Source organism: Pararhodobacter sp. CCB-MM2 (assembly GCF_001691415.1).
Taxonomy (GTDB): domain Bacteria; phylum Pseudomonadota; class Alphaproteobacteria; order Rhodobacterales; family Rhodobacteraceae; genus Pararhodobacter.
On the sequence record NZ_LRRR01000024.1, the window covers coordinates 1 to 56,124 of the forward strand.

The 56,124-nt window shown below is 67.3% G+C and carries 51 protein-coding genes and 1 tRNA gene (1 of these 52 only partly in view); 35 read left to right on the forward strand and 17 right to left on the reverse strand.

Annotated features, from left to right (window positions below; all coding sequences use genetic code 11):
* The 3 genes from BCY78_RS18225 to BCY78_RS18235 form a co-directional block, all read left to right on the forward strand.
* The coding region (locus tag BCY78_RS18225) for a COG4223 family protein (RefSeq protein WP_255403150.1) at nt 1–981 on the forward strand (981 nt) is incomplete at its 5' end.
* A gap of 6 nt (nt 982–987) precedes the next feature.
* Nucleotides 988–2,550, forward strand: coding sequence for a heme biosynthesis protein HemY (locus tag BCY78_RS18230; protein ID WP_068304740.1), 1,563 nt, complete (start codon nt 988–990; stop codon nt 2,548–2,550).
* 132 nt (nt 2,551–2,682) lie between these two features.
* Nucleotides 2,683–2,758: transfer RNA gene (locus BCY78_RS18235), tRNA-Thr, on the forward strand.
* 73 nt (nt 2,759–2,831) lie between these two features.
* Here BCY78_RS18235 and BCY78_RS18240 read toward each other — a convergent pair.
* Nucleotides 2,832–5,273: an ATP-binding protein gene (locus BCY78_RS18240; RefSeq protein WP_139103219.1), complete on the reverse strand. Its 2,442-nt coding sequence runs from the start codon at nt 5,271–5,273 to the stop codon at nt 2,832–2,834.
* A gap of 312 nt (nt 5,274–5,585) precedes the next feature.
* On the opposite strand from BCY78_RS18240, the gene BCY78_RS18245 reads away from it, so the two are divergent.
* Entirely contained in the window at nt 5,586–6,824 is a 1,239-nt protein-coding gene (locus BCY78_RS18245; protein ID WP_068304839.1) for a putative DNA modification/repair radical SAM protein, read from the forward strand.
* Nucleotides 6,824–7,684 (forward strand): TIGR03915 family putative DNA repair protein, encoded by an 861-nt coding sequence (locus tag BCY78_RS18250; RefSeq protein WP_068304743.1) that lies wholly within the window; start codon nt 6,824–6,826, stop codon nt 7,682–7,684. The genes BCY78_RS18245 and BCY78_RS18250 overlap by 1 nt, the downstream gene beginning before the upstream one ends.
* Here BCY78_RS18250 and arsJ read toward each other — a convergent pair.
* The 5 genes from arsJ to BCY78_RS18275 form a co-directional block, all read right to left on the reverse strand.
* A complete protein-coding gene (arsJ, locus tag BCY78_RS18255) occupies nt 7,593–8,810 on the reverse strand; it encodes an organoarsenical effux MFS transporter ArsJ (protein ID WP_068304744.1) in 1,218 nt (405 codons plus the stop codon). The genes BCY78_RS18250 and arsJ overlap by 92 nt on opposite strands.
* An 82-nt stretch (nt 8,811–8,892) precedes the next feature.
* Nucleotides 8,893–9,903: an ArsJ-associated glyceraldehyde-3-phosphate dehydrogenase gene (locus BCY78_RS25880; protein ID WP_068304745.1), complete on the reverse strand. Its 1,011-nt coding sequence runs from the start codon at nt 9,901–9,903 to the stop codon at nt 8,893–8,895.
* A gap of 3 nt (nt 9,904–9,906) precedes the next feature.
* Nucleotides 9,907–10,695: a metalloregulator ArsR/SmtB family transcription factor gene (locus BCY78_RS25885; protein ID WP_068304747.1), complete on the reverse strand. Its 789-nt coding sequence runs from the start codon at nt 10,693–10,695 to the stop codon at nt 9,907–9,909.
* Nucleotides 10,696–10,753: 58 nt separating this feature from the next.
* Nucleotides 10,754–11,218 (reverse strand): nucleoside deaminase, encoded by a 465-nt coding sequence (locus BCY78_RS18270; RefSeq protein WP_068304749.1) that lies wholly within the window; start codon nt 11,216–11,218, stop codon nt 10,754–10,756.
* The gene (locus BCY78_RS18275; protein ID WP_068304751.1) at nt 11,215–12,219 is read right to left on the reverse strand and encodes a putative zinc-binding metallopeptidase; all 1,005 of its coding nucleotides are present in this window, start codon (nt 12,217–12,219) and stop codon (nt 11,215–11,217) included. The genes BCY78_RS18270 and BCY78_RS18275 overlap by 4 nt, the downstream gene beginning before the upstream one ends.
* Nucleotides 12,220–12,272: 53 nt before the next feature.
* On the opposite strand from BCY78_RS18275, the gene BCY78_RS18280 reads away from it, so the two are divergent.
* The 5 genes from BCY78_RS18280 to BCY78_RS18300 are packed head-to-tail and all read left to right on the forward strand — an operon-like array spanning nt 12,273 to nt 18,817.
* Entirely contained in the window at nt 12,273–13,295 is a 1,023-nt protein-coding gene (locus BCY78_RS18280; protein ID WP_233499437.1) for a ligase-associated DNA damage response exonuclease, read from the forward strand.
* Complete coding sequence (locus BCY78_RS18285; protein ID WP_068304753.1) at nt 13,292–14,863, forward strand: cisplatin damage response ATP-dependent DNA ligase; 1,572 nt, start codon at nt 13,292–13,294, stop codon at nt 14,861–14,863. The genes BCY78_RS18280 and BCY78_RS18285 overlap by 4 nt, the downstream gene beginning before the upstream one ends.
* Nucleotides 14,860–17,238 carry a ligase-associated DNA damage response DEXH box helicase gene (locus BCY78_RS18290; protein WP_068304754.1) on the forward strand — a complete coding sequence of 793 codons (2,379 nt, stop codon included), beginning with the start codon at nt 14,860–14,862 and terminating at the stop codon, nt 17,236–17,238. Before BCY78_RS18285 ends, BCY78_RS18290 begins: the two co-directional genes overlap by 4 nt.
* Nucleotides 17,235–17,888, forward strand: coding sequence for a ligase-associated DNA damage response endonuclease PdeM (gene pdeM / locus BCY78_RS18295; RefSeq protein WP_068304756.1), 654 nt, complete (start codon nt 17,235–17,237; stop codon nt 17,886–17,888). Before BCY78_RS18290 ends, pdeM begins: the two co-directional genes overlap by 4 nt.
* Nucleotides 17,885–18,817: a YihY/virulence factor BrkB family protein gene (locus tag BCY78_RS18300; RefSeq protein ID WP_068304758.1), complete on the forward strand. Its 933-nt coding sequence runs from the start codon at nt 17,885–17,887 to the stop codon at nt 18,815–18,817. Before pdeM ends, BCY78_RS18300 begins: the two co-directional genes overlap by 4 nt.
* A gap of 4 nt (nt 18,818–18,821) precedes the next feature.
* On the opposite strand, the gene BCY78_RS18305 is transcribed toward BCY78_RS18300, so the two are convergent.
* The 3 genes from BCY78_RS18305 to BCY78_RS18315 all read right to left on the reverse strand — a co-directional run bounded on the left by BCY78_RS18305 (nt 18,822) and on the right by BCY78_RS18315 (nt 21,919).
* A complete protein-coding gene (locus tag BCY78_RS18305) occupies nt 18,822–19,322 on the reverse strand; it encodes a pyridoxamine 5'-phosphate oxidase family protein (RefSeq protein ID WP_068304760.1) in 501 nt (166 codons plus the stop codon).
* Between the two features lie 77 nt (nt 19,323–19,399).
* Nucleotides 19,400–21,319 (reverse strand): cation:proton antiporter, encoded by a 1,920-nt coding sequence (locus tag BCY78_RS18310; protein ID WP_068304762.1) that lies wholly within the window; start codon nt 21,317–21,319, stop codon nt 19,400–19,402.
* 3 nt (nt 21,320–21,322) lie between these two features.
* Nucleotides 21,323–21,919 (reverse strand): NAD(P)H-dependent oxidoreductase, encoded by a 597-nt coding sequence (locus tag BCY78_RS18315; protein WP_068304764.1) that lies wholly within the window; start codon nt 21,917–21,919, stop codon nt 21,323–21,325.
* Between the two features lie 117 nt (nt 21,920–22,036).
* Here BCY78_RS18315 and BCY78_RS18320 point away from each other — a divergent pair, with 117 nt between their 5' ends.
* The 11 genes from BCY78_RS18320 to BCY78_RS18365 all read left to right on the forward strand — a co-directional run bounded on the left by BCY78_RS18320 (nt 22,037) and on the right by BCY78_RS18365 (nt 33,159).
* On the forward strand, nt 22,037–22,723 hold the full coding sequence (locus BCY78_RS18320; protein WP_068304766.1) for a D-lyxose/D-mannose family sugar isomerase: 687 nt from the start codon (nt 22,037–22,039) through the stop codon (nt 22,721–22,723).
* Between the two features lie 144 nt (nt 22,724–22,867).
* Complete coding sequence (locus BCY78_RS18325; protein ID WP_068304768.1) at nt 22,868–24,418, forward strand: benzoate-CoA ligase family protein; 1,551 nt, start codon at nt 22,868–22,870, stop codon at nt 24,416–24,418.
* Nucleotides 24,415–25,227, forward strand: a complete 813-nt coding sequence (locus BCY78_RS18330) for an alpha/beta fold hydrolase (protein ID WP_068304770.1) — start codon at nt 24,415–24,417, stop codon at nt 25,225–25,227. The genes BCY78_RS18325 and BCY78_RS18330 overlap by 4 nt, the downstream gene beginning before the upstream one ends.
* Nucleotides 25,224–25,655: a DUF309 domain-containing protein gene (locus tag BCY78_RS18335; RefSeq protein ID WP_068304772.1), complete on the forward strand. Its 432-nt coding sequence runs from the start codon at nt 25,224–25,226 to the stop codon at nt 25,653–25,655. The genes BCY78_RS18330 and BCY78_RS18335 overlap by 4 nt, the downstream gene beginning before the upstream one ends.
* Before the next feature lie 139 nt (nt 25,656–25,794).
* Nucleotides 25,795–27,453, forward strand: a complete 1,659-nt coding sequence (gene boxC, locus BCY78_RS18340) for a 2,3-epoxybenzoyl-CoA dihydrolase (RefSeq protein WP_068304775.1) — start codon at nt 25,795–25,797, stop codon at nt 27,451–27,453.
* 108 nt (nt 27,454–27,561) lie between these two features.
* A complete protein-coding gene (gene boxB / locus BCY78_RS18345) occupies nt 27,562–29,013 on the forward strand; it encodes a benzoyl-CoA 2,3-epoxidase subunit BoxB (protein WP_068304777.1) in 1,452 nt (483 codons plus the stop codon).
* A gap of 113 nt (nt 29,014–29,126) precedes the next feature.
* On the forward strand, nt 29,127–29,288 hold the full coding sequence (locus tag BCY78_RS25650) for a hypothetical protein (RefSeq protein WP_158515957.1): 162 nt from the start codon (nt 29,127–29,129) through the stop codon (nt 29,286–29,288).
* Entirely contained in the window at nt 29,285–30,466 is a 1,182-nt protein-coding gene (gene boxA, locus BCY78_RS18350; RefSeq protein ID WP_068304779.1) for a benzoyl-CoA 2,3-epoxidase subunit BoxA, read from the forward strand. Before BCY78_RS25650 ends, boxA begins: the two co-directional genes overlap by 4 nt.
* Nucleotides 30,467–30,472: 6 nt before the next feature.
* Nucleotides 30,473–30,895, forward strand: a complete 423-nt coding sequence (locus tag BCY78_RS18355) for a thioesterase family protein (RefSeq protein ID WP_068304781.1) — start codon at nt 30,473–30,475, stop codon at nt 30,893–30,895.
* A 273-nt stretch (nt 30,896–31,168) separates the two neighbouring features.
* The gene (locus BCY78_RS18360) at nt 31,169–32,086 is read left to right on the forward strand and encodes a helix-turn-helix transcriptional regulator (protein WP_068304783.1); all 918 of its coding nucleotides are present in this window, start codon (nt 31,169–31,171) and stop codon (nt 32,084–32,086) included.
* Nucleotides 32,083–33,159, forward strand: coding sequence for a 3-hydroxyacyl-CoA dehydrogenase family protein (locus tag BCY78_RS18365; protein ID WP_068304785.1), 1,077 nt, complete (start codon nt 32,083–32,085; stop codon nt 33,157–33,159). Before BCY78_RS18360 ends, BCY78_RS18365 begins: the two co-directional genes overlap by 4 nt.
* Here the strand turns inward: BCY78_RS18365 and BCY78_RS18370 are convergent.
* The gene (locus tag BCY78_RS18370) at nt 33,147–33,857 is read right to left on the reverse strand and encodes a helix-turn-helix transcriptional regulator (RefSeq protein WP_083195142.1); all 711 of its coding nucleotides are present in this window, start codon (nt 33,855–33,857) and stop codon (nt 33,147–33,149) included. The genes BCY78_RS18365 and BCY78_RS18370 overlap by 13 nt on opposite strands.
* A gap of 47 nt (nt 33,858–33,904) precedes the next feature.
* On the opposite strand from BCY78_RS18370, the gene BCY78_RS18375 reads away from it, so the two are divergent.
* From BCY78_RS18375 to BCY78_RS18380, 3 genes are read left to right on the forward strand one after another with little or no spacing between them, the layout of a single operon-like run.
* Entirely contained in the window at nt 33,905–35,476 is a 1,572-nt protein-coding gene (locus BCY78_RS18375; protein ID WP_068304788.1) for an FAD-dependent monooxygenase, read from the forward strand.
* Complete coding sequence (locus BCY78_RS25315) at nt 35,476–35,649, forward strand: DUF2783 domain-containing protein (protein ID WP_139103220.1); 174 nt, start codon at nt 35,476–35,478, stop codon at nt 35,647–35,649. Before BCY78_RS18375 ends, BCY78_RS25315 begins: the two co-directional genes overlap by 1 nt.
* Nucleotides 35,646–36,803, forward strand: coding sequence for an amidohydrolase (locus BCY78_RS18380; protein WP_068304789.1), 1,158 nt, complete (start codon nt 35,646–35,648; stop codon nt 36,801–36,803). The genes BCY78_RS25315 and BCY78_RS18380 overlap by 4 nt, the downstream gene beginning before the upstream one ends.
* 211 nt (nt 36,804–37,014) lie before the next feature.
* Here BCY78_RS18380 and BCY78_RS18385 read toward each other — a convergent pair whose 3' ends face one another.
* Nucleotides 37,015–38,706, reverse strand: a complete 1,692-nt coding sequence (locus BCY78_RS18385; protein WP_068304791.1) for an FAD-binding dehydrogenase — start codon at nt 38,704–38,706, stop codon at nt 37,015–37,017.
* Between the two features lie 306 nt (nt 38,707–39,012).
* Here BCY78_RS18385 and BCY78_RS18390 point away from each other — a divergent pair, with 306 nt between their 5' ends.
* The 5 genes from BCY78_RS18390 to BCY78_RS18410 all read left to right on the forward strand — a co-directional run bounded on the left by BCY78_RS18390 (nt 39,013) and on the right by BCY78_RS18410 (nt 43,625).
* Nucleotides 39,013–40,059 carry a polysaccharide biosynthesis/export family protein gene (locus tag BCY78_RS18390; protein ID WP_068304793.1) on the forward strand — a complete coding sequence of 349 codons (1,047 nt, stop codon included), beginning with the start codon at nt 39,013–39,015 and terminating at the stop codon, nt 40,057–40,059.
* Between the two features lie 152 nt (nt 40,060–40,211).
* On the forward strand, nt 40,212–41,021 hold the full coding sequence (locus BCY78_RS18395) for a hypothetical protein (protein WP_068304794.1): 810 nt from the start codon (nt 40,212–40,214) through the stop codon (nt 41,019–41,021).
* Nucleotides 41,018–41,953, forward strand: a complete 936-nt coding sequence (cbiB, locus tag BCY78_RS18400) for an adenosylcobinamide-phosphate synthase CbiB (RefSeq protein WP_068304795.1) — start codon at nt 41,018–41,020, stop codon at nt 41,951–41,953. Before BCY78_RS18395 ends, cbiB begins: the two co-directional genes overlap by 4 nt.
* Nucleotides 41,947–42,927 (forward strand): threonine-phosphate decarboxylase CobD, encoded by a 981-nt coding sequence (gene cobD / locus BCY78_RS18405; protein ID WP_068304797.1) that lies wholly within the window; start codon nt 41,947–41,949, stop codon nt 42,925–42,927. Before cbiB ends, cobD begins: the two co-directional genes overlap by 7 nt.
* Nucleotides 42,924–43,625 carry an SDR family oxidoreductase gene (locus BCY78_RS18410; RefSeq protein ID WP_068304799.1) on the forward strand — a complete coding sequence of 234 codons (702 nt, stop codon included), beginning with the start codon at nt 42,924–42,926 and terminating at the stop codon, nt 43,623–43,625. The genes cobD and BCY78_RS18410 overlap by 4 nt, the downstream gene beginning before the upstream one ends.
* Before the next feature lie 75 nt (nt 43,626–43,700).
* Here the strand turns inward: BCY78_RS18410 and BCY78_RS26265 are convergent, their stop codons facing one another.
* Entirely contained in the window at nt 43,701–46,382 is a 2,682-nt protein-coding gene (locus BCY78_RS26265; protein ID WP_068304801.1) for a benzoate-CoA ligase family protein, read from the reverse strand.
* Nucleotides 46,383–46,468: 86 nt separating this feature from the next.
* Here BCY78_RS26265 and BCY78_RS18420 point away from each other — a divergent pair, with 86 nt between their 5' ends.
* Both BCY78_RS18420 and BCY78_RS18425 read left to right on the forward strand, forming a co-directional pair.
* Nucleotides 46,469–46,876, forward strand: coding sequence for an acyl-CoA thioesterase (locus BCY78_RS18420; protein ID WP_068304802.1), 408 nt, complete (start codon nt 46,469–46,471; stop codon nt 46,874–46,876).
* Entirely contained in the window at nt 46,873–47,631 is a 759-nt protein-coding gene (locus tag BCY78_RS18425) for an IclR family transcriptional regulator (RefSeq protein ID WP_068304805.1), read from the forward strand. The genes BCY78_RS18420 and BCY78_RS18425 overlap by 4 nt, the downstream gene beginning before the upstream one ends.
* Nucleotides 47,632–47,822: 191 nt before the next feature.
* On the opposite strand, the gene BCY78_RS18430 is transcribed toward BCY78_RS18425, so the two are convergent.
* Genes BCY78_RS18430 through BCY78_RS18450 form a run of 5 tightly spaced genes read right to left on the reverse strand, consistent with a single transcriptional unit; the run spans nt 47,823 to nt 52,440 of the window.
* On the reverse strand, nt 47,823–48,122 hold the full coding sequence (locus tag BCY78_RS18430; RefSeq protein ID WP_068304806.1) for a DUF4387 family protein: 300 nt from the start codon (nt 48,120–48,122) through the stop codon (nt 47,823–47,825).
* On the reverse strand, nt 48,122–49,477 hold the full coding sequence (locus BCY78_RS18435; RefSeq protein WP_068304809.1) for an acyclic terpene utilization AtuA family protein: 1,356 nt from the start codon (nt 49,475–49,477) through the stop codon (nt 48,122–48,124). Before BCY78_RS18435 ends, BCY78_RS18430 begins: the two co-directional genes overlap by 1 nt.
* Nucleotide 49,478: 1 nt before the next feature.
* Entirely contained in the window at nt 49,479–50,996 is a 1,518-nt protein-coding gene (locus BCY78_RS18440) for a tripartite tricarboxylate transporter permease (RefSeq protein ID WP_068304811.1), read from the reverse strand.
* Between the two features lie 47 nt (nt 50,997–51,043).
* Nucleotides 51,044–51,484, reverse strand: a complete 441-nt coding sequence (locus BCY78_RS18445; protein WP_068304812.1) for a tripartite tricarboxylate transporter TctB family protein — start codon at nt 51,482–51,484, stop codon at nt 51,044–51,046.
* Nucleotides 51,481–52,440 carry a tripartite tricarboxylate transporter substrate binding protein gene (locus BCY78_RS18450; protein WP_068304814.1) on the reverse strand — a complete coding sequence of 320 codons (960 nt, stop codon included), beginning with the start codon at nt 52,438–52,440 and terminating at the stop codon, nt 51,481–51,483. The genes BCY78_RS18445 and BCY78_RS18450 overlap by 4 nt, the downstream gene beginning before the upstream one ends.
* A gap of 135 nt (nt 52,441–52,575) precedes the next feature.
* Here BCY78_RS18450 and BCY78_RS18455 point away from each other — a divergent pair, with 135 nt between their 5' ends.
* The 4 genes from BCY78_RS18455 to msrB form a co-directional block, all read left to right on the forward strand.
* Nucleotides 52,576–53,241 carry a response regulator transcription factor gene (locus BCY78_RS18455; protein ID WP_068304815.1) on the forward strand — a complete coding sequence of 222 codons (666 nt, stop codon included), beginning with the start codon at nt 52,576–52,578 and terminating at the stop codon, nt 53,239–53,241.
* On the forward strand, nt 53,238–54,641 hold the full coding sequence (locus BCY78_RS18460; protein ID WP_068304816.1) for a sensor histidine kinase: 1,404 nt from the start codon (nt 53,238–53,240) through the stop codon (nt 54,639–54,641). The genes BCY78_RS18455 and BCY78_RS18460 overlap by 4 nt, the downstream gene beginning before the upstream one ends.
* Entirely contained in the window at nt 54,608–55,654 is a 1,047-nt protein-coding gene (locus BCY78_RS18465) for an ABC transporter substrate-binding protein (RefSeq protein WP_068304818.1), read from the forward strand. Before BCY78_RS18460 ends, BCY78_RS18465 begins: the two co-directional genes overlap by 34 nt.
* A 66-nt stretch (nt 55,655–55,720) precedes the next feature.
* Nucleotides 55,721–56,124, forward strand: partial view of a peptide-methionine (R)-S-oxide reductase MsrB gene (gene msrB / locus BCY78_RS18470; RefSeq protein WP_068304819.1) — the 5' portion only. The gene runs 37 nt beyond the window's last position; 404 of the gene's 441 nt are visible here — the first part of the coding sequence; the start codon lies at nt 55,721–55,723; the stop codon falls past the right edge of the window.

Genomic DNA, 56,124 nt, shown 5'->3' on the forward strand with positions numbered 1-56,124 from the left:
CCGCCGCCCCCTCCTCCCGCCAGCGCGATGCCGCTGGTTCTGGGCGGCGTGTTCGCGGCGCTGTTGGGCGGCGTGGCGGCGATGGTGGTGTTCCCGAACGGCTGGAACGGTGGCGATGGCGCCGCGCTGGAGCGTCGGATCGCTGCGCTGGAAAGCCGGCCTGTGTCGGGCGATCTGGAGCAACGCCTCGCCGCGCTGGAAGGCGCTGGCGGCAGCGACACCGGCCTGTCCGACCGGATCGCGGCGCTGGAGGCGAACCTGCCCGCCGCCGTGGACCTCACCCCGTTTGAGCAGCGTCTCGCCACCTTGGAAACCAGCGCGCCCAGCAATGACAGCGTCAACGCAGCCGTCGGTGCCCTGACCACCCGTCTGGCCGAGCTGGAAGCCGCCATTGACACCCGCGTCGCCGAGGGCGTGGCCACCGCCATGGCCGAGGAACGCGCGGCCGTCGATGCGCGCGCCGATGCGCTGGACGCACAGGCCGAGGATGTCGAGGCGCAGGCCGCCCGCGTCGAGGCCCGCGCCGCGCTGGCCGAGCTGATCGCCGCCGCCGAGTCGGGCGAACCCGCCGCCGAGGCCCTGTCCCGCCTGCCCGACGCGCCCGCGGCCCTTGCCCCGCTCGCCGAGGGCATCGCGCCGCTGGCCACGCTTCAGGCCGATTTCGCCCCCGCCGCGCGCGAGGCACTGGCCAGCCGGCCGATCGCACCCGATGCCAGCCTTGGCGAACGCGTGACGGCCTTCTTCAGCAATCAGACCGGCGCCCGCTCGCTGGCCCCGCGTGAGGGCGACGGCGTCGACGCCGTCCTGTCCCGCGCCGAGGCCCGGCTGCGCGCCGGCGACCTGCCCGGCACCTTGGGCGAACTGGATCTGCTGGACGGCGAACCCGCCGCGGCAATGGCACAATGGCGCACGCGGGCCGAGGAACGGCTGGCGGCGATGCAGGCGCTGGACACGGTCCAGACGCAACTGGACGGGGAGTAAGCTGCGATGTTCTGGACCGTTTTGAAGATCGTCCTCTTCCTCGCCGTCGTGGCGGGTCTGGTGATGGGGGTCGAGGCCCTCACCCAGCAGGAAGCCGGGCTGCGCATCGCCATCGCCAACACCGAGTTCACGCTGGGCCCGGTGCAGATGGCCATCGCTGCCATCGTGCTTCTGGCCGCGCTGTGGCTGCTGATGAAACTGGCCGGCCTGCTGGTCGCCACGATCCGCTTCATCAACGGCGACGACACCGCGATCAGCCGCTACTTTGAGCGCAACCGCCGTCGCCGGGGCCTGCAGGCCGTGACGGATGGCTTCCTCGCGCTGGCCGCGGGCGAGGGCGACAAGGCGCTGACCAAGGGGCGCAAGGCCGAGAAGCTGCTCGATGATCCGGTGCTGACCAACCTGCTGATCGCCCAATCGGCGCAGCAGAAGGGCAACGCGGCCATGGCCGAGGAATATTACAAGCGCCTGCTGGACGACGACCGTTCGCGCTTCGTTGGCGTGCAGGGGCTTCTGGCCCAGCAGGTCGAGGCCGGCAACCCGGTCAAGGCCCGCAAGCTGGCCGAGACCGCGCTGACCCTGCGCCCGGCCCATGCGCCGACACAAGACCGCCTGCTGTCCCTGCAATCCGAGGCCGGCGATTGGTCCGGTGCCCGCAAGACGCTGCTGGAGACCTCGCGCTCGGGCCGTCTGCCCAAGCCGGTGTTCAAGCGCCGCGATGCCGTGCTGACGCTGATGCAGGCGGAAGCCGAGGCCGAGAAGGGCAATGCCGCTCTGGCGCAGGATCTGGCGATCGAAGCGAACCGCGAATCGCCCGAGCTGATCCCCGCCGCCGTCATGGCCGCCCGCGCCCATGTGGCCAAGGGCAAACCCGGGCCCGCCGGCAAGGTCGTGCGCCGCGCCTGGAAGGCCAAACCGCATCCGGAACTGGCTCAGGCCTATGCCGCCATCGCCCCCGATGAGAGTGCCGTGCAGCGCGTGAAGCGCTTCGACAGCCTGCTGTCCGAGGCGCCGGGCCCCGAAGCGCAGATGACCCGCGCCGAGCTGCTGATCGCGGCCGAGGATTTCCCCGGCGCCCGTCGTGCCATCGGCGATCTGCACGAGACCCGTCCGACGCAGCGCGTGATGACCATCATGGCGGCGATCGAACGCGGCGAGGGCTCGTCCGACGCGGTGGTCCGCGGCTGGCTGGCGCGCGCGCTGATCGCCTCGAAGGGTCCGCAATGGGTCTGCGACAATTGCAAACACGAGCATGCGGCCTGGCAGGCGATCTGCGGCCATTGCGGTGGCTTCGACACGCTGTCCTGGACGGAAACCGCCGACACCTCGGGCCCCAGCGCTACCGGCACCGAGATGCTGCCGCTGATCGTCGGCGCCCTGCCTCCGGCCGAAGCCGAGGCCGCAGCCGCCGAAGCGGACCTGACGCCCGAGGCCGAGACCGTGCCCGAAGCGGAAACCACTGAGGCGGAACCGGTCGAGGCCGCACCGGAAGCCCCCACGGCCGAGGATGAAGCCCGCGCCGAGGCCGAGGTGATCGACCTCGCCCAGACCCGCCGCATGGGGCTGTAACGAAATCCCGCCCCGGCGGCCGAAGGGTGGCGCGGGGTTCGGCCTGCTTGAGGGTGAAAAAGGGGCTGGATACGGCCCCTGCCCTTTGCTATGAGCGGGCCATCAGCGCAGGTCTTGCACCTGCAGCACCGTGCCGGTGTAGCTCAGCTGGTAGAGCAACGCATTCGTAATGCGTGGGTCGGGGGTTCGAGTCCCTTCACCGGCACCATTTCTCCCCCCGAAAGAGCCTGCAGCCTGATCGCCCGGACGTGGCCTTTCCTCGGCATTGCCCGCGGGAGAGATTACCCCTCCGCGCGCCGGGCCTGAACAGTGGGGACGCCATGATTCGCCGTACGGAGCGTGTCCAGAAGCAGGGCGCGGTTCAGCGGCTTGGCGACGCAACCGATGAAGCCTTGATCCAGATAATCCTGCACCTGATGCGCCATCACATTTGCTGTGAAGGCGATGGTCGGCGGTAGGGGACGGCCGGTCTTCCCGGCCTCGGTGGCGATCTGGTTGCGCGCGGCAATCCCGCCGACGACCGGCATGGAGATATCCAGCAGGACCACGTCGAAATCCTCGTCGCGCCAAGCGTCGATGGCCTGCTGGCCGTCATTGACCAGCGTCAGCGCCACCCCGGTCCCGCGCAGCATGACCTCCAGCACCCGGCGGTTGGTCGCGTTGTCATCCGCCGCCAGCAGCCGCAGCCCTTGCAGATCCGACCCGACGAGGGCCTCGCCCGGCAGGTCGCGCTGCATCTCGCCCTCGGCCAACGGCAGGCTGATGGTGATCGACGTCCCCTCGCCGGGAACCGAACGCACATCGACCTCGCCCTGCATCAGCGTCACCAGATGCCGCACGATCGACATCCCCAAACCCGTTCCGCCATGGCGCCGCGCGATGGAGCCATCACCCTGCACGAAGGCATCGAACAGTCGCTGCAACTGCGCGGCGCTCATGCCCGAGCCGCTGTCCGACACCCGGACCGTCAGGGCAGAACCGGCAAGGTTGGTCACCTCGACGGCGACGAAGCCCTTCTCGGTGAACTTGATCGCGTTGCTGACGAGGTTGTGCAGGATCTGCCCGAAACGATGCACGTCCCCCTGCCGCGCCGGCCCCACCGGCGAGAGGCCGAAGATCTTCAGCGTCAGCCCCTTTTCCTCGGCCCGAAGCTGATGCAGCGCGACGGTCCGCTGCAGGGTTGCTTCCGGCTGGAAAGGGTTGGTCTCCAGCTCCAGCTTGTTGGCCTCGATCTTTGACAGGTCGAGGATGTCATTGAGAATGTTGTTCAAACTCTGCCCGCTCTCGCGGATCGTCGTCACCATCGCCCGTTGTTCCGGGTCGTGAACCTGGCTTTCCAGCACCTGCGCCATCCCCAGCACCCCGTTGAGAGGCGTGCGGATCTCATGGCTCATGTTGGCGAGGAAGATCGACTTCGCGCGGCTGGATTCGTCCGCCGCCTGCCGCGCCCGCTGCACCGAAGTCACATCAAGCCCCGCGCCGCGGTAGCCCTGCACCACGCCCCGGCTATCGACCAGCGGTGTCCCTGAGAGCTGCAACCAGATCTCGCCCCGATCTTCGGTCATCGCCAGACAGACGAAATCGCTGAAGGTCTGCCGATCGCGCATCCGCGTCTCCAGCCCGGCCCAATCGACCTCGGGCTGCAGCAGTGGGTCGGCATGCGCCAGATCCCGCAGCCTTTGACCCAGTAGGTGTTCGCGGTGGCGTCCGGTGATGTGCCGGTAGCTGGCCGAGAGATAGGTCAACCGCCCCTCGGTGTCCTGCTCCCAGACGAAACTGCGGCTGATGCGCGAAACGCTCTGATACCGGCTGTTGGTCTGCCCCCGCCGCCGCAGCGCGAGGTTCAGACGGCTCATGTGGTGTACGCGCTCTTCCAGCAGCCGCCCCATGACGAGGCTGGGAATGACGATCAGCGCCGCCCCGACCAGCAGCCACAGGCGCAGCGCCCACAGGTTCGGCGGCGTGCTGGTCCAGCCATTGGCAGGGATGGCGGACAGGACCCACGTACCAAAGGGGAGCGTGATCGGCATCTGCACCGGGTCGTGATCCAGAATCGTGGCGTCGCCAAAGAACACGTCGCCCACGGCCCCGGTGGCATCCGCGCCGCTCAGGGTCACCTGCAACGAAAGGCTGTCATCGGCGAGCCCCGTGGCGGCATAGAAACGCTCGGCATCGATGACCGAGGACACAAGGCCCCAGAAGCGCCCATCCTCGGTCCCATCGGCGACGAAGACGGGGAAGCGGCTGATGAAACCGATCCCGCCCTGCACCAGATTGACCGGCCCGGCCAGAACCAGCCGACCACTGTCACGGGCCAGCACGGCGGCATCGCGCTGTGCTTCATTCTCCAAGTAATTCAACCCGATGGCCGAGGCATTCCCCTCCATCGGATAGATGTAGCGAATGACCATCTCCGGCGCGGCCGCGAGGTTCCGGATCAGCGAGTCCTGTGTGGCCAGCGCGGCGGCAAGTTCCTCGAACCGGGCGGCGCCCATGTCGGGCTCGGTGATCAGCGTCGCGATCAACCCCCGCACCAGCTGGATGTTCGACGACAAAGTGCCTTCGATATGCGCGCGCAGGATGCTGGCACGGGCCGAGACATCCTGCCTGATGGCCTGCTGATGGACATTGCTGTTCTGCCACTCTGCAAAGGTCCAGAGCAGACAGACGACCACCAGAGAGATCGCCGCGGGAATATTGGTTACACGAACAAACCGTCGCAACCCACACTCCTATGCTTGCAATCCGCGACCGTGATTGTGGTCGCGGTTTCCTGTTCGATCAATCGCGGCGACACGTCAACATGACGGTGCTTAAGCCGGGTCGGAGTCATACGTCGTTTGGCACCTCGCAATGGCGGATCAGCCGCCACATTGCGGTAATGACCTACGTCCAAGTTCTTAAGGTCCGGATAACATGTCCAGAAATCTGCACGACAAGCTGCTGATTTCCGTCACGCAAGCGTGCAGCCGACGATGGTGACGGCCCGTTTTGTTCCTGATATGTTCACGCAAAATCAAGGAATCGAGCTGACCATGTCCCGACTGGATCTTGCCGGCAAACTGGGCATTCTGGCGGATGCTGCCAAATACGATGCCTCTTGTGCGTCCTCGGGCGCGCAGAGGCGCGATTCGAAAGGAGGGAAGGGTATCGGCTCGACCACGGGCAGCGGCATCTGTCACGCCTATGCCCCGGATGGTCGCTGTATCTCGCTGTTGAAGATCCTGCTGACCAACAGCTGCATCTTCGATTGCCACTATTGCATCAACCGGAAGTCCTCGAACGTGCGGCGGGCCCGCTTCACGGCGAAGGAGGTCGTGGACCTGACGCTGGATTTCTACCGCCGGAATTATATCGAGGGGCTGTTCCTGTCCTCGGGCATCATCCAGTCGCCCGATTACACGATGGAGCAGATCGTCGAGGTGGCGCGGTCGCTGCGTGAGGATCACCATTTCCGCGGCTATATCCATCTGAAGACCATCCCTGACGCGGATCCCGCGCTGGTGACGGCGGCGGGGGTGCATGCGGACCGGGTGTCGATCAATGTCGAGCTGCCGACGCGTGACGGGCTGACACGGCTGGCGCCCGAGAAATCCGAGGCGCGGATCGAAGGTGCGATGGACGGCATGAAACTGGCGATTCTGGACGGCAAGGACGCGCGGCAACGCTATCGCCACGCGCCGAAATTCGCGCCGTCCGGGCAGTCGACGCAGATGATCGTCGGCGCGGATGCGGCGACGGATCGGGACATCGTCGGGCGGGCGCATGGGCTCTATGACCGGTTTTCGCTGAAGCGGGTGTACTACTCGGCTTTCAGCCCGATCCCGGATGCCTCGGCGGTGCTACCGCTGAAGCGGCCGCCGCTCATGCGCGAACACCGGCTCTATCAGGGCGATTGGCTGATGCGGTTCTACGGGTTCCAGCCGTCCGAGGTGCAGGCGGCGGCGAATGACAACGGCATGTTGCCACTGGAGATCGACCCCAAGCTCGCCTGGGCGCTGAAGTTCCGCGACCTGTTCCCGGTCGATGTGAACCGCGCCCCGCGCGAGACGCTGTTGCGCATCCCCGGACTGGGGCCGCGCGCGGTGAAGAACCTGTTGGCGGCGCGGCGGCACCGGACGCTGACTTTGGAGGACGTCGGGCGGCTGACGACCTCGGTGACGAAGCTGCGGCCCTTCATCGTTACGGTCGATTGGCGGCCGGTGGCGCTGGCGGATCGGGCGGATCTCTCGGCCTACGTGAAGCCTAAACCGCAGCAGTTGGAGCTGTTCTGATGCATCAGGTCCGGCTCTCGCGTGAGGATGACGTCGACGGCTGGCGCGAGGCCGCGCGCGGTCTGGCGGCGGCAGGCGTGCCGGGCGAGAAGGTGCTGTGGCAGGTCGGCGAGGCCTCGGACGATCTGTTCGGCGGGGCGGCGACGCCCTTGCCCTCGGGCGGGACGTTGCGGGTGCCGAAGGCGTTTCTCGGCCTCGCCAACCGGGCGCTGCTGCATGCCGAGCCGCAACGCTGGGCGATGCTCTATGCGCTGCTGCTGCGTGTCTCTCGCCAGCCGGGGTTGCTGGGCGACCGTGCTGACCCGGCCTTGCGGCGGATCATGGCGCTGGAGGCGCAGGTGCGGCGCGATCTGCACAAGATGCACGCTTTTCTGCGCTTTCGGGAGTTGCGCGACGCCGAGGGGCCGCGCTTTGTCGCCTTCTACGAACCGGAACATCACATTGTCCGCGCCACGGCGGGCTTCTTCACCGGGCGTTTCACCAATATGCGATGGTCGATCCTGACGCCGAAGGGCTCGTTGCATTGGGACGGGGCGGTACTGACCGAGGGGCCCGCCGCCAGCCGCAAGGACGCGCCCGCGGGCGACCCAGTCGAGGCGATCTGGGGCCAGTATTACAAGGCGATCTTCAATCCGGCGCGGCTGATGACGCGGGCGATGCTGTCGGAAATGCCGAAGAAATACTGGAAGAACATGCCCGAAACCGCGCTGATCCCTGAAATGATCGCCGGCGCGCGTGGGCGGGAATTGAAGATGATCGAACGCTCGCTCAGCGCAGGCGTAGCGTCGCCAGAAACGCCAGCGCGGACATCAGACCCGCCGTCGCCAGACACAGTGGCAGCCCGCCGATCTGGTAGCTGACGCCGGACAGAAGCGTGCCCAGAAGTCGGCCGGCGGCGTTCGACATGTAGTAAAAACCCACATCCCGCGTGATCCGGCTGGCCTGCCCGAAGGCGAGGATCAGGTAGGAATGCACCGAGGAATTCACTGCAAAAACAAAGCCGAAGGCGAGGAGGCCGAGGATCACAGTGAGGGTCAGCCAGTCCTGCGGTCCTCCGGCGACCCAAGCGGCAAGCGCCAACACCAAGGGGATCGGCACTAGCAGACCGGCCCAGCGGATGGCTTTCGCGACCGTGTCGCCGCCGTTCAGGATGCGCGGCGCGAAGGCCTGCACCGCGCCATAGGCGATGATCCACAGGGCCATGAAGCCGCCGACGACGAAGAAGGCCCAACGGCGACCCTCGGGCGTGCCGTCCGAGAGGACCATCTGGAAATAGACCGGGACACCGACCACGAACCAGACGTCGCGCGCGCCGAACAGGAAGAGGCGGGCGAGCGAGAGGCGGTTGACCCTCGGGTCCTTCGACCGCCAGCCGTCGAATTTCGCGCCCTTGTCCTTGGCAGGCAGGCCCTGCGGCAGGAACAGCGCGACGGCGATCAGAATCGCGGTCAGAACCACGGCCATCATCCACAACGCCGGGGTGAAGCCCAAGACGGCCAGCAGCACCGCGCCGAGGAAGAAGCCCGCGCCCTTCACGGCATTCTTCGAGCCCGTCAGCACGGCGACCCAGCGGAACAGCCCGCCCTCGGGTGCCAGCAGTTTCACCGCGGATTTCGACGACATCTTGGCCAGATCCTTGGCCACGCCGGACACGCCCTGTACCGCCATGACGAAGATCACCGAGGCGGCGACGGACCAGCCAGGGTCGAGCTGGGTCAGTGCCAGAAGCGCCCCGATCTGCAAGGCGAGCCCCGCATAGAGCGTCGCGGCGAGGCCGAAACGGGCGGCAAGGAAGCCTGCATAGAGGTTCGTAACGATGCCGGCGACCTCGTAGAGCAGGAACAGCCAGGCCAGCTGCACGGGCGAGAAGCCCAGCGCGTTGAACTGCAAGAGCACCAACATCCGCAGCGCGCCGTCGGTGAGCATGAAGGCCCAATAGGCGGCGGTCACGGCAGCATAGGCGCGGAGGGGGTACGAAGGGCTCATGCGTCAGGTCCGGGTGGTGGGGGCGGAACCGGGGGCTGTCTGCCCCGGACCCCCGAGGATATTTTTGGAGCAAAGATGAGGATCAGAGGGCCGCGGCGACCATGCGGGCGATGTCGCCGAGGCGACAGGCATAGCCCCATTCGTTGTCGTACCAGGCGTAGATCTTCACCTGCGTGCCGTTGATCACCATGGTCGAGGGCGCGTCGATGATCGAGGAGCGCGCATCGTTGGTGAAGTCGGAGGACACGAGGGGGCGGGTCTCGTAGCCGAGGATGCCCTTGAGCGGGCCCTCGGCGGCGGCCTTGAAGAGGGCGTTGACCTCCTCGGCGGTGGTCTCGCGGGCGACCTCGAAGACGCAATCGGTGAGCGAGCCGTTGAGCAGCGGCACGCGGACGGCGTGGCCGTTCAACTTGCCCGTGAGCTCGGGGTAGATCAGCGTGATCGCGGTGGCCGAGCCGGTGGTCGTCGGGATCAGGTTCGTCAGGGCCGAGCGGGCGCGGCGCATGTCCTTGGCGGGGCGGTCGACGATGGTCTGGGTGTTGGTCACGTCATGGATCGTGGTGATCGAGCCATGGCGGATGCCGAGGCCCTCGTGGATCACCTTGACCACCGGGGCGAGGCAATTGGTCGTGCAGGAGGCGGCGGTGACGAGGTGGTGCTGCGCCGGATCATAGAGGTCGTGGTTGATGCCGTAGACGAGGTTTAGCGCGCCGCCGTCCTTCACGGGCGCCGAGACCACGACCTTCTTCACGCCGGCGTCGAAATAGGGCTGCACCTTGGCGCCGGTCTTGAACACGCCGGTGCAGTCGATCACCAGATCGACGCCCATGGCCGTGAGGGGAAGATCCTCGAGCCGTTTATGGGCGGTAAGCGCGATGCGGTGGCCGTTGATCGTCAGGGCCTCGGGCTCGGGCGTGATGTCGGCCTTCCAGCGGCCATGAACCGAGTCGAATTCCAGAAGCAGCGCGTGTTGGTCGGAATCGCCGACCGGGTCATTGAGCAGCACGATGTCGCCGGCGATGCCGGTGTCGATCAGGTCGCGCAGGACCAGTTTGCCGATGCGGCCGAGGCCGTTGAGGGCGATGCGGGGCATGTCTTACTCCGGGGTCGAGAGGGCGTCGACGCGGGCCTGCAGGGACAGGCGGTCGAGGCGGTCAAAGGGCAGCGCGACGAAGGCTTCGAGGCGCTGGCGAAGGGCGTCATAAGTGCGGGCGAAGGCGGATTCCGGGTCCGGGGCACGGGCCGGATCGGGCAGGCCCCAATGAGCGCTCAGGGGTTGTCCGGGCCAGGGCGGGCATTCCTCGGCGGCGGCGCGGTCGCAGACGGTGAAGACGAAGTCCATCGGCGGGCTGTCCGGCGCGCGCAAGGCCTCGAGCGGCTTCGAGCTGAGGCCCCCGGTCGCGTGGCGGTGCTTCTCCAGCGTGCGCAGCGCCCAGGGGTTCGGCGAATGCATCGGGTGCAGGCCGGCGGAATGGGCGATGAAGCGGCCCTTGCCGAGGTCACGCAGCAGGGCCTCGGCGAGGATCGAGCGCGCGGAATTGGCGGTGCAGAGGAACAGCACATGGAAAGGCCGTTTCGGCAGCGGGTCGGCGGCCAGCGCGCGGGCGCGGCCGGCATCGAGGGCGAGATACTCGGCCAGCGCGGCGATCTGCCCGGCCTCGGCCCGGTAATAGAGGCTGCGCCCCTGCCGTTCGACCTGCACCAGCCCCGCGCCCGCCAGGTCGGCGAGGTGATGCGAGAGGGTGTTGGGTTTCAGGCCCAGCGCCGCGGCGATCTCGGTCGGACGGACGCCCCGGGGGGCAAAGCGCATGAGGAGGCGGAACACCGAGAGGCGGTCCGGGTGGCCGAGAGTGGCAAAGGCGTGGCTGGCGGCTTTCGTTTCCATGATTCCTGAATAGTGGAATCACTTGAGCGACGCCAGTGAAGGTTTTGTAACAGGCGCTCTATTCTTGTCCGTCGGCGTAGAGGTCCAGCACCTGATCCTCCAGCAGCCCGCCCAGCGCGACGAAGCGCGACTCGGGGCCGAGGAAGTCGCACAGGCTGAGGTGCGGGAAGGCGAAGTACTTGTCGGGCACGTTCTGCTGGCGCGCGGCAAAGATCACGCGGTCGATCCCGGCGAAGCGCATGGCGGCGAGGCACATCTCGCAGGGTTGCAGCGTCGAGAGCAGGGTGCAGCCGGAGAGGTCCGCACTGCCCAGCGCCTGCGCGGCGCGGCCCAAGGCGACGATCTCGGCGTGTTGCGTCGGGTCGGGCAGCAGGTGGACGTGGTTCACCCCCTCGGCGATCACGCGGTCGCCCTTCATCAGCGCGGCGGCGATGCCGGCCTTGCCGGGCTCGTGCGAGGCCTCATGGGCGCGGCGCACGAGGGTGTGCATGGCGGCGCGTTCGGTGTCGGTCAGGCGGTTCATGCGACCTCGGGCAGGATGCGGGGCTGGCCGGTGGCGATCAGCGAGCGGATCGCCTCCATCTTGGCGATCACCGTGGGGGTCAGGACGAAGGGATAGAAGGTCTCGTGCCCCATGGCCTGATTGACGGCGTTGAGCGCGACCGACAGGTCGATCCACGCTTCGGCCAGCCGTTGCATCGGGATCGCAGCCAACCCCGGCAGGTCACGCGGCAGGTCGGCGGGGACAAGGCCGAAGGCGCGGGCGGTCTCCAGCCCGTCGAGGACATGCAGCACATGCGCCCAGGTTTCGGCGAAGTCCTCCCACGGGTGGGCGGTCGCATAACTGGAGATGAAGCTCTGCTCCCAGCCGGCGGGCGCGCCCTCGGCGTAGTGGCGTTGCAGTGCCTCGGCGTAATCCTGCGTCTCGTCGCCGAAGACCTGCCGGAGGGCGGTCAGCCGGTCGGGATGGCCGTCGGTCAGCACGTCCTCATAGTGATGCGCGACCTCGTGGCGGAAATGGCCGGCGAGAGTGCGATACGGCTCGCCCATCGCGGCACGGGTAGCTTCGCGGGACGCATCATCGGCCTCGGCGATGTTGAGGGTGATGGTGCCGTTGGCATGGCCGGTCAGGACGCGGGGCGCGGCCTCGTCCTGCGGGTCGGCCTTGAACTCGAACACCGGGGCGGGGCGCTGGTCGGCATCCGTGAGCGGCAGGCCGAGGTGGTGGAGGGCGCGGATCAGGGGGCGCTTGGCGGCCTCGATCTTGGCCCAGGCCTCGGCATGGCCTTCGACGGAGAGGTCGGGCACGACGCTGGTGTGCAGGCAGGACAGGCACAGCCCGCCCTCGCCCTCGGCGGCCCAGTTGCAGCCGATCACGTCCCGGTTCGCGCAGGCCAGCGCGCCCTCGGTCGAAGGGGAGAAACCCTCGCCCGGCGCGTAGATCAGTTGGGTGCCGCAGGACAGGCAGGCGGTGTTGGCGAAGAAGACCTCGGATTGGCACGAGGGGCAGGCGAAGCGGCGCATGATTTCCCTTGAGAGCAGCGGTGCGGGTGCCAGATTAACCCCCGAGACGAGGAATGGTTGCCCTGATGCCTGAGGATTTCACCGACCTGCTGATCCCGCGACCCGAGGGGCTTTTCTGCGCCGCAGGCGGGTTCTTCATCGATCCGGTCCGCCCGGTGGAACGAGCGCTCATCACCCACGGGCATTCGGACCATGCGCGCTCGGGCCATGGCGCGGTGCTGGCCTCGCGTCAGACGCTCGACATCATGGCGATCCGCTACGGCGCCGATTTCGCCGGCAGCACGCAGGTGGCCGAGGGGGTGATGCGGCTGGGCGAGGCCGAGGTCAGCTTCCATCCCGCCGGGCATGTGCTGGGCTCCTGTCAGGTCGCGGTGACAAAGGGCGGGGTGCGGGCGGTTGTCTCGGGCGATTATTCCCGCGTGGCGAACCCGGCCTGCGCGCCGTTCGAGCCCGTGTCCTGCGATCTGTTCGTGACCGAGGCGACCTTTGCGCTGCCGGTCTTCACCCATCCCGATCCGGCCTCCGAGATCGCCAAGCTGCTGGCCTCGATGGCCGCGCAGCCCGAGCGCGCGCATCTGATCGGCGCCTATGCTCTGGGCAAGGCGCAGCGGGTGATCATGCTGCTGCGGCAGGCGGGGTACGACGCGCCGATCTATATCCACGGGGCGCTGCAGCGGCTGTGCGAGTATCATCTTGAGCAGGGCATCCCCTTGGGCGAGCTTCGCCCGGCGACGATGGACAAGGCCGAGGCGAAGGGGTTGCGCGAGGCGGTGGTGATCGCCCCGCCCTCCGCCTTCGCGTCGCCTTGGGTGCAGCGTTTCGTCGATCCGGTGATCGGCTTCGCCTCGGGCTGGATGCAGATCCGGGGGCGCGCGCGGCAACGGGGGGTGGAGTTGCCACTGATCCTCTCGGACCATGTGGATTGGCCGGACCTCACCGGGACCTTGCGCGAATTGAACCCTGAGGAGTTTTGGATCACCCATGGCCGCGACGATGCCCTGATGCGCTGGGCCGAGCTGGAGCAGCGCCGCGCCCGGCCGCTGCATCTGGTCGGCTATGAGGAGGAGGCGGAATGAAGGCCTTCGCCGACCTGCTGGAGCGCCTCGCCTTCACGCCCGGCCGAAACGCCAAGCTGGCGCTGCTGGAGGCATTCTTCCGCGCGGTCCCCGATCCCGACCGCGGCTATGCGCTGGCCGCGCTGACCGGGGGTCTGGAGACAGGACAGGCCAAACCCGCCCTTTTGCGCGCCTTGGTCGGCGAGCGGGTGGACCCCGAGCTGTTCCAGATGTCCTACCATTATGTCGGCGATCTGGCCGAAACGATCGCGCTGATCTGGCCCGCCCGAGGCCAGCCCCGCGATGTGCCGCTGACCGAGGTGGTCGAGACCCTCTCGGATGCCGGCAAGACCGAGGTTCCGGGCCTGATGGCGCGCTGGCTCGACGCGCTCAGCCCCTCCGAGCGGTTCGCGCTGATCAAGCTGGTGACGGGCAGCCTGCGGGTGGGGATCTCGGCCCGGCTGGCGCTGACGGGGCTCGCGCGGATCGGCACCGTGCCGCTGGAAGATATCGAGGAGCTCTGGTCCGGCTTCACCCCGCCCTACGCCCCGCTGTTCGACTGGCTGGAGGGCGGCCCGCGCCCCGAGGTCACCGCCCGCGCACCCTTCCGCCCGGTGATGCTGTCCACCCCAGTGACCGAGACCGACCTGCCCTCGCTGAACCCGTCGGACTATGCCGCCGAGTGGAAATGGGACGGCATCCGCGTACAGGCCGTGTCCGAGGGCGGCCTCGCGCGGCTGTACACACGGACCGGCGAGGATATCTCCGACAGCTTCCCTGACATCGTTGAGCGGATGCGGTTCGACGGCGCGCTGGATGGCGAGCTGCTGGTGCGGCGGGGGACCGAGGTCGCGCCCTTCTCCGATCTGCAGAAGCGGCTGGGCCGAAAGTCGCCGTCGAAGGCGATGTTGGCGAGTCACCCCGCCGCGCTCAGGCTCTATGACGTGATGGTCTGGCAGTGCGAGGATCTGCGCCCCCTGCCTTGGGCCGAGCGCCGCCCGCGTCTGGAAGCGGCGATTGCCGGACTGGCGGAGGACCGCTTCGATGTGTCCGAGCGCCTGCCCTTCGACGACTGGCACGCCTTGGCCGCCCTGCGCGCCGATCCCCCGGCCGCGGTGATCGAGGGGGTGATGCTGAAACGCCTCGACAGCGCCTATACCGCCGGGCGTCCGCGCGGGCCGTGGTTCAAATGGAAGCGCGACCCGAAGGTGGTGGATGCGGTGATCCTGTATGCCCAGCGCGGGCATGGGAAGCGTTCCGGCTTCTATTCCGACTTCACCTTCGGGCTCTGGGACGGCGACACGCTGGTGCCCGTCGGCAAGGCCTATTCCGGCTTCACGGATGAGGAGCTGAACAAGCTCGACCGCTTCGTGCGCAACAACACCATCGACCGCTTCGGGCCCGTCCGGTCGCTCAAGGCGAAGCTGGTGGTCGAGGTCGCGTTCGAGGGGCTGAACCGCTCGACCCGGCACAAATCCGGCGTGGCGATGCGCTTTCCCCGCATCAGCCGCATCCGCTGGGACAAGCCGGCCGAGGAGGCGGACCGGCTCACGGCGCTGACGGATATCCTCGATGAGGCCGGCCAGTGACCCTTCCCGAGCGTTTCATCGACTGGTTCGCCTCGCGGGGCTGGCAGCCGCATCCACACCAGCTGGCGCTGCTGGCGGCGACCCGGGATACGCTGCTGATCGCGCCGACCGGCGGCGGGAAGACGCTGGCCGGGTTCCTGCCCTCGCTCGTGGATATGGCCGAGGGGGCCGAGGGGCTGCACACGCTCTACCTCTCGCCGCTGAAGGCGCTGACGGCGGATATCGCCCGCAACCTCGCCGCCCCGGTCGCCGAGATGCGCCTGCCGATCCGCATCGAGGATCGCACCGGCGATACCTCCAGCGCCAAGCGCGCGCGGCAGCGGGTCGATCCGCCGAACATCCTGCTGACCACGCCGGAATCCTTGGCGCTGATGACAAGCTATCCCGAGGCGCCGAAGATCTTCGCCAATCTGAAGCGCGTGGTGGTGGACGAAATCCACGCACTGGCGGACTCGAAGCGCGGCGATCAGACCATGCTGGGGATTGCCCGGCTGAAGACGCTGGCGCCGGGGCTCATCGTCACCGGGCTGTCGGCCACTGTCTCGGACCCCGAGGCGCTCGCGCAGTTCATGGGGGGCGCCGAGGTCCTGCGCGCCGATCCCGGCCCCGCGCCGGACATCGCTCTGCTGCCCACCCGTGCCACCGCACCCTGGGCCGGCGGCAACGCGCATTACGCCGTGCCCGATGTGATGGAGGCCGTGGCCAAGGCCCGGATGACTCTGATCTTCGTCAACACCCGCGCGCAGGCCGAGCTGTTCTTTCAGGCGCTCTGGGAGAACAACCCCGACAACCTGCCGATCGGCCTGCACCACGGCTCGCTCTCGCGCGAGGCGCGGCAGCGGGTGGAGCAGGCAATGGCCGAGGGCGCGCTCAGGGCCGTGGTCTGCACCGGCTCGCTCGATCTTGGTATCGACTGGGGCGATGTGGATCTGGTGCTGCAGGTCGGCGCGCCAAAGCTGGTGACGCGGCTGGTGCAGCGGATCGGGCGGTCGAACCACCGCTACGACGCGCCCTCCTGCGCGCGGCTGGTGCCGGCCAACCGCTTCGAGGTGATCGAAAGCGTCGTTGCGCTGGAGGCCGTCGCGGCGGGCAATCTGGACGGGCAGCCGCACGGACCGGGGCCCTTGGACGTGCTGTGCCAGCACATCCTGCTGACCGCCTGCGCCGGGCCGTTCGAGGCGGATTCTTTATTCGAGGAATTCCGAAATGCTGGCCCCTACCGCGCTCTGACGCGGGCGGAGTTCGACGCCTGCCTCGATTTCTGCGCCACCGGGGGCTATGCGCTGAAGGCCTATGACCGCTGGCAACGGCTGATGGAACGAAAGGGCCTGTGGTATCTGCGCGACCCGCGCGCGGCGAAGCTGATCCGCATGAATATCGGCACGATCACCGACCCCGAGCAGCTGAATGTCCGCATGGCGCGGTCGCGGGGCGGCGCGCCCCTCGGCACAGTAGAAGAAAGCTTCGCGGCCTCGCTGGAGCCCGGTGACACTTTCCTGATCGGCGGCCGCGTCGTGGCCTTCGAGCGCCTGCGAGAGATGATCGTCGAGGTCGCCAACACCCCCCGCAAACAGCCGCGCATCGCCGTGTTCAGCGGGGTGAAGATGGCCTCGTCGTTGCAAGTCTCGCATCAGGTGCAGGCGCTGATCGGTGATCCCAGCCAGTGGGCCAAGCTGCCCGAGGACATCCGCGACTGGCTGGAGACGCAGCGCCGCCTCTCGGTCCTGCCGCGCGCGGGCGTCTTGGCCTGCGAGACCTTCCCGCGCGGCGACCGATGGCATTTCACGATCTACGGCTTTGCCGGCCGCAACGCGCATCAGACGCTGGGCCTGCTGCTGACACGGCAGATGGAAGCGCTGGGGCTGGGGCCGCTGGGCTTCGTGCCGACCGATTACGCGCTGATGATCTGGTCGGTCGATCCGGTCGAGGACGCGGCCGCGCTGCTAAACGCCGATAGCTTGAGAGAAGGCCTCGACGGCTGGCTCGCCGGCAATTCGCTGATCAAACGGACATTCCGCTCGGTGGCGACCATTGCCGGGCTCATGCAGCGCAACCTGCCCGGCCAGCGGCGCTCGGGCAAGCAGGCGACCTTTTCCTCGGACATCATCCATGACACCCTGCGCCGGCACGACCCCGATCATCTGCTGTTGCGCATCACCCGAGACGAGGCGCGCCGGGGTCTGGTGGATTTCGACCGGATCGAGGACATGCTGCGCACCAATCCGACCATCGACCACGCCCACCCGCCACATGTGACCCCGCTGTCGGCGCCCTTGGTGATGGAGATCGGCCGCGTCTCGGTCGAGGGCGAGGGGCGCGAGCGGATGATGGCGCGCGAAGCCGAGGCGCTGATGCGCGAGGCGGGCCTCGCATGAAGGTCGATTTCGCGGGCCAACAATTCGAGGCGCGTCCGGCGGGGACACTTTGGTGGCCCGAACGGCGCTGGCTGATCGTGGCGGACCTGCATCTGGGGAAATCGGCGCGGATGGCGGCGCGGGGCGGATCGCTGCTGCCGCCGCACGAGGATCAGGACACGCTGCTGCGCCTGAAGGCCGAGATGGAAGCCCTGCCCGTCGCGCGGCTGGTCAGCCTTGGGGATGCCTTTGACGACGCGCTTGCCCCCGAGGCGATGCGCGCGCCGGACCGCGCCTTGCTGGAGGATCTGGCCGGGCGGTGTGACTGGACATGGGTCACCGGCAATCATGACCATGCCGCCGTGCCGGGGCTGGGCGAGATTATTTCGGAAATATCCGAAAAAGCTATGACCCTGCGCCATATCGCTGGCGAGGGCCCCGATATCTCGGGCCATTACCACCCCAAGGCGCGGCTGGGAGGCACGACGCGGCCCGCCTTCCTCATTGGCCGGGCGCATCTGGTGCTGCCCGCCTTCGGCACCTATACCGGCGGTCTCGATTGCGACGGGCCGGTGCTGTCCGCGCTTGTGGGGCCGGGGCTGGCATTGCTGACCGGCCAGAACCTGATTGCACGTCCCCTGGGCCTGCCAACGAAAAGGAAGCGGGCATGAGGATGGGAACCGCGATGCCACCGCGCAACCTGAAATGGCGGGCGGCGAAGCGAGTGGTCGGCAAGATGTATTCCGAGATGGTGCATGACCAGATCGGCCTTTTGGCCGCCGGGATCGCCTTCTACGCGCTGTTCGCGATCTTCCCGGCGATGGCCTCGGTGCTGGCCATTCTGGGGATGTTCTTCACCCCCGACGAGATCACCGGGCCGATGGTGCAGGCGACGGCCTCGATGCCGCCCAGCGCGGCGCAGTTGATCCTTGAGCAGGCGAATTCCGTCGTCGGCGCGAACAAGTCCTCGCTGGGCGTTGCAGCGGGGGTGGCGCTGGTCGTGGCGCTTTATTCCATCGCGCGGGGGATGCGGCATCTGGTGCAGGGGCTCAACGTGGCCTTCGACCGGCGCGAGACACGGGGCTTCTTCCTGCGATGGGCAACCATCGTCGTGCTGGCCGTCTTCGTCGTGGCCGGGGTGCTTTTGGGCATGGGCTCCATAGCGGTGATCCCGGTCATTCTGGCGCTGGTGCCGCTGGATGTGGACACGGCTGCGGTGATCTCGTTCTCGCGCTGGGTGGCGCTGTTCGCGATCAGCACCTTGGGCATCGCGGTGATCTATCGCTTCGGCCCGGACCGGCGGCACCATCGCTGGCACTGGACCCTGCCGGGCGCGGTGTTTGCCTGCCTGTTATGGGTGATCGCCTCGGCCGGATTCTCGATGTATGCCGAGAATTTCGCCAGCTATCAGCAAAGCTTCGGCGCCTTGGCCGGGGTGGTGGTGCTGCTGACATGGCTGTGGCTGTCGGCCTATGTGCTGTTGCTGGGGGCCGAGCTGAACGCGGCGCTGGAGCACACCTTCGGCAAGTCCGGGGACGGCAGCGATGTGCCTCCCCAGACCATGGCCGAGACCGCCAGCGAGGCCGTCCCGGCGGATTGACCGATCAGAAATTGATGACCTTGTGGACGCCCAGATCCGGCGTCTCGTCCTCGTTCATATTCGCCTTCAGGATCTCGAAGCCGAATTTCACGAGGCTGTCCGACGAGCCCCACATCGCCGCATCGACCAGATCGAGGCGCAGCATCGTCAGGTCCGGATCGTCCTTTCCGCCCTTGAACCATGCGGCGGCGACCGGGGACCAGTAGTCCTCCAGCTTGGCGCGGTCCAATTCCTCGGTCAGATGGCCGCGCAGGCAGGCGTCGAAGCCACGCTTCTCATCCGTCAGGCAGAACATGGCGGGCGCGCCCGGGGCCAGCATCCGCACGAGGTCGGTCTGCTTCGAGGTCAGGAACCACAGGCGGTTGCGGTCCCAATCGGCGTAATGGGTCATCGGCTGCATGTGCTGGCCGGAATTCTCGACGCCCAACATGCCGGCACGAAGCTTGTCCAGATGCTCGATCAGGGCGTCACGGGGATGGGCAACGATGTTCGCATAGGCATTCATCGGCTGTTCCTTTCGCTGTCTAGCTGTTGCTGCGACAACGTCCGGCCCTCACCCCCGTTCCTTCACGCTTTTGCGCCTCAGCGGGGATCCGCTGCCCGCTGGCCGGTCTGGCGCTGGCGGTCGGCCTCGGTGTCTTGCGGCAGGGGTGGAGTCCAGCCACGCTCGGTCCGTTCGCGGAAGGCTCCGCCCGAGGCGCCGAGTTCGATATCCGTCATCAGCTCGCGCGCCAGCTTGATGTATTCGGGGTTCTCGGTCTCGGGGATCGCGGGGTCCCAGACCTGCGCCAGCTCATAGAGCGCATGGCGGTCGGCATCGACGAAGGCGCGCGACAGGCGCTCGGCCTCGAACGGATGCATGCCCAGCGCCTCGTAGGCCGAGCGCCCGGCGCGGACGGAGCTATCGAAGGTCTCGCGAATGATATCCCGCGCGCCGGCCTGATACAGGCGATAGACATGTCGACGGTCATGGGCGCGGACGATCATATGCACATGCGGGTGGTTGTGGTGGACGTAATGCACCATCGCCTCGTTCTGATCGGGATCATCCAGCGCGACGATCAAGAGCTTCGCCTCGCCGATGCCGGCAGCGGTCAGCAGGTCGGGGCGGGTGGCGTCGCCATAGAAGCCGTTGATCCCGAAGGTGCGCAGCATGTCGAGCTGGCCCGCCGAGTGATCCAGCACCGTGGTGCGATAACCCGCGGCGAGCAGCATCCGGTTGACGATCCCGCCATAACGGCCGTGGCCGGCGATGATGATCGGATGCTGCTCGGTGATCTCGTCATCGTCGCGGTCGGTGGGGCGGTCGAAACGGGGGCGGATCACCCGCTCGTAGAAGATGAACAGGCCGGGCGTCAGCATCATTGACAGGGTGATGATCAGGTTGAGCGTGGGGGCCATCGTCTCGGGCAGGACGAAATTCGACACGGCGAAGGAGGTCAGCACGAAGCCGAACTCCCCCGCCTGCGCGAGGCCGAGGCCGAAGAGGTATTTCTGGCTGCCCCTCAGCCCGAACCCGAAGCCGAGGATCAGAAGCACCAGCGCCTTTGCGGCCATCACGGCGATGGTGAGGCCGAGGATCAGGAACAACTCGTCCCAGAGCAGCGCGAAGTTGATCGCGGCGCCGACGGTCATGAAGAACAGGCCCAGCAGCAAGCCACGGAACGGGTCGATGTCCGATTCCAGCTCGTGCCGGTACTCGCTGTTCGCGAGCACCACGCCGGCAAGGAAGGTGCCCAGCGCCGGCGAGAGGCCGACCAGCGTCATCAGCAGCGCGATGCCAACGACGAAGGCCAGCGCCGTCGCCACGAAGATCTCGCGCAGGCGGGCCTTGGCGATGTAGCGAAACAGCGGCCGGGTCAGGAACATGCCGCCCGCGATCACCAGCGCGATGGCGCCGGCGGTGACCAAAGCGGCCTGCCAGCCCTCGATATCCGCGACCAGCGACATCGAGGGGCCGTGGCCGTCCTCGCCCGCGTGATGCGCGCCGGGGATGGCCAGCAGCGGCACCAACGCGAGGATCGGGATCACCGCGATGTCCTGGAACAACAGGACCGAGAAGCTGGCCTGCCCGCCATCGCCGCGCATCAGCCCCTTCTCCCCCAAGGTCTGCAGCACGATCGCGGTCGAGGACATGGCGAGGATCAGGCCGATCGCCAGCGAAATGCGCCAGTCCAGCCCGAAGACGATGCAGGCCCCGGCCACCAACGCCGTGGTCCCGGCGACCTGAAGCCCGCCAAGGCCCAAGAGGCGGTTGCGCAGCTCCCACAGGCGCTTGGGCTCCAGCTCCTGCCCGACGAGGAACAGCATCATCACCACCCCGAATTCGGCGAAATGCTGGATCGAGACGACATCGACCTCCAGAAGCGTCAGCACCGGACTGAGCGCGATCCCGGCGATCAGGTAGCCCAGAACCGAACCCAGCCCCAAAGCGGTGGCGATGGGGACGGCGGCGACACCGGCGGCGAGGAACAGGAAGGCGAGGAGCAGGAAATCGGACATGACTCAGTTGATCCCGATCAGCGGCAGCGTGTCATGGGTGAGGATATCGGTGGTCTCGGCGGCGCGCAGGTCCAGCCGTTCATCGCGCAAGGCCCCCAGCAGCGTGCCGAAGCCCAGCGCATGCGCCGCCGGATCGCGCTTCAGCGCGCCGTGGAAGACATAGGGCGCAAGGAAGCGCATCTGCGCCAGACGGGCGGTCTGCTCGAAGGGCGTGAGGAAGGTGCGCAGCTCGAAATGCTGGTAGCCCTCGGCCGAATAGGCCTCCTGCGGGCCGCCGGTGGTCACGGCCAACAGCAGCGTCTTGCCCTTCAGCTTGTCGCCGCCCTGACCATAGGCGAAGCCATGCTCCCAGACGAGGTCGAGCCATTCCTTCACCAAGGCCGGGCAGGAATACCAGAACAGCGGGAATTGCAGCACGATCACGTCATGGGCCAGCAGCCGCGCTTGTTCCTCGGCGATATCGATGTCGTAGCGCGGGTATTCGGCATAGAGGTCGACCTGCGTGATCCCTTCCAATCCCCGCACCACGCGCAGCATCGCGCGGTTCGCCTGAGAGCTGGAGGGCGCGGGATGCGCAGCATAATGCAGGAGGCGGGCCATGGGTCGTCCTGTGATGGTGTACGCTAATGTGCGACCCCGGGCGCGCCGGGGCAATGGCCGCGTTGCAAGACCGCCTGTCCTGCGCGATGTTAGCGCCGGACAGGGAGGGAGGCCCCGATGAAACGCTCACGGATCAACCGGATCATGGCCGAGGCGGACGAGTTGATCCGCCGCCACGGCTTCGTGTTGCCGCCCTTCGCCCGCTGGACGCCCGATCAGTTCCGCCAGAAGGCCGATCTGGCCCGCGCGGTGATCGACGCGCGCTGCGGCTGGGACATCACCGATTACGGCGCCGGGGATTTCGACCGGATGGGCCTGTTCCTGTTCACCCTCAGGAACGGGCGGCTTGAGGATCTGCAGGCGGGCCGCGGCATGTGCTATGCCGAGAAGCTGCTGATCTCCGGGCAGGAGCAGCTGAGCCCGATGCATACCCATGCGCTGAAGGCCGAGGATATCATCAACCGCGGCGGCGCGACGCTGGCGGTGCAGCTTTATGGCTCGGATGACCACGGCGCCTTTGCCGAGGATCGCGGCGGCAGCGTGCGCTGCGACGGGATCCGCCGCGATTTCGCCCCCGGCGAGGTGCTGCGCCTCCAACCCGGCGAGAGCGTCACGCTGATGCCCGGCGACTGGCACGCCTTCTGGGGCGAGGGCGGCGATGTGCTGGTGGGCGAGGTCTCGACCGTCAACGACGACGAGACCGACAACATCTTCAAAGACCCGATCGGTCGCTTCGCCACTATCGACGAGGACGAGCCGCCCACGCATCTTCTGGTCAGCGATTATCGGCACTGGCTGGGCTGACCCTCGGCCATTGTGCAAAAAACTGCACTCTGCGAAGTATCTTCTTGCAATGCGGGTCCGCTTTTGCACTATATCGCATCAGCGGCGGCGCAACTCTGCGCCCGGCCCTGTGGAGGGGGCTGTGTCCGCGCGGAGGACATTGCCATGAACGAGAACGCAGCCGTCTATTTCGTAGACCGCCACGTAACCGAGGGACGCGGGGCCAAGACTGCCTTCCGCGAGGCAGACGGCGCCCAGCGCAGCCTGACCTATGCCGAGCTTGCCGATCAGGCCGCCCGTTTCGGCGGGGCGCTGGAGCGCCACGGCGTCCGGCGCGAGGAACGCATCGCCATGGTGGTGCGCGATCAGCTGGAATTCCCGGTGGTCTTCTGGGGCGCCCTGAAAGCCGGCGCGATCCCGGTGCCGCTGAACACGCTGCTGTCGTCCTCGGTCTATGAGGCGATCCTCAATGACAGCCGCGCCTCGATCCTCGTGGTGTCGGAGCAGCTGTGGGACGTCGTGAAACCCGCGATTGACGGCAACCGCTTTCTGCGCGCCGTGGTGGTGATCGGCGGTGAGCGCAGCTGCGACGGCACCGAATGCGTGAATTACGACAACTTCATCAAGGGCGCGAACGCCATCGAGACGGTCGAGGCGCATGGCGATGAGCTGGCCTTCTGGCTCTATTCCTCGGGCTCGACCGGCGTGCCGAAGGGCGTGCGCCATGTGCATTCCAGCCTCAAGGCGACCTCGGACACTTTCGGCGCGCAGGTGCTGGGCATCCGCGAAGACGACACCGTGTTCAGCGCGGCCAAACTGTTTTTCGCCTATGGCCTGGGCAACGGCATGTCCTTCCCGATGTCCGTCGGCGCTACGGCGGTGATCTTCTCGGGCCGTCCGACGCCGGACGCCGTGTCCGACATCCTCGCGCAGGAGAACCCGACGATCTTCTGCGGCGTGCCGACGCTCTATGCCGCGATGGTCGCCGCGCAGGAGAAGAAGGGCACCGCGCCTGAGCATTGCGTGCGGCTCTGCACCTCGGCCGGCGAGGCCCTGCCCCGCGATATCGGCGAGCGTTGGGAAAAGCTCTGGGCGGCCGAAATCGTCGACGGCGTCGGCTCGACCGAGATGCTGCATATCTTCCTGTCGAACCGTCCGGGCGACATCGTCTATGGCACTTCGGGCGTGGCCGTGCCGGGCTATGAGGTCCGGCTGGTCGACGAACACGATGAGGATGTGGCCGAGGGCGATGTGGGCGAATTGCTGGTTCGCGGCCCGTCCAGCGCCGAGGGCTACTGGAACCGCCGTTCCAAGAGCATGAGCACCTTCCAAGGCCATTGGACCCGGACCGGCGACAAGTATGAGCGCACGGCGCAGGGACGTTTCGTCTACTGCGGGCGCACGGATGACATGTTCAAGGTCTCGGGCATCTGGGTCTCGCCCTTCGAGGTGGAACAGGCGCTGGTAGAATATCCGGGCATTCTCGAAGCCGCCGTCGTCGCCCGCCCCGATGAGAAGGACCTGATCAAGCCCGCCGCCTTCGTGGTGCTGAAGGACGGCGCACAGATCGACCCCGACGCGCTGAAAGAGCATATCAAGGGCAAGATCGGCATGTGGAAATACCCGCGCTGGGTCACCGTGGTCGAGGAACTGCCGAAGACCGCGACGGGCAAGATCCAGCGCTTCAAACTGCGCGATCTGGAGGCTGCGGAATGATCGATTGGGCTTCGGGGAAGGGCTGGCTGACCGCTGGCGGCAAAAGGTTGGAATGGGCCGCCTGGGGCGCGCGTGACGCGGGCCCGGTGATCGTGCTGCTGCACGAGGGGCTCGGTTGTCTGGCGCTGTGGCGGGACTTCCCCGCGCGGCTGGCCAAGGCGACCGGCCTCGGCGTCTTCGCGTTCTCGCGTGCGAATTACGGCCAGTCCGACGCCGGAGATCTGCCCTTCCCGGTGGATTACATGACCCGTCAGGCCAAGGACGTGCTGCCCGAGGTTCTGGACCAGATCGGCGCCGCGCGATTCGTGCTGATGGGCCATTCCGACGGCGCCACCATCGCCGCGGAATATGCCGGGCGGATCGAGGATTTCCGCGTTCGGGGCCTCGTGTTGATGGCGCCGCATGTCTTTACCGAGCCGATGGGTCTGGCCGAGATCGCCCGCGCCGGCGAGGCCTTCGGGCCCGAGATGGGCGCCAGGATGGGCAAGTATCACCGCGATCCCGAGGCGACCTTCCGCGGTTGGAACGATGCTTGGCTCAACCCCGACTTCGCCAGCTGGGATGTGAGCGAGATCATCGACTATCTGCGCATCCCGACGCTGGTGATCCAAGGGCAGCAGGACCAATACGGCACGATGAAGCAGGTCGAGGAATTCGAGACCCGCTCCTATGCCCCGGTCGATGTGCTGGCCTTGGACGATTGCCGCCACGCGCCGCAGTTCGACCAGCCCGAGGCGGTTCTGGACGCCGTCCATTTCTTCACCGGGCGGCTGATGGCGCATGAGGCCGCCGAGCCGGAAGGCGTGTGACCGCCCTCCCGCCCGCGCCGCATTACCCGGGCCGCAACCCGCGCCCGGACCCTTCCCTGTTCGCCCCGGCCTTGTCAGGGCTCGAGGGCCTGACCCCCACTGAGCTGGCCGCCAGCCCCGCCTTTGCCGGGGGCTTGGCGGCCTTTCGCGCGGGCTTCTACTGGGAAGCGCATGAATTCTGGGAGGCCGTCTGGTCCGCCCTGCCGCAGGCCTCGGCCGAGCGGGAACTCCTGCGCGGGCTGATCCAGCTGGCCAATGCCGGGCTGAAGCGCCGCATGGGCCGCGAAGGCGCCGTCGCGCGGATCCTGCCCCTGGCCGAGGCCGCGTTGCGCGAAGCCCGGCGCCGCGGGGGTGAGTCGCTGATGGGGATCGATGCGGCGGTGCTGTTAGCGCTGCAGGTCCGGATTCAGGATGAAACTGCAGTATAGTGCAATATTCTGCGCGCCGGACGTGGAAATATCTTGCACTTCGGCTGCTGAATCGGCAAAATAGGTATTTACCGCTTACCATGTCGGCACTATTGTGCATCGCAACCGAGGCTGCCGACGGACCCCAGGGAGGATTCCAATGACCAAGCGCATCGACTTCCAGACCGACCCGTCCAAGTACCGCCATTGGAGCGTGAGCTATGACGGCGCCGTGGCCAATCTGACCATGGACGTGGACGAGAACGGCGGCCTGTTCGACGGCTACCAGCTGAAGCTGAACAGCTACGACCTCGGCGTCGATATCGAACTGGCCGACGTGGTGCAGCGTATGCGCTTCGAGCACCCCGAGGTGAAGGTCGTGGTCATGCGCTCGGGAAAGGAGAAGGTGTTCTGCGCCGGCGCGAACATCCGCATGCTGGGCGGCGCGACCCATGCGCATAAGGTGAACTTCTGCAAATTCACCAACGAGACCCGGAACACGTTTGAAGCCGCCGAGGCCGACTCGGGCCAGAAATACCTCGCGGCGGTCAAAGGCGCCTGCGCGGGCGGTGGCTACGAGCTGGCGCTGGCCTGCAACCACATCATGCTGGTCGATGACAGCGCCTCGTCCGTCTCGCTGCCGGAAGTGCCGCTCTTGGCCGTGCTGCCGGGCACCGGCGGCCTGACCCGCGTCACCGACAAGCGCAAGGTGCGCCGCGATCTGGCCGATATCTTCTGCTCGCTGGAAGAAGGCATCAAGGGCAAGCGCGCCAAGGATTGGCGTCTGGTCGACGAGGTCGTCGCGACCTCGAAATTCGACGAGACCGTCGCCCAGCGCGCGCAGGAATTCGCCGCGGCCTCGGACAAGGCCACGGGTCAGGGCATCGCGCTGAACCCGCTGAAAAAGACCATCGATGAGAATGGCTCGATCCATTACTCGCTGGTCGAAGTCGACGTGGACCGCGAGGCCCGCAAGGCGACGATCACGCTGAACGGCCCGGACCGCGACGTGCCCGCCTCGGCCGAGGCGCTGGTGGCCGAGGGCGACCAGTCCTGGATGCTGCGCCTCGCCCGCGAATTCGACGACGCCATCCTCGAGCTGCGCCTCAACGAGATGGAACTGGGCCTGGTGGTGTTCCGCACCCAGGGTGACCCCGAGGCCGTGCTGGCGCATGAAGCCTTCATGCTGGCGAACCAAGACCATTGGCTGGGCCGCGAGATCCTGCAGTTCTGGAAGCGCGTGCTGAAGCGCGTCGACGTGACCTCGCGCTCGCTGGTGGCGCTGGTCGAGAACGGCTCGTGCTATGCTGGTTTCCTTGCGGAACTGCTCTGGGCCTCGGATCGCAGCTACATGATGGAAGGCGAATTCGAGGGCGACAACCGCCCGGTCGCCACCGTCACGCTGTCCGAGGGCAACTTCGGCCCCTTCCCGATGGGCAACGATCTGACCCGTCTGGAAACCCGCTTCCTCGGCGAGCCCGAGGCTGTCACCGCGCTGAAGGGCAAGCTGGGCGAGGCGATGGAATCGGACGACGCGATGGAGGCCGGCCTTGTCACCGAAGCCTTCGACGATATCGACTGGGAAGACGAGATCCGCATCTTCATGGAAGAACGCGCCTCGTTCAGCCCGGATGCGATGACCGGCATGGAAGCCAACCTGCGCTTCGCCGGCCCGGAAACGATGGAGACCCGGATCTTCGGCCGCCTGACCGCCTGGCAGAACTGGATCTTCAACCGCCCCAACGCCACCGGCAAGGACGGCGCGCTGCAGCGCTACGGCACGGGCGTGCGCGGCGATTACAACATGCAGCGCGTGTGATCATGCCTGCGACGGTGGGGTGAAACCCCACCCTACGGGTCCCGGCGCAGGGTCGGTCCCGCAAGAAGCGTAGGGTGGGGCTTCGCCCCACCGCCACAGGAGGAACCCATGATCGACCTCATCAACGTCAGCTACGACACGCAGATCCCCAACAATGTGGGTCTCTCGAACGACAAGCGCGTGCTGAAGGCGCTGGAGAAATGGCACCCCGGTTACATCAACTGGTGGAATGACCTGATCCCGCAGAACTTCCAGAAATCAATGGTCTATCTGCGCACCGCCGTTTCGGTCGACCCGAAGGGCTGGGCCAAGTTCGACTATGTGAAGATGCCGGAATACCGCTGGGGCATCCTGCTGGCCCCGCAGGTCGAGGGTCGCGTCATCCCCTGCGGTGAGCATGCCGGCCAGCCCGCCTGGCAGGAAGTCCCGGGCGAATACCGCAACATGCTCAAGCGCCTGATCGTCATCCAAGGCGATACCGAGCCCGGCTCGGTCGAGCAGCAGCGCTTCCTCGGCCTGACCGCGCCGTCGCTCTATGACATGCGCAACCTGTTCCAGGTGAACGTGGAAGAGGGCCGTCACCTCTGGGCGATGGTCTATCTGCTGCAGAAGTACTTCGGCAAGGACGGCCGGGAAGAGGCCGATGACCTGCTCATCCGCTCCTCGGGTTCGGAAGAGGCCCCGCGGATGCTCGGTGCCTTCAACGAAGAGACGCCGGACTGGTTGTCCTTCTTCATGTTCACCTATTTCACCGACCGTGACGGCAAGATGCAGCTGGAATCGCTGGCGCAATCGGGCTTCGACCCGCTGTCGCGCACCTGCCGCTTCATGCTGACCGAGGAAGCGCACCACATGTTCGTGGGCGAAACCGGCGTCGGCCGCGTGATCGAGCGCACCTGTCAGGTGATGGCCGAGAACGGCATCGACGATCCCTACGAGATCGACCGTATCCGCGCCCTCGGCGTGATCGACCTGCCGACGATCCAGAAGAAGCTCAACCTGCATTACACGCTGTCGCTCGATCTCTTCGGTCAGGAAGTCTCGACGAACGCCGCCAACGCGTTCAACGCCGGGATCAAGGGCCGCTACATGGAGCACCGCCTGACCGACGACCACCAGCTGAAGGGTGACACCTACCCGGTCTGGGATTTCGTCGACGGCAAGCTGATCCGTCACGAGGTTCCGGCCCTGACCGCGATCAACATGCGCCTGCGTGACGATTACATCCGCGACGCGGCGGGTGGCGTCGGCCGCTGGAACAAGATCATCGAGAAGTCGGGCATCCAGTTCGAGCTGAAGCTGCCGCACGAGAGCTTCCACCGCCAGATCGGCGTGTTCTCGGGCAAGGCTTTCGATCCGGAGGGCAACCTGCTCTCGGGCGCGGAATACGACGCCCAGCGCGACAGCTGGCTGCCGACCCGCGCGGATGGCGATTTCATCCAGTCGCTGATGAAGCCCTGCTTCGAGCCCGGCAAATTCGCCGGCTGGATCGCCCCGCCGAAAGTCGGCATCGACAACAAGCCCGGCGACTTCGAATATGTGAAGCTGCATATGGCCTGACTGGCCCTTCGGCGAAGTGTCGGGGTGAAACCCCGACCTACGCCGCGCAACTCCGGTGAGGGCGCGCGCCTCGCGCCCCCGCCACACCCAAGGCAAACGGAAGGGAGGTCCCGATGCCCATCGAACGCTCGGCCCTGGACGCCACGCGTCACCGTGTTACCCAGAAGGAAGCGACCTGCCTCGGATGCGCCGATTGCACCGGCGCCTGCTGGAGCCTCCTTGAACTGAGCCGTCTGCCCGAGACGGTGCTGCATCCCCGGACACCCCGCGCATGAACAAGCCCCTCAAACAGCACCTGATCGACCCGGAAATCTGCATCCGCTGCTATACCTGCGAGATGACCTGCCCGGTCGAGGCGATCACCCATGACGACAGCAACGTCGTCGTCGATGCCGAGAAATGCGACTTCTGCATGGATTGCATCCCGGTCTGCCCGACCGGCTCGATCGACGAATGGCGCGTGGTCGAGACGCCCTATTCGCTGGACGACCAATTCGGCTGGGACGAGCTGCCCGAGCAGCAGGAGATCGGCGAGGCGGCAGGTGGCGTCGAGGCGCTGGACGCCGCGATGGAGGCCCTGCTGGCCGAGGCCCACAAGGGCGCGGGCGGTAAGTCCAAGGCCCCGAAGAGCGCGTCGAAAGCCTCGGTGAACCTGTACAATCTCGGCAAACCCGCGACGGCCAAGGTCACCGGCAACTTCCGCCTGACCGCCGACGAGTCCGGCGCCGATGTCCGTCACATCATCCTCGATTTCGGCGCCCAGCCTTTCCCGGTGCTGGAAGGCCAGTCGATCGGCATCATTCCCCCCGGCACTGACGCCGACGGCAAGGCCCATCTGCCGCGCCTCTATTCGGTCTCGAGCCCCCGTGATGGTGAGCGGCCGAACTACAACAACCTCTCGCTGACCGTGAAGCGCGAGGAAAAGGGCCTGTGCTCGAACTATGTCTGCGATCTGAAGATCGGCGACGAGGTCAAGATCACCGGCCCCTTCGGCGCGACCTTCCTGATGCCCGAAGACCCCGCCGCGCGCCTGCTGATGGTCTGCACCGGCACCGGCTCCGCGCCGTTCCGCGCCTTCACCATGCGCCGGCAACGCTCGGCCGGGGCCACCGGCGACATGACGATGTTCTTCGGCGCCCGTACCCCGGATTCGCTGCCCTATTTCGGCCCGCTGAAGAAGGTGCCCGAGCGGCTGCTGAAGAAACACCTCGTGTTCAGCCGCCTCGCCGACCAGCCCAAGGAATATGTGCAGGACCGGATGATGAACGAGCAGGAGGCCCTGGCCGATCTGCTGGCCGATCCGAACACGCATATCTACATCTGCGGCCTGCGGGGGATGGAACAGGGGGTCGAGGAGGCCTTCCGCTCGATCTCGGAAAGCACGGGCCTCAGCTGGGACGCCACGCGCGACGCGATGCGCGACGAAGGCCGCTATCACGTCGAGACTTACTGACCGACTATGGCCTACGACCACGAGATCCGCGTCACCTGGGGCGATTGCGACCCTGCCAAGATCGCCTATACGGCGCGGATCCCGGCCTTCGCCCTTGATGCCATCAATGGCTGGTGGGAGCATCATTTCGGCGGCGGCTGGTTCCAGATGGAGCTGGACCATGATTTCGGCACGCCCTTCGTGCATATGTCGCTGGATTTCCGCGCGCCGATCACCCCGCGCCACAGGCTGATCTGCGCCACCGCGCCGACCCGTCTGGGCGAGACCTCGATCGACTGGCGCGTGACCGGACGGCAGGATGGCGTGACCTGCTTCGAGGGGCGCTTCACCTGCGTCTTCACGCAGGCCAGCACCTTCCGGAAGGCCCCGCCACCCGCCGAGGTTCGCGCCCTGATCGAGCGCCATCTGGAGAGCCCGGAGGGCGCCTGAGTCCCTAAGCGCAACCGAGGGCCGGCACCCGTCCGCGGGTGGGCGCCGCAACAATCGCGGTCCGTGCTTTATGGCGTCACGTCCGGGCGACCTCGTTCGTCGTGCTGACGGCACCAAAGCGCCCTCGTTCCGGGCCAAGAAGTGCCGGACCGTTTCGTCGCCCCCTCCCGGCAGAATAGTGCACGCGCCCCATTTCGCGGCGGGTTGCCTATTGTTCGGGCGAAAGGCATGGCCTAGGGTTGTGCAATATTCTACCGAAACCGCCCCCAGAACATGTCCGAGATCACCAATTTCCGCGGCGAATCCATCGCCACCGAGAGCGAAGCGCAGGGCGAGGCCGCCGTCCGTGCGCTGATCCTGCGCGTGGGCGAGCGGGTGCGGAAAGCGCGTGAGCTGAAGGGCATCCCGCGCCGCGTGCTGTCCGAGGCCTCGGGCGTCTCGCCGCGATATCTGGCGCTGTTGGAGGCGGGCGAGGGGAACATCTCCATCGGCCTGCTGCAACGGGTGGCAGAGGCGCTCGATCACCGCATCGAATGGCTTGTGGGCGAGGACGATCCCTGGACCTCGGAAGCCCTGCGTGTCGCCGGTCTGTACCGCGAGGCCCCGGCCGAGGTGCGCACCAAGGTGCTGGACCTGCTGGCCCCCACGCCCGAAGCCACCGCAAGGCGCAACCGCATCGCGCTGATCGGCCTGCGCGGGGCGGGCAAATCCACGCTGGGCGCACGCGCCGGGGCGGAACTGGGCATCCCCTTCGTCGAACTCAACCGCGAGATCGAGGAACAGGCGGGCATGCCCGTCAACGAGGTCATGGCCTTCTACGGGCAGGAGGGCTACCGCCGTCTGGAAGCGCAGGCGCTCGGCCGGGTGATCGCCACCTATGACCAGATGATCCTCGCCGTCGCAGGTGGCATCGTGTCCGAGCCCGAGACCTACAAGACGCTCCTTGGCCATTTCCACACGATCTGGGTCAAGGCCGCGCCGACCGAACACATGGCCCGCGTCCGTGACCAAGGCGACACCCGCCCGATGGCCGGTAATCCCGAGGCCATGGACCAGCTGCGCTTCATCCTCACCAGCCGCGAAACGCTCTATGAACAGGCGCGCGCCAAGCTGGACACCACGGGACGCACGCTGGAGGAATCCACCGACGACCTGCTGTCCCTGATCTCTGAACGCGGGTTCCTGCAGTGAGCGGTCCGATCCTGCCCAGCGGCGAATTGCATCTGGCGCGGATCCGCAAGCGCCTGTCGGACGGCATTCCCCTCACAGTGCAGCATGCGGTCGTCGCCGGCGGCAGTCCGCAGGCCCTCGGGATGGCCGTGGCGCTGATCGAGACCGGCTGCCGCGTGACCCTGCTGGAAGAGAACGATTTCGACGTGGTCCGCGCGCGCGACATGCTCGCCCGCACCGGCAAGGGCGCCGGCATCGCCCTCACCACCGACACCGATCAGGCCCGCGACGCCGATGTGTTGATCGAGGCCTCGGGCGGTGACGGGCTGGCCCGGGTGAAGCTGATGGGCCAACTGGCGGCGCTGTCGCCGCGGGCACTGATGGTCAGTCTGGGCGCGGGTGTGTCGCTGGGCTCGCTGAAGGATCAGGTCGAGGGGCCGGTCGCGTTGATCGAATGCGACGCGCCCCCGCCCGCCATCGGCATGATCGAGATCCTCAAGGGCTCGGACCCCGCCGCGCTGGGGCTGGCCTATCGTTTGGGCGCCTTGCCGGTGATCGTGCCCTCGTTCCTTGGCGCACGGTTGATCGCCGCGATGGAGGACGAGGCCGAGGCTTTGGTCTTCCAAGGCGCGACCCCGTGGGAGGTGGACGAGGCCGCCGAGGCCTTCGGCTTCGACCTCGGGCCCTGCGCGGCGCAGGATCTGCGGGGCCTCGACCGTGCCTTGGCCCGCCACAAGCTGACCGGCCATGACCTGCCGCTCATCGCCCGCATGGTCCCTGAGGGGCGGCTGGGGCGCAAAGGCGGCGTGGGTTGGTATCGCTATCCCGGCGGCGGCGGTCGCGTGATCGACCCGTTGATCGAGGATCTGGCCCGCGAGGAAGCGCATTTCGCCGGCGTCGCCCCGCGCGAGATCGGCCCGGACGAGATCACCGAGCGGCTGGTCGGGGCGCTGCTGCGCTCGGCCCGGGCGATGAAGGTGGAGGGCGATATCATCGACCTCGCCTCGGTCCTCGCCTGCGGCTTCCCTGAGGATCGCGGCGGCATCCTGCATTACGCGGCCGAGTTGGGCAGCGGCAGTCCCTACCGGATCTGACCACCCTCACCGACCAACGCGAACAGCGCCCCGCGCGAGGCGATGCCCAGCTTGTGGTAAGCGCGCTTGCGGTAGGTCACCACCGTCGCGGCGGACAAGCCCATGTCACCCGCAATCGCCTCGGCCTTGCGGCCCTGCAGGATGCCCTCGCAGACCGCCCGTTCGCGCTCGCTGAGCGCGGCCAGCGGATCGGGCCGCGCGCCGCTGTCGTAGTGGCGGGCGGCGAGGTCGGCGATCAGCTCGGCCAGATCGGGATCGATGCGCATCCCCGCTTCATAGAGGTTGACCACCAGCCGATGATGCACTGTCGCGACCAGCACCGCCGTCTTGCCGCTGAGCCCCGGCGCGGTGAAGAACCGCTCGCGATAGGCCGCCTGCATCCGGGTCTCGGGCCCGATAGGAACCACGCGGCGCTGTCCGGATGCCATGCGCGCCAGCACCGGCCGCAAAGGGTCTTTCCGATGCCAGCCGTCGAGATAGCTTTCCGCCAAGGCCTCGCCCAAGGACTGCGCGGCGAAATTCCACGACAGCAGGCAGCGCGCGCCGTCGTCCAGCGCGAAGACCATGACCTGCCGCGCGCCGCTCTGCTCCACCAGCGCCAGCAAGGCGCGGGGGAAGGCCTCGCTCCCCACGGCGGCAAGGCAGGCGGTGATCTGGCGATAGGGGCTGGGCACATTGTCCTCCGTAAAAGGGGACATACCGCGCGGCCCGATGCCGGTAAACAGAGGCAAGCAAGGGAGGCGGCATGAGACCTGAGGGACGCGGCGAGCATGACTCGCTCTATTTCACCTATCCGCAGTTCGACGCGCCCACGGAGGCCAGCACCGATCCCGCCCCCGTGGTGATCGTCGGCGCCGGCCCCATCGGCATGGTCGCGGCGCTAGAACTGGCGCGGCACGGCCAACGCTCGGTGCTGATCGACGCCAAGGCCACGTTCAACGACGGCAGCCGGGCGATCTGCATCGCGCGGGCGAGCTATCACATCCTCGACCGGATCGGCGCGCTGGCCCCGTTCCTCAAGAAGTCCCTGCCCTGGACCACCGGGCGCAGCTTCTATCGCGGCCAGCAGATCCTCGAATTCGCGATGCCGGACAGCGCGGATGACCGCTTCCGCCCGATGTACAACCTGCAACAGCAATATATCGAGCAATTCCTCTGGGACGCGGTTGCTGCCCAGCCACTGATCGAAACGCGCTGGCAGACGCGGCTGGAAGGGATCGAAACGCAGCCCGAGGGCGCCGTCCTGACCCTCACCGACCCCTACCGGACTTACGCGCTGTCCGCCCGCTGGGTGTTGGCAGCCGATGGCGCGCGCTCGACCGTCCGACGGCTGATGGGCCTGCGGCTGAAGGGCGAGAATTTCGAGGGCCGCTATGTCATCGCCGATGTGCGCATGGCCCATGACTACCCGACGATCCGCCGCGCCCTCTTCGACCCCGCCTGCCGCCCCGGCGGCACCGTGCTGATCCACCGCCAGCCCGACGACATCTGGCGCATCGACTACCAGCTGACCGAGGGCGAAAGCGCCGAGGAGGCGACGCGCGAGGACAATGTCCGCGCCTCGGTCCAGGGCGTGCTGGATGAGATCGGCGAGACCAGGGAATGGGAACTGGAATGGTGGTCGGTCTATTCCGCCAACACCCTCGCGCTGGACGACTATCGCGCCGGGCCGGTGTTCTTCATCGGCGACTCGGCCCATATCGTGCCGATCTTCGGCGTCCGGGGCCTGAACAACGGCCTCGCCGACGCGCAGAATATCGGCTGGAAGCTGGCGCTGGTGTTGTCCGGTCAGGCGGGCGAAGGGCTTCTCGACAGCTACACGCCCGAGCGGCGCGGGGCGACGCTCGATGTCTTCGCCAATGCCTCGAAAAGCGCGCGTTTCATGACGCCGCCGAGCTTCGGCTGGCAGCTGATGCGCGATGCGGCCTTGTCGCTGGCGCTGCGCTTCCCCTGGGCCGGGGATCTGGCCAACCCCCGCCAGATGGCGCCCTATACCTATGCCGACAGCCCCCTGACCGCGCCCGATGAGGGCCAAACCGGCCCCGTGCCCGGCGCGATGATCCCGGATGCCAATCTCGGTGACGGCTTCCTCTCCGAACGCATGGGGCCTTTGTTCACGCTCATCGCCTTCGGCGAGGCCCCCAAGGTCAGCCACCCATTGCTTACGGTCATCACCCTCCCCCCCGGTGCCGCGTGGAACGCCCCCGAGGGCGCCGCTTGGCTGATCCGCCCCGATCTCCATGTCGCCGGCCGCTGGACATCCCTCGATCCCGCCGCCATCCTCGCCACGCTTGACCGGATACTGGAGCGCCCCTGATGTCTGCCGAGCCGATCTACGACGCCCTTGCCGCCCATCTCGACACTTTGGGCGAGGCCAAGGCACCCCTGTTCCTGGCCAAGGCCGCGCTGGCGCTCGCGCAGGCGCTTGGCGATACCGACATGGCGCTGAGCATCCTTCGGGAATGCGCGAAAAATCTGGAGAGCCGATGAACGCCCCCCTGCCGAGCCTCACCAATGCCGATGTGGTCGAGCTCACCGATTTCCGCCACGCCCTGCACCGCCGCCCCGAGGTCTCGGGCAAGGAGGCCGAGACCGCCAAGGTCATCATCGCCGCCCTGCCCCAGCCCGACCAGCTGGTGAGCGGGCTGGGCGGCCACGGTGTGGCGGCGGTGTTCGACAGCGGGAAGCCGGGGCCGACGGTGCTGATCCGCTCGGAAACCGACGCGCTGCCGATCCTCGAACTCGGCACGGTGCCGCATGCCAGCGAAGTGCCCGGGGTCTCGCATCTCTGCGGCCATGAGGGGCATTCGACGATCCTCATGGGCCTCGCCCGCCTGCTGTCGCGCCAACGCCCGGCAACGGGTCGCGTGGTGCTGATGTTCCAGCCGGCCGAGGAAGACGGCTCGGGCGCGGCGGCGGTGCTGGCCGATCCCGCCTTCGCCCCCCTGACGCCCGACTGGTCCTTGAGCCTGCACAACATGCCCGGCATCGCGCTGGGTCACGCCTGGCTGGCCGCGGGGCCGATGAACTGCGCCTCGGCCGGGCTGAAGATCCGCCTAATGGGCGGCACCGCGCATGCCTCGATGCCCGAGGACGGCCGCGCCCCCACCCCCGCCCTGCCGCGCCTGATCGACGGGCTGCGCGCGATGGGTCCGGGCGGTGCGATGCAGCCCGGCTTCCGGCTGGCCACGATCACCCATCTGCGCATGGGCGAGCCCGCCTTCGGCATCGCGCCGGGCGAGGCGGAGCTTTGGGTCACCTTGCGCGGCCTGACGGATGAGGATCTCGACGCGCTGCTCGATCAGGCCCGCGCTTTGGCCCGCGCCGAGGCCGAGGCGGCGGAACTGTCAGTGAGTTTTGAGGTCCACGACCATTTCCGCGCCTGCACCAACCACCCCGAGGCCGTCGCCGTCCTCGCCCGCGCGCTGGAAGCCGAGGGCATCCCGCATGAACCGGGCGACCTGCCGATGCGCGCTTCCGAGGATTTCGGCCGCTTCGGTTCGGTATCGAAATCGGCGATGTTCCTCTTGGGCTCGGGCGTCGATTGCCCGGCGCTGCACACCCAGACCTACGATTTCCCCGATGCGCTGATCCCGCAGGGCGTCGCCGTCTTTCACCGCGCCATCACCGAGCTGTTGGGCTGAATTGGGCTGTCGCTCCAGAAGAGCGTATTTGAAGCAGAGTGAATGGCAGAGCGCGGCGTGGGGTGACCGGCGCCGCGTTTGAGTATTTGGAACAAGGTGAGGGGGGCGAGCGCAGGGATAAGGACAATTTGAACCAAATTGCCCATCTTTGCTCCCCAAATATCCTCGGGGGTGAGCCCGAAGGGCGAGGGGGCAGACAGCCCCCTCCTTTCTAGCCCGCCGCGCGTCCTGCCGCTCGGCCCGAGAACAGACAGCCCCCGAGGAACGTCCCCTCCAATGCGTTGAGCCCGTGATAGCCGCCCCCGCCGAAACCCGCACATTCGCCGGCGGCGAAGAGCCCGTCGATCCGCGCGCCCGTCGCATCCAGCACCGCGCCGTCGATGTCCGTGTGCAGCCCTCCCAGGGTCTTGCGGGTCAGGACCGAGAGGCGGACGCCGATCAGCGGGCCCTGCGCGGGGTCGAGGATGCGGTGCGGCTTGGCGGTGCGGATCAGCTTGTCGCCGAGATATGTCCGCGCGCCCCGGATCGCGGTGATCTGCGCGTCCTTGGCGAAGGGATTGTCGATTTGCGCATCGCGCGCCTCGATCTGCGCCCTCAGCCCGGCGGGGTCCAGCAGCGGATCGCCCATCTGCGCGGCGATCGCGTTCATCCCGGCGACCAGCGACTTCAGATCCCCGGCCACGGCGAAATCGGCGCCATGCTCCTTGAAGGCCTCGACCGGCCCCGTCGCCTTGCCGCCCGATCCCAACCGCGATTTCAGCACCTCGGCCCAGCGACCCGAGGTCAGATCCGGGTTCTGCTCGGAGCCGGAGAGCGCGAATTCCTTCTTAATAATCCCCTGCGTCAGCACGAACCAGCTGTGCTGATGGCCGGTCGAGAGGATGCGCTTCAGCGTCCCCAAAGTATCGAAGCCGGGCAGGTAGGGCGGCTCCATCCGCTGGCCCAGCGCGTCGAACCACAAGGACGAGGGGCCGGGCAGGATGCGGATGCCGTGCTCGGGCCAGATCGGGTCCCAGTTCCGGATCCCCTCGCAATAATGCCACATCCGGTCGGTGTTGATCGTCGCGGCGCCGGCGCCCTGCGTCACCTCGATCATGTCGCCATCCACATGCGCCGGTACGCCGGCAACCATCCGTGTGGGCGGCGGCCCCAGACGGTCGGCGGGCCAGGCGGCGCGCACGCGGTCGAAGTTGCCGCCGATCCCGCCGGAGGTCACCACAACCGATCCCGCCTCGACTTCGAAGGCGCCGACGACCACGCGGCTGGATTTCTGCCCCCGCGCGACAGGCGTTTCCTCAAGCACCTCCCCCGAAACCCCCGCGATTCGGCCGGCGGAGCGGCTGATACCGGTGACCCGGTGGCGATGAAGGATGCGCAAGCGGCCCGACGCGACGTGATCCGCCGCCATCCTCTCGAACGGGGCCAGAACGCCCGGCCCGGTGCCCCAGGTGATGTGAAAGCGAGGGACGGAATTGCCATGCCCATGCGCCAGTGCTCCACCCCGCTCGGCCCAGCCGACGACCGGAAACCAGCGCATGCCGATGCCGTGCAGCCACTCGCGCATCTCGCCGGCGGCGAAGCTGACATAGGCCTCGGCCACGCGGCGCGGCCAGACATCCTGCGGGCCGTCGAACTGCGCCGAACCCAGCCAGTCCTGCAAAGCCAGAGCCTCGGAATCACGAATACGCATCCGGCGCTGTTCGGGTGTGTCGACCATGAACAGGCCGCCCAAGGACCAGAAGGCTTGCCCACCCAGATTCTGCGGCCCCTCCTGATCCAGCACGATCACCCGCTTCCCCCGATCCGCGGCCTCGCAAGCGGCGACCAGACCTGCCAGTCCGACGCCGACCACGACGACGTCCGCGGCCAAGGCGCCCGAACCCGCTATCCCCCCTGAGTGCATGGCAACTTTCCTCCCACCTGCCATGCAAAGTGTTGCACTGACGCCCCGCTCAGGCAACAAACCGTCCATGCAGCTTGTCGCAATCCTGCTCTCACGGTAGCGTTTGCGGCAAAATCAAGTCGCGCGCCGCAACGACGGCCAATGGGCACCAAGCCGCGAGACTCCAAGCAGAGCAGGCGACAGAAAAAAATGATGACCCAATTGACCCAATCTCTTTCGCCAGTACCGTCTTATTTTCCGAGTAAATCATGGCTGACGCGCGTCGTCGCCGTCATCGCCCTTCCTCTCATTGTCGCCGGCTGCTCGATGCCGCGCGGTGCCGCATTGCAATCGGAAATCCTCAGCGGGACCGACAATCCCGAGACCGAGGTGCAGGTCTTTGCCGTCACCCGTGCCTCTTTGGACATCATCCAGGCGTGGCCGCCGGCGCAGTCTGATGTCCGCTTCAATTGGACGTCGGCCAGTGCCGCAGCCGTTGCCCGCACCATCCGCCCCGGCGACCTGATGAGCATCGCGGTCTGGGACAGCCAGCCCGAATCGCTGCTGACCACCGGTGAGCAGCGCATGGTGAACATGCAGGATGTGCCGGTTTCGGCGTCGGGCCGGGTGTTCGTGCCCTATGTCGGTGAGCTGCGGGTCTCGGGCATGACGGCAGAACAGGCGCGGCGCGAGATCCAGCAGCAGTTGCTGGCCATCGTGCCCGACGGACAGGTCCAGCTGACCGTCACCCCGGGCAGTGCCAACCGCATCGACGTGGTGACCGGCGTGGCCCGCCCCGGCCGCATCGAATTGCCCGAGATCAGCCCGACGATTCTCAGCGTCATCGCCGAGGCCGGTGGCATCTCGCCCAACTTGCGCAACCCGCTGGTCCGGTTGAACCGCGCTGGCGTGAGCTATGCCGTCCCCGCGGGCGACCTGTTCTCGAACCCGGCCTACGACATCCAGTTGCGCGGGGGGGATCGGATCCTCGTCGAGCAGGACGGCCGCAGCTACATCGCGCTCGGCGCCTCGGGCCGGCAGGAAGTCGTCTATTTCGAGCGTGAGCATGTCTCGGCACTCGACGCACTGTCGACCATCGGCGGGCTGCAGGCCACCCGGGCGAACCTTGAGGGCGTGATGGTCCTGCGCGAGTATCCGGCGAGCGCCGTGCGTCCCGGAATCGCCTATCCGGACCATCAGGAGGTGATCTTCACCTTCGATCTGACCTCGGCCGACGGTCTGTTCGCCGCCGAGCAGTTCCAGATCCAGCCGGGCGACGTCGTCTTGGCGACCGAGAGCGCGGCCCCGCTGATTGCCAACGTCATGGGCATCTTGCGCAACGCCGCGCAGACCTCGCGCGCGTTCACGAACTGATCCGGCCCACAGTCTACCAGACGGCCCGCCCTGCACGGCGGGCCGTTTGTCGTTTCCGATGTCGCATTCGCGCCCGGCGACTCCGCAGCAGACCTTGCCGGGCGCGGGGAAAACTCGCAGTAAGGCAGCCAGACCGCGAGGACCCCGCCCCCATGCCGCTCTTCAAGCCCCGCCCGACAGCCACGCCCGCCCCCGTGCGGGTCGCCGGGCATTTCGGCGAGCTCATGCAGGGCCGTCTGGGGGCGACCGGGCCCTTGGCGTTGATCTCGCTGCCCTGCCCGGCTTTGTGGGTGCAGCTGGACGGGATGGACGCCGGCCTCTTGGGCCCACGCCGGGTAGAGGTGCTGTGCCGTCATCTGGGCCTGCCGGAGCCCAAACTCTTGCCCTCGATCGCCGCGACCATGCCGCCGGGTGGCGGCGCCGGCTCGTCGACCGCCGCACTTGTCGCCATCGCCCGCTGGCTGGGGTTCGACGGCACGCCCGCCGAGCTGGCCCGCGCCTGCGCCGCCGCCGAGGGGGCGAGTGACCCGCTGATGATGCCCGATGCCGAGCGCCTGCTCTTCGCCCCGCGTCAGGGTCGGGTGCTGGAGGACATGCCGGTGCTGCCGCCCTTCACCGTGGTCGGCGGCTTCTTCGGCGCCGGGCAGCGCACCGACCCCGAGGACGAGGCCTTCCCCGACATCGACGATCTGGTCGAGCAATGGCGGCTGGGGCCGGATCTGGCCGGCATGGCGCGGCTGGCCTCGGAAAGCGCGCGCCGCACGCTGGCAAAGCGAGGTCCGACCGGTGACCCGACTGCGGCCTTGGCAGAACAGCTGGAGGCCGAGGGCTGGATGATCGCCCATACCGGCAGCGCCCGCGGATTGATCTATCCGCGCGACAAGGTCCCGAGAGGGGTCGAGGAAGCCCTGCAAGCCGCGGGCTTCACAGGCGTGTTGCGCTTCGACGGGGGCGGATCATGAGCTTTGCTGCGGCGATGCTGATCGCCATGGGGATCGACGCGCTGATCGGCTGGCCCGATGCGTTGTACCGGCGGATCGGCCATCCGGTCACCTGGCTCGGGGCGTTGATCTCAGGGCTGGAGGGGCGGCTGAACCGTGGCGCCAATCGCCGCGCCAAGGGCGTCCTTGCCGCGCTGGTGGTGATCCTGACGGCGGGCGGCACGGCGGCGGCGATCACCGCGCTGCTGCCGGGGGGCTGGATCGGAATCGTGGTGACGGGCGTTCTGGCCTGGCCCCTGGTTGCCATCCGCTCGATGCATCAACATGTCGCCGCCGTGGCCGAGCCGCTGATCCGCGGCGATCTGGCCGGCGCGCGCTATGCCGTGTCGATGATCGTCGGGCGCGACCCGTCGCAGCTGGATCAGGCCGGGGTTGCCCGCGCGGCGGTCGAGAGCCTCGCCGAGAATACCTCGGACGGGATCGTCGCGCCCCTGTTCTGGGGTGTCGTTGCGGGCCTGCCCGGAATTGCCGCTTACAAGGCGATCAACACGCTGGATTCGATGATCGGCCATCGGAATGAGCGGTATGAGCAATTCGGCTGGGCCTCGGCCCGCATCGACGATCTGGTGAACCTCGCGCCCGCGCGGCTGACCGGGGTGCTGTTCGCGCTGGTCTCGGCACGGCCTATCGTCGCGCTGCGAACGATGATGCGGGATGCGGGTCAGCACCGTTCTCCCAACGCAGGCTGGCCCGAGGCGGCGATGGCCGGATCTTTGTGGATCCGTTTGTCGGGTCCGCGCGTTTACGGGGACAGGGTCGCGCAGGAGCCCTGGGTGAATGGCGGGGCCCCCGATCCGCAACCCCAGGACCTTGCGCGCGCTCTGGCCCTATATCGCCGGGCGATGGGGGTTCTGGGGGGAATCGTGGCAATCGTGGCGGTGTGCGGATGGTGAAGCGGGATCATGGCGGCAATCTGGATGCCGCGAAGGCCGAGTATGGCCCGATGACGGGCGGCTGGGTGGATCTCTCCACCGGCATCAACCGGCGGCCCTATCCGCTTCCGGCGCTCTCGTCCGAGGCCTTCACCGCCCTTCCCAGCGCCCACGCGCAGGAGGCGCTGATCGCCGCTGCCGCCCGCGCCTATGGCGTGAAACCCGCGCGTGTCTTGCCTTTGGCGGGCGCGCAGTCGGCGATCCAGCTTTACCCGCGTCTGCGCGAACCCGGCGACGCGCGGGTGATCCGCCCGACTTACAATGAACACGCCGCCTCGCTGATCGCGCAGGGCTGGACCTTGCAGAATGTCGAGGGGCTGCAGGCCCTGCACGGCGCGGATCTGGCCGTGGTGGTCAATCCCAACAATCCGGATGGCCGCAGCTGGTCGCCCGAGGCGATGCAGAACCTCGCCAAGCGGGTGGGCCTGCTGGTGGTGGATGAGAGCTTCGCCGATCCGCATCCTGAGCTGTCGGTCGCGGCCTCGGCCCCGGACAATGTGCTGGTGCTGCGCTCGTTCGGCAAGTTCTACGGGCTGGCCGGGCTGCGGCTGGGCTTCATCCTCGGCGCGCCCGAGATGCTGGCGCGCTTGCGGGAATGGGCGGGGCCGTGGTCGGTGAACGGCCCGGCGCTGGAGGTCGGCACCAAGGCCTTGACGGACAAGGACTGGCAGGCCAGCTCGACGGCGCGGTTGGGCGAGGACGCGGCGCGGCTCGATGCGATGGCCGAGCGCGCGGGCTGGATCTTGGTGGGCGGCACGGCCCTGTTCCGCAGCTATGCCACGCCCGATGCCGAAGCGACGCAGGTTCATCTGGCCAAACGCGGGATCTGGTCGCGCCGCTTCCCCTATTCGCAGACCTGGATCAGACTGGGCCTGCCGGACGGCGCGGAATGGTCGCGCGTCGAGCAGGCTTTGTCGGAATGGAGACCCGCATGACGGACAAGGTTGCGCTGATCGTCGCCGGAGGTTCGGGCATGGGGGCCGCCTGCGCGCGCAAGCTGGCGGCCGAGGGCTGGAAGGTTGCGGTCAACTCGGCCTCGGGCAAGGGCGAGGCGCTGGCGCGGGACTTGGGCGGGATCGGGGTGACCGGCTCCAATCAAGACGAGGGCGTGTTGCGCGCGCTGGTGGAGGGCGCGATGGCGGAATGGGGTCGCGTCGATGCGGTCGTCAATTCCTGCGGGCACGGTCCGAAGGGGCCGCTGCTGGAGTTGACGGATGACGATTGGTCGAAGGCGATGGAGGTCTTCCTGCGCCCGGTCATCCGCATGGCCCGGCTGGTAACGCCGATCTTCGAGGCGCAGGGCAAGGGCGCGATGGTGACGATCTCGACCGCCTGGGTCGGCGAGCCGAGCCTGATGTTCCCGACCTCGGGAGTGTTCCGGGCGGGGCTGCAGACCTTCACCAAGCTCTACGCCGATCAATATGCGGCCAAGGGGATCCGCGCGAACACGGTGCTGCCGGGCTGGATCGACAGCCTGCCGAAGACGGACGAGCGCGCGGCCTCGGTGCCGATGCAGCGCTATGGCACGGCCGAGGAGATTGCCGAGACGGTGGCGTTCCTTGTGTCCGACGCCGCGAGCTATATCACCGGGCAGGGCATCCGCGTCGATGGCGGACTGATGCGCGCGCTTTGAGGTCGCCGAAAGGTGGGGTGAAACCCCACCCTACGGGGCCGCGCGTGTAGGGTGGGGTTTCACCCCACCTTTTGCTCACACCTTCAACGCCTGCCGGTCGATCTTGCCGGTGCCGGTCTTCGGAAGGGCCTCCACGAACTCGACGATCCGCGGATATTTGAACGGCTGCAGCCGCGTCTTCACATGCGCCTGCAAGCTCGCCACATCCTGCGCCCGCCCTTCCCGCAAGACCACCACCGCCCGCAAGGCCATGCGCTTGTCCTCAAGCTCATGCGCCATCACCGCGCATTCATGCACATCGGAATGGTCGTTGAGACACCGCTCCACTTCCAGCGGCCAGACCCATTGGCCCGAGACCTTGATCAGCTCATCCGCCCGGCCCTGGAAGTAATAATAGCCGTCCCTCTCGATGAAGCGGTCGCCGGTATAGATCCAGTCCTCGCGCATCGTGTCGCGCGTCTTGTCGGGCCGGTTCCAGTAACACGGCGCGCTGGAATGCCCACGCACATGCATCACGCCTTCCTCGCCCGGCTGGGCGATCTTGCCATCCGGTGTGACCAACTTGATCTCATAGCCCGGCACCGCCGCCCCCGCCGCGCCGAGGCGGTGATCCGCGAGCCCGTTCGACAGATAGACATGCAGCAGTTCGGTCGAGCCCAGCCCTTCGGTCGGACCATGGCCGACCAGCGCCTTCCACGCTTCATAGATATCGGCGGACAGGATCTCAGCCGCCGACATGGACTGGCGGATGCTGGAGAGGTCGCGCTCCTTCACCCCCGGCGTCCGGGCCAAGGCGGTGTAGAGCGTCGGCAGGCCGAAGAAGACCGTGGGCTTGTAGGCCTCGATGCAATCCAGAACCGCCTCGGGCCGAGGCTGGCCGGGCATCAGCACCGTCGTCGCACCGACCGAGAAGGGGAAGGTGAAAGCATTGCCGAAGCCATAGGCGAAGAAGATCTTCGGAACCGAGAAGCAGACATCGTCAGACGTCAGCTTCAACACCTGCGCGCCGAAGGAAAGCTGCGAATAGGCCATGTCGTGGTGCAGGTGGACGATGCCCTTGGGCCGTCCGGTCGAGCCCGAGGAATACATCCAGAAGGCCATGTCATCGGGGCCGGTATCGGCGGCCTCCAGCGTGTCCGGTTGGCCCGCGGTGAAGTCATCCGCGCCGTTGACCAGCACCACGCGCTCTACCGCCGTGCCCGCCAGAACCTCGGCCGAGAAATGGCCGGACAGCGCGTTCTCGCACAGGGCCAGCCGCGCGCCGGTGTCCTGCAGGAAGAAGTTCAGCACATCGGCGGGCGTCTGGGTGTTCAGCAGCACTGGCACGAAGCCAGCCCGCACCGCGCCGAAGAAGGCGGCGGGATAGGCCGGGGTGTCGTCGAGGAAGAACGGAATCCGCTCACCGCGTTTCAGCCCGGCAGCCTTGAAGGCATTCCCCCAGCGGGCGGCCTCGGCAATGAGCGCGCGGTAGGTCAGCGTGCCGGCAGGGCCGGTGACGGCAGGCTTGTCGGGGTTGCGGGTCAGGTTGTCCCACAGGATCGAGGAACAGTTCGGATAGTCCGCCTTGTCGAAGCCCAGCAGCTTTGCCCCCGGCGTGTCCACACCCACCGGATCGACCGGCGCGGGCGGCGTGTGTTCGACCTCCCAGCGTGCCATGAACTCGGGCGCCATCGCGCGCAGGCGGTCCATGTCGACGCGGCCGGAACGGGTCAGATAGTCGAAGGCGAAATCGACCGGGGCGAGGTCCATCTTCTCGGCGAAGTGCTCGTACCATTGGGCCGAGGTATTGGCCGCCGTGACGATCTTCTTGGCGATCGGCATCCGCTCCTTCTGATAGCTCTCCAGCGCCTCGTTCAGGTCGTCATGGGTGCTGAGCGCCTTCACCAGTGCGATCGCGTCTTCCATGGCCAGACGGGTGCCCGAGCCGATCGAGAAATGCGCGGTATGTGCAGCGTCGCCGAGGATCACCGTGTTGCCGACCGCCCAGCGCTCGCACCACAGCTTGGGGAATTGCCGCCAGATCGAGTTGTTCTTGATCAGCGAGGCGCCCTCAAGGATCGGCGCGAAGACCTCCTGGCAGATCGCGGCGGTCTGGTTCTGATCCATCTGCGCGAAACCGTATTCGCGGAAGGTCGCGTCGTCGCATTCGACGATGAAGGTGCTGCGGTCCGGGGTGAAGCGGTAGTGATGCGCGTTGAAGGCGCCACGGTCGGTCTTCAGGAAGCTCTGCGTCAGCGTATCGAACGGCCGATCCGCGCCGAACCACGCGAAATGGTTGGTGAAATTGTCCCACTGCGGGGCGTACTCGGCCTCATGCGTGCGGCGCACCAGCGAGTTCAGACCATCCGCGCCGACGATCAGATCAGCGTCGAATTCATCGAGCGAGGTGACCTGATGGCCGAAGCGGATCTCGACGCCCAGTTCCAGCGCGCGGGCGGTGAGGATCTCGTTGAAATCCTGCCGGCCGACCGAGGCGAAGCCGACCCCGTCCAGCGTGACCTGCCCGCCCGGCAGGTTCAGCGTCATGTTGCGCCAGCGTTCCATGTCGGGGGTGATGGTGGCGTGGATCTCAGGGTCGTCGGCCTTCAGGAAATCGAGCGCCTGATCCGAGAACACGACGCCGAAGCCGAAGGTCGCGCCGCGCGGGTTCTGCTCGGTCACGCGCAGGCGCAGATGCGGCATCGCCTTGCGCAGCAGGATTGCCGTGTACAGGCCCGCAGGCCCACCGCCGAGAATCTCTACGGATGAAAGTGGCATGGTCTCCTCCCTCTGACCTCGACACCGGATGAGGGGGAAGGTACAGTGTTTTCCAATATACGCAATGATTTTTATGGAGCGGAAAAGTGAGCGTCACACACAGTCTGTCCTACCGGGTGACCTTCGGCGACTGCGACCCGGCGGGGATCGTGTTTTATCCCAATATCTACGGCTGGTTCGACCGTTGCTTCCACGACTGGCTGGCAGGCTTCGGCGGCCATGCGGCGATCTGCAAGGATCTGGGCGCGGTCGGTGCGGGGCTGATGTCCGCCAATGCTGATTTCCGCCGGCCGATGCGCCCCAATGACGATATTCGCCTGGCGATGACGATCCGCGACTGGGGCCGCAAGACGCTGACGCTGGATTACGAGGTCACGGTCGGCGAGACCGTCACCGCCACCGGGACCGAGGTGCGCGGGCTGTTCAAGCCGGGCGAAAAGGGTATCGTCGCGGGCGAGATGTCTGCGCTGCGGGAACGGGTCGGATTGGCATGAAATCGGAAGACGAGGCCAGCGGCGGCATCCAGTCGCTCGACGCCGCGCTGCGGCTGTTGGCAGCGATGGGCGAGCGGCACGAGGCGGTGAGCCTCAGCGATCTGGCCCGCGATTGCGCCATGCCGCCGTCGAAGGTGCACCGCTATCTGGCCTCGTTCCTGCATGCGGGGCTGGTGGTGCAGGCCGTGCGCTCGGGCAAATACGACCTCGGGCCGGGGGCGATCCGGCTGGGGCTGTCGGCGCTGGCGCGGCATGATTTCGTCAACGCGACGGCCGATGCGATGCCCGATCTGGTGGCGCAGACCGGGCTGACGGCGCTGCTGTCGGTCTGGGGCACGCAAGGCGCGACCGTGGTGCGCTGGGAGCGCGCGGCGGTACCGACGGTGACCTCGATGGGGCTGGGGACGGTGATGCCGCTCTTGCATTCGGCGACCGGGCGCGGGTTCCTCGCCTGGGCTCCGCAGGCGCCGCTGCAGGCGATCCTGACGGCCGAGCTGGCGCAGGCCACGGGCGATCTGCCAAGGGATGCCGAGGGCGTGGCCGCGTTGGTCGCGCCGATGCGGGCGGCGGGTTACGCTTGGGTGGACGGGCGGTTCATCCCGGGGCTGGTGGCCGTCGCCGCGCCGATCCTCGATTGGCAGGGCGAGGCGCAGGCGGTGGTGACGCTGATCGGCACCGACCCCGCGCTGGCCGAGGGCGAAGGGCCGGCGGTCAGGGCGTTGAAGGGTTTTGCGGCGGGGTTGAGTTTCGGTTGAACCGCCGTGCGGAGTGCCAGCGCCCGTCCGTCGGGTGGGCGCTGCACGCTTCGTGGTCTGCGCTCTATGGCGTCATGTCCGCCTGCCCTCGATCCCCGCGATGTGGCAAGCAAAGCGCCCATCCGAGGGGGCGGATGGGCGCTGGCCCGGCGGGCTTCGCCCTTTGCTCCGGGCCGAGGTCGCGTTGCGCCTTACAGCGCCATCTCGTCGATCAGCACCGCCAGCGCCGCGCCATGCATGTCGCGGTCATCGCGCGAGCCCTGCACCACCGGACGCGGGATCGACAGTTTGACGACCCTCAGGTCTTCAATGTCGAACCGCTTCACCAGCTGCAGCGGCGTGCCGGTCAGATCCGCCACACGCTGAGTTTCGAGTTTCCCCGAAACTTCGGCATAAGCCTCGGGCGTGCCGCAGAAGATGTCGATGGTGATCCAGAAGGGACCGGCGTTCTTCGACCGGACCTTCAGCACTTTCTCGCCAATCGTCGCCATCACTTCACCTCCGTGACCACAATTCGGAAGGCCGACATCGGGTCATCCAACTCCATGACATGGTTCAGCGCGAATTCGTAGAGCGCACCACGATTGGAGGTCGCGGGCGAATACGGGAAGGCGAAGGTCGGCAGTTCCTCGTCCTCGGTCAGCGGATAATGCAGGACCCAGGGGTTGATGAGCTTGCCGATTTCCGAGGCAATCGCCTGCGTCTGCGCGGTGACGATGCCGAGGACGCCCACCTCGACCGGCGCACCTGCGCGGTTCTCCAGCGCGCCCAGCGCGCCGTTGACGCCAATCATGCGGAATTCCAGCGTGTAATCCGGCGGGGTCAGACCCATGCGCTCGGTGATCTGGTCGGTCAGGAAGCCGTGCATCTTGTCGGCCCATTCCTGCGCGTGGGCGACGTAATGCGCCTGACGTAGCACGGCCATGATCGTGGTCTGGAAGCCGCCTTCCTTGGCGCCCTCGAGCTTCACGGTATAGGTCCCCTTGACCCATTCCGAGCCCTCGACCCGCACGCGGCGCTTGTCGAGCGCCGTGTAGCGCGCCCCACGCACGTCGAGATAGCCGCCCGGCTCATAGAGTTGGAACGGGTCCGAATTCTCGTAGAGCATATGCGCCGAGACGGAATGCGGGGTGCAGAGAGCGGTTTCGGCCATGGCTTCGACGGTGAAGCCCGTCTCGTCGAACTCGACAAGGATCACGCCCGAGGTCGGGTTCGTCGAACACAGAGCCCCGCATTCGGCGATCTTCGCGCCATGCCAGGCGCCGCCCACGGCCTCGCCGCGCGCGATGGGCAGGGCGGCGATGGTGGCGGTGTCGGTGACGCGACCGCAGAGGATCACATCGGCGCCGGTCTCGATGGCGGCCTGCACCTGCTCGATCCCGCCCAAAGCGACGATGTTGGTCATCGCCCGCAGGCCCTCGGCATCGACCTCGGGCGCGGGGGTCAGCGGGCGCACGCGCCCGGCCTCCAGCGCCTCGATCACCCGCTCGGCGGGCTGCTGGGTGTAGAGACGGGCGATCTTCAGGCTCTGGCCGAGCTCGGCCGCCAGTTCGACGGTGATGTCGTACATCCAGTCGACCGTGGCATCGGCCCCGCAGGTGCCCGAGGTGCCGATGACCAAGGGCACGCCGGCCTCGGCGCGGGCCTTCATCAGATGGCGCCACTCGGCCTTGGTCGCGGCGCGGGAATACTTGGATTCGCCCGCGCCCAAGGAGAAGGGGCCCGAATCCGTCGAGCCCCCGTCAATCGCGATGATGTCGGGCTTCATGGCCACACCGCGCGCGAGCGCGGTGCGGTCGAAGCCCAGTCCCAGAACGCCCGAAGGCACCAGAACGCGTGTCGTCATGTCAGTCCTCGATGGCGTCTTGAGGCGCCTCAGGGCGTTTCAGGAAGCGCCGCAGGAACATGGGCGCCAGGAAGCCGAGGATCGCCGCGATCCACAGGCCGATCGAAATGGGCGACGAGAAGAGGTACACCCAATCGCCGTTCGACAGAACCATCGCGCGCCGCAGGTTGTCCTCCATGGCATTGCCCAGAAGGATGCCCAGGATGATCGGCACGGTCGGGATGTCGAGCTTGCGGCAGACATAACCCAGCACCCCGAAGGCGACCATGAGCTGCATGTCGAAAGCCGAGCCGGTCAGCGAGTAGATGCCGACGAAAGCGACCATGGTGACGCCCGGCAGCAGCACATGCGACGGGACCGAGAGGACCTTCACGAAGACCTTCACCATCGGCACGTTCATCACCAAGAGCACGATGTTGGCAATGAGCAGCGAGGCGATCAGGCCCCAGACAACCTCGGGCCGTTCGGTGAACAGCGTCGGGCCGGGGGTGATGTTCAGGGTCAGCAGCAGCGCCAGCAGCACGGCGGTGGTGCCCGAGCCCGGCACGCCCAGCGTCAGCATCGGGATCAGCGCGCCACCGGCGGCGGCGTTGTTCCCGGCCTCAGGGGCGGCGACGCCACGGGGTTCACCCTTGCCGAAAGCTTTCTTGTCCTTGGCGACCGAAGCCTCGGCGACATAGGCGAGGAACGAGCCCAGCGAGGCGCCCGCGCCCGGCAGGATACCGGCGACGAAGCCGATGCCGGTGCCGCGCAGCATGGCGCCCGAGGTGCGCTTCAGCTCACGCCACGGCACGCGGACCTTGTCCAGCACGACGCCGATGGCCGAGTTCTTGCCGTGGCTTTCGATGAAGAAGAACACTTCCGACACGGCGAACAGGCCGACGATGGCGACGAGGAAGTCGATACCGTCCATCAGGTGCAGCTCACCAAAGGTGAAGCGCGGCATGCCGGTGGTCTTGTCCAGACCGATCATCGCGATGCCGAGGCCCATGACCGCCGCCAGCGCCGATTTGGCCTGGTTGTTCGAGCCGATGCCGCCAAGCGTGCAGAAGGCCAAAAGGTACAGCGCGAAATACTCGGCCGGGCCGAATTGATAGGCGACGCGCGACAGCAGCGGCGCCAGCAGCATCAGGCCGATAGTGGCGAGGAAAGCACCGACGAAAGAGGCCACGCCCGAGATCACCAGCGCGTCGCCCGCGCGGCCCTGCTTGGCCATCGGGTAGCCGTCAAGCGTGGTCATCATCGCGGGCTCGTCGCCGGGGATGTTCAGCAGGATCGAGCTGATCCGGCCGCCATACATCGCGCCGTAATAGACCGAGGTCAGCAGCACGAGGGCCGAGATCGCATCGAGCCCCATCGAGAAGGAGATGGGGATGAGGAGGGCGACGCCGTTCGACGGCCCGAGGCCCGGCAGCGCGCCGACGATGGTGCCGATGAAGCAGCCGATCACGGCCAGCATCAGCGTCCAGGGCGACAGGGCCACGCCGAAGCCCATCGCCAAGTTGGAAAGGATATCCATGGAATACTCCCGTGGGACGCCTCAAGCGGCCCGGAATGGGCGTCCGGTCAGAACCAGCCGCGCGGGAAACCTTGCAGGCCGAGGCCGAGGATCATCTTGAACAGCACGAACAGACCGACCGAGAGGCCGACGCCCGTTGCCGCCGCGGTGACGGGTTTCGGGTTGATCTGATAGCTGAGCACGCCGGCGGCGATGGCCGTCGGGATGATGAAGCCCAGGGGACGCACGGCGGTCGAGTAACCGATCAGCACCGCCAGCGCGATGGCCAGCTGCAGCAGCGTCGACAGGCCGGGCCAGTCGGCATTGGCATCGGGACGCAGCACCAGCACCACCGAGCACAGGATCACCGTCACGCCGATCAGATAGGGGAAGACGCGCGGCCCGACAGGGTCCGAGAGGAAGCTGGTCTGGATCTGGGTGGCGCTGAAGAGATACCCCAGCGCCACCAGGATCATGACCAGACCGAAGATCCGGTCAGCCTTGATCATTGAATGATACCAATCTGACGCGAGATCTCCTGGATCTCGGCGATGTTGTCATTGACCCACGACTGGAAGTCGTCACCGATCAGGGTGTAGGGCGCCAGACCGTTGTCGCGCATGACCTGCTGCCACTGCTCGCTGTCAGCGACCTGCTGCAGGCGATCGGCCCAGGCGTGGAACTGGTCGTCGGAAATGTCGTGCGGGACATAGAGGCCGCGCCAGTTCATCGCCACCAGATCGATGCCCTGCTCTTGGGCGGTCGGGATGTCGTAGCCTTCGATGCGCTCGGGCGCGAAGACGGCCAGCGCGCGCACTTCACCGGAGGCGATGAAGCCACCGATTTCCGAGATGTCGCCGGTCATCGCCTGGGTGAAGCCACCCACGGTCTGGGTGATCGCGTCGGCACCACCGTCGAGGCCGATATAGCGGATCGAGCGGGCATCTTCGAAGCCGGCGCGCGACATCAGCATCAGCACCTTCAGGTGGTCATAACCACCCACGGCCGAACCACCGGCGAAGGCCACCGACGAGGGGTCGGCCTGCACGGCAGCGACGAGGTCGCCCAGCGTCTGGTAGGGGCTGTCCGCCGCCACGACGATCACACCGGCGTCGCCGCCGATGGCACCGAGCCAACGCACCTGATCGGCGGTCATGCCGGCGAAGGCGTTCTGGGCCAGACGCGTGGTGGTGGCCGACGAGGCCGCGACGATCAGGTCGGCGTCATCGCCGCGATCGCTGACAACGGCGGTATAGGCCACGCCGCCACCGGCACCGGCCATGTTGGTGACCTGAACGGGGCTCTCGACAGCGCCGACTTCGTACAGGATGCGGCCGATCTGACGGCAGGTGAAGTCCCAGCCGCCGCCGGGGTTGGCGGGGGCGATGCACTCGGTCGCGAAGGCCGGGGCGCTCAGCGCCACCAGCGCGCCCAGCGACAGGGCGGGCAGGTTGAAGCGGGTCATGGTATTCCTCCCAGGTTTCATGGCAGACGGGAGGCAGCGTAGCCGCGTGTCCTCCCCCTTGCGCCGCGCAGCATTCGCTGGAAACCTTGCATGGACCTGTCACGGAATTGTCAGGACGCAAGAAAATGAGGCGCCATGCGATTCCTGCTGATCGAAGATAACGCAGACCTTGCACGCAGCATCCGTGAGAGGCTGGAAATGGACGGCCATGCGGTCGACCATGCGCCCTCGCTCGGCGATGCCGAGGATCATCTGGCCGTCGCGCGTTACGACTTGATCTTGCTGGATATTACCCTGCCCGATGGCGATGGCCGCACCTTCCTGCAACGCCACCGCGCGGCGCAGGCGGACACGCCGGTGATCGTTCTGACCGCGCGCTCGGCCGTGTCGGACCGGGTGGACACGCTGGACCTCGGGGCAGACGATTACCTGACGAAACCCTTCGATTTCGCCGAGCTCGAGGCCCGTTGCCGCGCCGTTCTGCGCCGTCGGGGCGGGGCCGCGACCACGTTGCGGCGCTATGCCGACCTGACCTTCGACCCCTTGGGCGGCTTCGTCACCGTCGCCGGAGAGAATCGTGATCTGCGCAACCGGGAGCTTCGGCTGCTGGAAGTCCTGCTGTCGGCACCGGGCCGGATCCTGTCGAAGGACCAGCTGAACGACCGGTTGTTCTCGCTGTCGGAGCCCGTCAGCGACAACGCGATCGAGGTCTATGTCGCGCGCCTGCGCAAGAAGCTGGAGGGCTCGTCCGCACGGATCGAGACGGTGCGCGGCCTCGGCTATCGCCTGACCGGTGGATGAGACGCCCGCTGCGCCTTCCCGCGACGCCGCGCCTGCCAAGTCTGCGCAAGCGGTTGATTGTGCAGCTGATCGCGCTGTCCGCCGGGCTGGCCGTGGTGCTGTATGTCGCCGTGCGGCTGGGGGCCGAGCGCGCGTCGGAAGCGACGCTGGACGGGCTTCTGGGTGCCGCCACCTCGACCATCGCCGAGGAGCTGCGCAGCGTCGAGGGCGGGGCCGAGCTGGACCTGTCGCCCGGCACCTTCTCCATGCTGGCGGCGATGGGCGAGGAGCGGATCTTCCACCGCATCGACATCAACGGCCTGCCGGTCACCGGCTATGACGACCTGCCCCGCCCGCCGCAGGAGCCGACCGCGCTGGAGCCCGTGTTCTACGATGCCGATTACCGCGATGCCGAGCTGCGGCTGGTGGCCGTCGCGCGCAGCCTGATGATCGAGAACCGTGCCGCCCCGGTGCTGGTGATCGTCGGCCAGACGCGGGACGGGCAGCGCGCGGTGGCACAGGCGCTCGCCAACCGCGCGGCGCTGATCGGGCTGATGGTGTTCCTGATCGCCATCCCCTTCAGCCTGCTGGTGGCCCGCGCCTTCCTGCGCCCGGTCGGTCGGCTGGCCGAGGCGGTGGGCCGGCGCGGCGGGCATGACCTGCGCCCGGTGCGCCACCCGGCCCCGGCCGAGCTGATGCCGCTGGTCGAGCAGCTGAATGCCTTCATCGCCCGGCTGCGCCAGACGCTTTCGCAGACCGAAACCTTCATCGCTGAGGCCGCGCATCACATCCGCACGCCCCTCGCCACCCTGCGCTCCGAGGCCGAGATGGCCCTGCGGCAGGCGGGCGACGAGCCCACCCGCGCCCGGCTGCGCGGCATGATCCGCGCGACCGAGGAAAGCGCGCGCTCGGCCAACCAGCTGTTGGACCATGCCACGGTGCTGTTCCGGGCCGAGCAGTTCACGCAGGAGCGCGTGGACATCGGGGCGATGATCGCGGCGCTGGCCGACCGCTTCCGCCCCACCGCCGATCTGAAGGATATGGAGATCCGCCTCGATCTGCCGTCCGAGAGGCTGGAAACCACCGGCGACGCGGTGCTGATCGAAGCGGCCGTGCGCAACCTGATCGACAACGCGGTGAAATACTCGCCCGAGGAATCCGAGGTGGCGATCACCCTGACCCGCGACGGCACCTTCGCCCGCCTGACCCTGCGCGACCATGGCCGGGGTCTGGGCGGCGAGACGCTCGCCACCCTTTCGCGGCGGTTCCGGCGAGGGCCGAATGTCGGCGGGGTGATCGGCTCGGGCCTCGGGCTGACGATCGTGCTGGAGACGGCGGCGGCGATGGGCGGCCGTCTGGAATTGACCGAACACGAGGAGGGCGGCACATGCGCCACGCTCTGGTTTCCCCTGTCATCCTGATCCTGACGCTGCTGTTGGGCACCCTGCCCGCGCTGGCCTTCGAGATCGAGGATCAGCACAGCTTCGGCCCGCCGGAGGCCACCAACCGGCTGTCGATCCTGTCGACCACCGACATCGCCTTCTTCGCCCCGCTGGCCGAGGCCTTTCTGGCCCGCAACCCGGATCTTGCCGTGCACTATGTGCAGGCCTCCAGCCAGTCGGTGCAGCAGGCCATCGGCACCGAGGAGGCCGCGTTCGATCTGGTGATCTCGACGGCGATGGATCTACAGATGAAGCTGGCCAATGACGGCTTCGCGCAGGGCCTGCCCGCCGATGTGGTGCAAAGCCTGCCGTCCTGGGCCCGCTGGCGCGACCGGCTGGTGTCGATCGCGCTGGAGCCGGTGGTGCTGTTGCTCGCCGATGCGGCGATCCCCGAGGGCCGCGAGCCCCCGCGTTCCCGCCGCGATCTGATCGCCCTGATGCGCGACCATCCCGACCTGTTCGAGGGGCGGATCGGCACCTATGACCCCCGAACCTCGGGCGCGGGCTATCTGTTTCTGACGCAGGACGCCCGGACCTCGGACACGATCTGGCGGTTGGCCGAGGTGATGGGTCGGCTGAACGCCCGGCTTTATTGCTGTTCCAGCCAGATGATCGAGGGGCTGATCTCGGGCGATCTGGTGATGGCGTATAATGTGCTGGGCAGCTACGCCTCGGCCAATCTGCCGCCCGATGCCGCGGTGCATGTGGTCACGTTGCAGGACTTCACCGTCACGCTGCAACGCACGGCGCTGGTGCCGGCCAATGCCCCGCGCGGCGATCTGGGCGCGTCTTTCCTGCGGTTCCTGCTGTCCGACCGGGGGCAGCAGATCCAGGCCGATGCCGTGGGCCAAGGCGTCATGCGGCCCGAGAGTTTCGTCAACCAGCCCTGGCTGCGGCCGATCCGGCTGGACCCGGGCCTGTTGTCGACGCTGGATTCCATGACACGGCGGCGCTTCCTGTCGGAATGGGCGGCGGCGATGGAGCAGCCGTGAGCGCCCGCCCCATGGACTTGTGCGCCTGAACCCCCATATCCGTGACAGATCCACCGGAGGACCACGATGCCCTATGAAAAGACCCCCGAGGCGCTGGCCCGCCTCACCCCTGAGCAATACCGCGTCACCCAGCAAAACGGCACGGAACGCCCCTATTCCAACGAGTTCGACGAGCATTTCGAACCCGGCCTTTATGTCGATATCGTCTCGGGCGAGCCGCTGTTCACCTCCGCCGCGAAGTATAACTCCGGCTGCGGCTGGCCGGCGTTCACCAAGCCCGTGGTCGACGCCAATGTCGTCGAGCTGCGCGACGTGACGCATGGCATGGTCCGCACCGAGGTCCGCTCGGCGCATGGCGACAGCCATCTGGGCCATGTCTTCCCGGACGGTCCGCGCGATCAGGGCGGGTTGCGCTATTGCATCAATTCGGCCTCGCTGCGGTTCATCCCCAAGGACGAGATGGCGGCCGA

What these genes read in the sequence shown, in the direction of transcription:
- BCY78_RS18230 (WP_068304740.1), top strand. Translation starts at nt 988, where the DNA reads ATGTTCTGGACCGTTTTGAAGATCGTCCTCTTCCTCGCCGTCGTGGCG.
- BCY78_RS18245 (WP_068304839.1), top strand. Translation starts at nt 5,586, where the DNA reads ATGTCCCGACTGGATCTTGCCGGCAAACTGGGCATTCTGGCGGATGCT.
- BCY78_RS18250 (WP_068304743.1), top strand. Translation starts at nt 6,824, where the DNA reads ATGCATCAGGTCCGGCTCTCGCGTGAGGATGACGTCGACGGCTGGCGC.
- arsJ (WP_068304744.1), bottom strand. Translation starts at nt 8,810, where the DNA reads ATGAGCCCTTCGTACCCCCTCCGCGCCTATGCTGCCGTGACCGCCGCC.
- BCY78_RS25880 (WP_068304745.1), bottom strand. Translation starts at nt 9,903, where the DNA reads ATGCCCCGCATCGCCCTCAACGGCCTCGGCCGCATCGGCAAACTGGTC.
- BCY78_RS25885 (WP_068304747.1), bottom strand. Translation starts at nt 10,695, where the DNA reads ATGGAAACGAAAGCCGCCAGCCACGCCTTTGCCACTCTCGGCCACCCG.
- BCY78_RS18270 (WP_068304749.1), bottom strand. Translation starts at nt 11,218, where the DNA reads ATGAACCGCCTGACCGACACCGAACGCGCCGCCATGCACACCCTCGTG.
- BCY78_RS18275 (WP_068304751.1), bottom strand. Translation starts at nt 12,219, where the DNA reads ATGCGCCGCTTCGCCTGCCCCTCGTGCCAATCCGAGGTCTTCTTCGCC.
- BCY78_RS18280 (WP_233499437.1), top strand. Translation starts at nt 12,273, where the DNA reads ATGGTTGCCCTGATGCCTGAGGATTTCACCGACCTGCTGATCCCGCGA.
- BCY78_RS18285 (WP_068304753.1), top strand. Translation starts at nt 13,292, where the DNA reads ATGAAGGCCTTCGCCGACCTGCTGGAGCGCCTCGCCTTCACGCCCGGC.
- pdeM (WP_068304756.1), top strand. Translation starts at nt 17,235, where the DNA reads ATGAAGGTCGATTTCGCGGGCCAACAATTCGAGGCGCGTCCGGCGGGG.
- BCY78_RS18300 (WP_068304758.1), top strand. Translation starts at nt 17,885, where the DNA reads ATGAGGATGGGAACCGCGATGCCACCGCGCAACCTGAAATGGCGGGCG.
- BCY78_RS18305 (WP_068304760.1), bottom strand. Translation starts at nt 19,322, where the DNA reads ATGAATGCCTATGCGAACATCGTTGCCCATCCCCGTGACGCCCTGATC.
- BCY78_RS18310 (WP_068304762.1), bottom strand. Translation starts at nt 21,319, where the DNA reads ATGTCCGATTTCCTGCTCCTCGCCTTCCTGTTCCTCGCCGCCGGTGTC.
- BCY78_RS18315 (WP_068304764.1), bottom strand. Translation starts at nt 21,919, where the DNA reads ATGGCCCGCCTCCTGCATTATGCTGCGCATCCCGCGCCCTCCAGCTCT.
- BCY78_RS18320 (WP_068304766.1), top strand. Translation starts at nt 22,037, where the DNA reads ATGAAACGCTCACGGATCAACCGGATCATGGCCGAGGCGGACGAGTTG.
- BCY78_RS18325 (WP_068304768.1), top strand. Translation starts at nt 22,868, where the DNA reads ATGAACGAGAACGCAGCCGTCTATTTCGTAGACCGCCACGTAACCGAG.
- BCY78_RS18330 (WP_068304770.1), top strand. Translation starts at nt 24,415, where the DNA reads ATGATCGATTGGGCTTCGGGGAAGGGCTGGCTGACCGCTGGCGGCAAA.
- boxC (WP_068304775.1), top strand. Translation starts at nt 25,795, where the DNA reads ATGACCAAGCGCATCGACTTCCAGACCGACCCGTCCAAGTACCGCCAT.
- boxB (WP_068304777.1), top strand. Translation starts at nt 27,562, where the DNA reads ATGATCGACCTCATCAACGTCAGCTACGACACGCAGATCCCCAACAAT.
- BCY78_RS25650 (WP_158515957.1), top strand. Translation starts at nt 29,127, where the DNA reads ATGCCCATCGAACGCTCGGCCCTGGACGCCACGCGTCACCGTGTTACC.
- boxA (WP_068304779.1), top strand. Translation starts at nt 29,285, where the DNA reads ATGAACAAGCCCCTCAAACAGCACCTGATCGACCCGGAAATCTGCATC.
- BCY78_RS18355 (WP_068304781.1), top strand. Translation starts at nt 30,473, where the DNA reads ATGGCCTACGACCACGAGATCCGCGTCACCTGGGGCGATTGCGACCCT.
- BCY78_RS18360 (WP_068304783.1), top strand. Translation starts at nt 31,169, where the DNA reads ATGTCCGAGATCACCAATTTCCGCGGCGAATCCATCGCCACCGAGAGC.
- BCY78_RS18370 (WP_083195142.1), bottom strand. Translation starts at nt 33,857, where the DNA reads ATGTCCCCTTTTACGGAGGACAATGTGCCCAGCCCCTATCGCCAGATC.
- BCY78_RS18375 (WP_068304788.1), top strand. Translation starts at nt 33,905, where the DNA reads ATGAGACCTGAGGGACGCGGCGAGCATGACTCGCTCTATTTCACCTAT.
- BCY78_RS25315 (WP_139103220.1), top strand. Translation starts at nt 35,476, where the DNA reads ATGTCTGCCGAGCCGATCTACGACGCCCTTGCCGCCCATCTCGACACT.
- BCY78_RS18380 (WP_068304789.1), top strand. Translation starts at nt 35,646, where the DNA reads ATGAACGCCCCCCTGCCGAGCCTCACCAATGCCGATGTGGTCGAGCTC.
- BCY78_RS18385 (WP_068304791.1), bottom strand. Translation starts at nt 38,706, where the DNA reads ATGCACTCAGGGGGGATAGCGGGTTCGGGCGCCTTGGCCGCGGACGTC.
- BCY78_RS18390 (WP_068304793.1), top strand. Translation starts at nt 39,013, where the DNA reads ATGCCGCGCGGTGCCGCATTGCAATCGGAAATCCTCAGCGGGACCGAC.
- BCY78_RS18395 (WP_068304794.1), top strand. Translation starts at nt 40,212, where the DNA reads ATGCCGCTCTTCAAGCCCCGCCCGACAGCCACGCCCGCCCCCGTGCGG.
- cbiB (WP_068304795.1), top strand. Translation starts at nt 41,018, where the DNA reads ATGAGCTTTGCTGCGGCGATGCTGATCGCCATGGGGATCGACGCGCTG.
- cobD (WP_068304797.1), top strand. Translation starts at nt 41,947, where the DNA reads ATGGTGAAGCGGGATCATGGCGGCAATCTGGATGCCGCGAAGGCCGAG.
- BCY78_RS18410 (WP_068304799.1), top strand. Translation starts at nt 42,924, where the DNA reads ATGACGGACAAGGTTGCGCTGATCGTCGCCGGAGGTTCGGGCATGGGG.
- BCY78_RS26265 (WP_068304801.1), bottom strand. Translation starts at nt 46,382, where the DNA reads ATGCCACTTTCATCCGTAGAGATTCTCGGCGGTGGGCCTGCGGGCCTG.
- BCY78_RS18425 (WP_068304805.1), top strand. Translation starts at nt 46,873, where the DNA reads ATGAAATCGGAAGACGAGGCCAGCGGCGGCATCCAGTCGCTCGACGCC.
- BCY78_RS18430 (WP_068304806.1), bottom strand. Translation starts at nt 48,122, where the DNA reads ATGGCGACGATTGGCGAGAAAGTGCTGAAGGTCCGGTCGAAGAACGCC.
- BCY78_RS18435 (WP_068304809.1), bottom strand. Translation starts at nt 49,477, where the DNA reads ATGACGACACGCGTTCTGGTGCCTTCGGGCGTTCTGGGACTGGGCTTC.
- BCY78_RS18440 (WP_068304811.1), bottom strand. Translation starts at nt 50,996, where the DNA reads ATGGATATCCTTTCCAACTTGGCGATGGGCTTCGGCGTGGCCCTGTCG.
- BCY78_RS18445 (WP_068304812.1), bottom strand. Translation starts at nt 51,484, where the DNA reads ATGATCAAGGCTGACCGGATCTTCGGTCTGGTCATGATCCTGGTGGCG.
- BCY78_RS18450 (WP_068304814.1), bottom strand. Translation starts at nt 52,440, where the DNA reads ATGACCCGCTTCAACCTGCCCGCCCTGTCGCTGGGCGCGCTGGTGGCG.
- BCY78_RS18455 (WP_068304815.1), top strand. Translation starts at nt 52,576, where the DNA reads ATGCGATTCCTGCTGATCGAAGATAACGCAGACCTTGCACGCAGCATC.
- BCY78_RS18460 (WP_068304816.1), top strand. Translation starts at nt 53,238, where the DNA reads ATGAGACGCCCGCTGCGCCTTCCCGCGACGCCGCGCCTGCCAAGTCTG.
- BCY78_RS18465 (WP_068304818.1), top strand. Translation starts at nt 54,608, where the DNA reads ATGCGCCACGCTCTGGTTTCCCCTGTCATCCTGATCCTGACGCTGCTG.